At 68.5% G+C, this 57,150-nt stretch carries 46 protein-coding genes, 1 rRNA gene and 1 pseudogene (1 of these 48 only partly in view); 18 read left to right on the top strand and 30 right to left on the bottom strand.

Annotated elements, in window-relative coordinates:
• The 10 genes from mdcH to VSR71_RS17485 form a co-directional block, all read right to left on the bottom strand.
• A protein-coding gene (mdcH, locus tag VSR71_RS17530; protein ID WP_342915120.1) for a malonate decarboxylase subunit epsilon crosses the window boundary here: on the bottom strand, positions 1-624 show its 5' portion. Its footprint begins 309 nt before the window's first position; the window shows 624 of its 933 coding nt (coding positions 1-624); the start codon lies at positions 622-624; the stop codon falls past the left edge of the window.
• Positions 612-1,283, bottom strand: coding sequence for a malonate decarboxylase holo-ACP synthase (locus VSR71_RS17525; protein WP_342915119.1), 672 nt, complete (start codon positions 1,281-1,283; stop codon positions 612-614). Before VSR71_RS17525 ends, mdcH begins: the two co-directional genes overlap by 13 nt.
• On the bottom strand, positions 1,256-2,092 hold the full coding sequence (gene mdcE, locus VSR71_RS17520; protein WP_342915118.1) for a biotin-independent malonate decarboxylase subunit gamma: 837 nt from the start codon (positions 2,090-2,092) through the stop codon (positions 1,256-1,258). Before mdcE ends, VSR71_RS17525 begins: the two co-directional genes overlap by 28 nt.
• On the bottom strand, positions 2,089-2,940 hold the full coding sequence (locus VSR71_RS17515; protein ID WP_342915117.1) for a biotin-independent malonate decarboxylase subunit beta: 852 nt from the start codon (positions 2,938-2,940) through the stop codon (positions 2,089-2,091). The genes mdcE and VSR71_RS17515 overlap by 4 nt, the downstream gene beginning before the upstream one ends.
• Entirely contained in the window at positions 2,937-3,254 is a 318-nt protein-coding gene (locus VSR71_RS17510) for a malonate decarboxylase subunit delta (protein WP_342915116.1), read from the bottom strand. The genes VSR71_RS17515 and VSR71_RS17510 overlap by 4 nt, the downstream gene beginning before the upstream one ends.
• Positions 3,254-4,213: a triphosphoribosyl-dephospho-CoA synthase gene (locus VSR71_RS17505; protein WP_342915115.1), complete on the bottom strand. Its 960-nt coding sequence runs from the start codon at positions 4,211-4,213 to the stop codon at positions 3,254-3,256. Before VSR71_RS17505 ends, VSR71_RS17510 begins: the two co-directional genes overlap by 1 nt.
• Positions 4,213-5,871 carry a malonate decarboxylase subunit alpha gene (mdcA, locus tag VSR71_RS17500; protein WP_342915114.1) on the bottom strand — a complete coding sequence of 553 codons (1,659 nt, stop codon included), beginning with the start codon at positions 5,869-5,871 and terminating at the stop codon, positions 4,213-4,215. Before mdcA ends, VSR71_RS17505 begins: the two co-directional genes overlap by 1 nt.
• 134 nt (positions 5,872-6,005) lie before the next feature.
• Positions 6,006-6,923, bottom strand: coding sequence for a LysR family transcriptional regulator (locus tag VSR71_RS17495; RefSeq protein WP_342915113.1), 918 nt, complete (start codon positions 6,921-6,923; stop codon positions 6,006-6,008).
• 61 nt (positions 6,924-6,984) lie between these two features.
• On the bottom strand, positions 6,985-8,967 hold the full coding sequence (gene acs / locus VSR71_RS17490; RefSeq protein WP_342915112.1) for an acetate--CoA ligase: 1,983 nt from the start codon (positions 8,965-8,967) through the stop codon (positions 6,985-6,987).
• A 29-nt stretch (positions 8,968-8,996) separates the two neighbouring features.
• Complete coding sequence (locus VSR71_RS17485; protein ID WP_342915111.1) at positions 8,997-10,403, bottom strand: SLC13 family permease; 1,407 nt, start codon at positions 10,401-10,403, stop codon at positions 8,997-8,999.
• Between the two features lie 467 nt (positions 10,404-10,870).
• Between VSR71_RS17485 and VSR71_RS17480 the strand changes: the two genes are divergently transcribed.
• The 6 genes from VSR71_RS17480 (at position 10,871) to VSR71_RS17455 (ending at position 19,231) form a co-directional block, all read left to right on the top strand.
• Positions 10,871-12,484: an alkaline phosphatase D family protein gene (locus VSR71_RS17480; protein WP_342915110.1), complete on the top strand. Its 1,614-nt coding sequence runs from the start codon at positions 10,871-10,873 to the stop codon at positions 12,482-12,484.
• Between the two features lie 151 nt (positions 12,485-12,635).
• Positions 12,636-15,272 (top strand): aconitate hydratase AcnA, encoded by a 2,637-nt coding sequence (acnA, locus tag VSR71_RS17475; protein WP_342915109.1) that lies wholly within the window; start codon positions 12,636-12,638, stop codon positions 15,270-15,272.
• Positions 15,273-15,367: 95 nt separating this feature from the next.
• Positions 15,368-16,108 carry an ABC transporter substrate-binding protein gene (locus VSR71_RS17470; protein ID WP_342915108.1) on the top strand — a complete coding sequence of 247 codons (741 nt, stop codon included), beginning with the start codon at positions 15,368-15,370 and terminating at the stop codon, positions 16,106-16,108.
• A gap of 91 nt (positions 16,109-16,199) precedes the next feature.
• On the top strand, positions 16,200-17,180 hold the full coding sequence (locus tag VSR71_RS17465) for a Bug family tripartite tricarboxylate transporter substrate binding protein (RefSeq protein WP_342915107.1): 981 nt from the start codon (positions 16,200-16,202) through the stop codon (positions 17,178-17,180).
• 5 nt (positions 17,181-17,185) lie between these two features.
• Entirely contained in the window at positions 17,186-17,698 is a 513-nt protein-coding gene (locus VSR71_RS17460) for a tripartite tricarboxylate transporter TctB family protein (RefSeq protein WP_342915106.1), read from the top strand.
• A 33-nt stretch (positions 17,699-17,731) separates the two neighbouring features.
• On the top strand, positions 17,732-19,231 hold the full coding sequence (locus tag VSR71_RS17455) for a tripartite tricarboxylate transporter permease (RefSeq protein ID WP_342915105.1): 1,500 nt from the start codon (positions 17,732-17,734) through the stop codon (positions 19,229-19,231).
• Between the two features lie 18 nt (positions 19,232-19,249).
• Here the strand turns inward: VSR71_RS17455 and VSR71_RS17450 are convergent, their stop codons facing one another.
• From VSR71_RS17450 to VSR71_RS17430, 5 genes are all read right to left on the bottom strand, one after another.
• On the bottom strand, positions 19,250-20,980 hold the full coding sequence (locus tag VSR71_RS17450) for an acetyl/propionyl/methylcrotonyl-CoA carboxylase subunit alpha (RefSeq protein ID WP_342915104.1): 1,731 nt from the start codon (positions 20,978-20,980) through the stop codon (positions 19,250-19,252).
• A 5-nt stretch (positions 20,981-20,985) separates the two neighbouring features.
• Positions 20,986-22,587, bottom strand: coding sequence for a 5-oxoprolinase subunit PxpB (pxpB, locus tag VSR71_RS17445; protein WP_342915103.1), 1,602 nt, complete (start codon positions 22,585-22,587; stop codon positions 20,986-20,988).
• Between the two features lie 28 nt (positions 22,588-22,615).
• A complete protein-coding gene (locus VSR71_RS17440; RefSeq protein WP_342915102.1) occupies positions 22,616-23,437 on the bottom strand; it encodes a putative hydro-lyase in 822 nt (273 codons plus the stop codon).
• 72 nt (positions 23,438-23,509) lie between these two features.
• A complete protein-coding gene (locus tag VSR71_RS17435) occupies positions 23,510-24,265 on the bottom strand; it encodes a 5-oxoprolinase subunit PxpA (protein ID WP_342915101.1) in 756 nt (251 codons plus the stop codon).
• Positions 24,266-24,269: 4 nt separating this feature from the next.
• The gene (locus tag VSR71_RS17430; protein ID WP_342915100.1) at positions 24,270-25,556 is read right to left on the bottom strand and encodes an MFS transporter; all 1,287 of its coding nucleotides are present in this window, start codon (positions 25,554-25,556) and stop codon (positions 24,270-24,272) included.
• A 300-nt stretch (positions 25,557-25,856) separates the two neighbouring features.
• Here VSR71_RS17430 and VSR71_RS17425 point away from each other — a divergent pair, with 300 nt between their 5' ends.
• From VSR71_RS17425 to VSR71_RS17415, 3 genes are all read left to right on the top strand, one after another.
• The gene (locus VSR71_RS17425; RefSeq protein ID WP_342915099.1) at positions 25,857-26,525 is read left to right on the top strand and encodes a GntR family transcriptional regulator; all 669 of its coding nucleotides are present in this window, start codon (positions 25,857-25,859) and stop codon (positions 26,523-26,525) included.
• A 183-nt stretch (positions 26,526-26,708) separates the two neighbouring features.
• A complete protein-coding gene (locus tag VSR71_RS17420) occupies positions 26,709-27,299 on the top strand; it encodes a PAS domain S-box protein (RefSeq protein ID WP_342915098.1) in 591 nt (196 codons plus the stop codon).
• A gap of 98 nt (positions 27,300-27,397) precedes the next feature.
• On the top strand, positions 27,398-28,042 hold the full coding sequence (locus VSR71_RS17415) for a ProQ/FinO family protein (protein ID WP_342915097.1): 645 nt from the start codon (positions 27,398-27,400) through the stop codon (positions 28,040-28,042).
• 53 nt (positions 28,043-28,095) lie between these two features.
• Here the strand turns inward: VSR71_RS17415 and VSR71_RS17410 are convergent, their stop codons facing one another.
• Positions 28,096-28,941, bottom strand: a complete 846-nt coding sequence (locus VSR71_RS17410) for a class II glutamine amidotransferase (protein ID WP_342915096.1) — start codon at positions 28,939-28,941, stop codon at positions 28,096-28,098.
• A 514-nt stretch (positions 28,942-29,455) separates the two neighbouring features.
• On the opposite strand from VSR71_RS17410, the gene VSR71_RS17405 reads away from it, so the two are divergent.
• Positions 29,456-29,758, top strand: a complete 303-nt coding sequence (locus VSR71_RS17405) for a DUF2188 domain-containing protein (protein WP_342915095.1) — start codon at positions 29,456-29,458, stop codon at positions 29,756-29,758.
• Between the two features lie 29 nt (positions 29,759-29,787).
• On the opposite strand, the gene VSR71_RS17400 is transcribed toward VSR71_RS17405, so the two are convergent.
• The 8 genes from VSR71_RS17400 to araD form a co-directional block, all read right to left on the bottom strand.
• Positions 29,788-31,098, bottom strand: a complete 1,311-nt coding sequence (locus VSR71_RS17400) for an FAD-binding oxidoreductase (RefSeq protein WP_342915094.1) — start codon at positions 31,096-31,098, stop codon at positions 29,788-29,790.
• Between the two features lie 44 nt (positions 31,099-31,142).
• On the bottom strand, positions 31,143-32,570 hold the full coding sequence (locus VSR71_RS17395; RefSeq protein ID WP_342915093.1) for a homospermidine synthase: 1,428 nt from the start codon (positions 32,568-32,570) through the stop codon (positions 31,143-31,145).
• A gap of 274 nt (positions 32,571-32,844) precedes the next feature.
• Positions 32,845-33,786 (bottom strand): 2-hydroxyacid dehydrogenase, encoded by a 942-nt coding sequence (locus VSR71_RS17390; RefSeq protein ID WP_342915092.1) that lies wholly within the window; start codon positions 33,784-33,786, stop codon positions 32,845-32,847.
• Between the two features lie 31 nt (positions 33,787-33,817).
• On the bottom strand, positions 33,818-34,819 hold the full coding sequence (locus VSR71_RS17385) for a tripartite tricarboxylate transporter substrate binding protein (RefSeq protein WP_342915091.1): 1,002 nt from the start codon (positions 34,817-34,819) through the stop codon (positions 33,818-33,820).
• 44 nt (positions 34,820-34,863) lie between these two features.
• Entirely contained in the window at positions 34,864-35,853 is a 990-nt protein-coding gene (locus tag VSR71_RS17380; protein WP_342915090.1) for a tripartite tricarboxylate transporter substrate binding protein, read from the bottom strand.
• Between the two features lie 113 nt (positions 35,854-35,966).
• On the bottom strand, positions 35,967-36,968 hold the full coding sequence (locus tag VSR71_RS17375; RefSeq protein WP_342915089.1) for a tripartite tricarboxylate transporter substrate binding protein: 1,002 nt from the start codon (positions 36,966-36,968) through the stop codon (positions 35,967-35,969).
• Between the two features lie 70 nt (positions 36,969-37,038).
• Complete coding sequence (locus VSR71_RS17370) at positions 37,039-37,758, bottom strand: ribonuclease activity regulator RraA (RefSeq protein ID WP_342915088.1); 720 nt, start codon at positions 37,756-37,758, stop codon at positions 37,039-37,041.
• A gap of 25 nt (positions 37,759-37,783) precedes the next feature.
• Positions 37,784-39,523, bottom strand: a complete 1,740-nt coding sequence (gene araD / locus VSR71_RS17365; RefSeq protein WP_342915087.1) for an L-arabinonate dehydratase — start codon at positions 39,521-39,523, stop codon at positions 37,784-37,786.
• 186 nt (positions 39,524-39,709) lie between these two features.
• On the opposite strand from araD, the gene VSR71_RS17360 reads away from it, so the two are divergent.
• The gene (locus tag VSR71_RS17360) at positions 39,710-40,411 is read left to right on the top strand and encodes a GntR family transcriptional regulator (protein ID WP_342915086.1); all 702 of its coding nucleotides are present in this window, start codon (positions 39,710-39,712) and stop codon (positions 40,409-40,411) included.
• A gap of 37 nt (positions 40,412-40,448) precedes the next feature.
• Here the strand turns inward: VSR71_RS17360 and VSR71_RS17355 are convergent, their stop codons facing one another.
• Positions 40,449-42,158 carry a thiamine pyrophosphate-binding protein gene (locus VSR71_RS17355; protein ID WP_342915085.1) on the bottom strand — a complete coding sequence of 570 codons (1,710 nt, stop codon included), beginning with the start codon at positions 42,156-42,158 and terminating at the stop codon, positions 40,449-40,451.
• A 207-nt stretch (positions 42,159-42,365) separates the two neighbouring features.
• Between VSR71_RS17355 and VSR71_RS17350 the strand changes: the two are divergent.
• Both VSR71_RS17350 and garL read left to right on the top strand, forming a co-directional pair.
• Positions 42,366-43,492: pseudogene (locus tag VSR71_RS17350) on the top strand (malate/lactate/ureidoglycolate dehydrogenase).
• A 39-nt stretch (positions 43,493-43,531) separates the two neighbouring features.
• Positions 43,532-44,326, top strand: a complete 795-nt coding sequence (gene garL / locus VSR71_RS17345; protein WP_342915084.1) for a 2-dehydro-3-deoxyglucarate aldolase — start codon at positions 43,532-43,534, stop codon at positions 44,324-44,326.
• 25 nt (positions 44,327-44,351) lie between these two features.
• On the opposite strand, the gene VSR71_RS17340 is transcribed toward garL, so the two are convergent.
• The 3 genes from VSR71_RS17340 to VSR71_RS17330 are packed head-to-tail and all read right to left on the bottom strand — an operon-like array spanning position 44,352 to position 46,592.
• Complete coding sequence (locus VSR71_RS17340; protein ID WP_342915083.1) at positions 44,352-45,302, bottom strand: LysR family transcriptional regulator; 951 nt, start codon at positions 45,300-45,302, stop codon at positions 44,352-44,354.
• Positions 45,299-46,339: a pseudouridine-5'-phosphate glycosidase gene (locus VSR71_RS17335; RefSeq protein WP_342915082.1), complete on the bottom strand. Its 1,041-nt coding sequence runs from the start codon at positions 46,337-46,339 to the stop codon at positions 45,299-45,301. Before VSR71_RS17335 ends, VSR71_RS17340 begins: the two co-directional genes overlap by 4 nt.
• 4 nt (positions 46,340-46,343) lie before the next feature.
• A complete protein-coding gene (locus VSR71_RS17330) occupies positions 46,344-46,592 on the bottom strand; it encodes a hypothetical protein (RefSeq protein ID WP_342915081.1) in 249 nt (82 codons plus the stop codon).
• A gap of 397 nt (positions 46,593-46,989) precedes the next feature.
• Here VSR71_RS17330 and rpoD point away from each other — a divergent pair, with 397 nt between their 5' ends.
• From rpoD to VSR71_RS17305, 5 genes are all read left to right on the top strand, one after another.
• The gene (rpoD, locus tag VSR71_RS17325; RefSeq protein ID WP_342915080.1) at positions 46,990-48,966 is read left to right on the top strand and encodes an RNA polymerase sigma factor RpoD; all 1,977 of its coding nucleotides are present in this window, start codon (positions 46,990-46,992) and stop codon (positions 48,964-48,966) included.
• 136 nt (positions 48,967-49,102) lie between these two features.
• Positions 49,103-49,678, top strand: a complete 576-nt coding sequence (locus tag VSR71_RS17320; protein WP_342915079.1) for a DUF2760 domain-containing protein — start codon at positions 49,103-49,105, stop codon at positions 49,676-49,678.
• Positions 49,675-51,522, top strand: coding sequence for an Hsp70 family protein (locus tag VSR71_RS17315; protein WP_342915078.1), 1,848 nt, complete (start codon positions 49,675-49,677; stop codon positions 51,520-51,522). Before VSR71_RS17320 ends, VSR71_RS17315 begins: the two co-directional genes overlap by 4 nt.
• Positions 51,515-54,346, top strand: a complete 2,832-nt coding sequence (locus tag VSR71_RS17310) for an Hsp70 family protein (RefSeq protein WP_342915077.1) — start codon at positions 51,515-51,517, stop codon at positions 54,344-54,346. Before VSR71_RS17315 ends, VSR71_RS17310 begins: the two co-directional genes overlap by 8 nt.
• Before the next feature lie 115 nt (positions 54,347-54,461).
• Complete coding sequence (locus tag VSR71_RS17305) at positions 54,462-54,899, top strand: YciI family protein (protein ID WP_342915076.1); 438 nt, start codon at positions 54,462-54,464, stop codon at positions 54,897-54,899.
• A gap of 5 nt (positions 54,900-54,904) precedes the next feature.
• Here the strand turns inward: VSR71_RS17305 and VSR71_RS17300 are convergent, their stop codons facing one another.
• Together VSR71_RS17300 and rrf are read right to left on the bottom strand one after the other, a co-directional pair.
• Positions 54,905-55,921 (bottom strand): FUSC family protein, encoded by a 1,017-nt coding sequence (locus VSR71_RS17300; protein ID WP_342915075.1) that lies wholly within the window; start codon positions 55,919-55,921, stop codon positions 54,905-54,907.
• A gap of 1,131 nt (positions 55,922-57,052) precedes the next feature.
• Positions 57,053-57,150 (bottom strand): 5S ribosomal RNA (rrf, locus tag VSR71_RS17295); the annotation flags it as partial.

Raw genomic sequence — 57,150 nt, 5'->3', positions numbered from 1 at the left:
CTGCTGCAGCGCATGCGCCGCGGCATCGAGCAGCGGGCAATGCGAAGGCACGTGGATGGCGACCGGCTTGGCGGCCTGCGCGCCGGCGGCGAGCGCCAGTGCCGAGACCTCGGCCATCGCGGCCTCGCTGCCGGCGATCACGATCTGCGTCGGGGCGTTGAAGTTCGCCAGGTACACCGGCCGTTGCGGCGAGCACACCTGCGCCACCAGCGGCGCGAGCCGGTTCCGGTCGAGCCCCAGGATGGCGGTCATGCCATAGCCGCGGGGATAGGCCTGCGCCATCAGTTCCCCGCGCAGGCGCACCAGCCGCAAGGCATCGGCAAAGGAGAGCACGCCGGCAGTCACCGCCGCGGCATACGCGCCGATGGAAAGTCCGGCCACGGCGTCGGCGCGGGCGTCGTGCGCGGCCAGGCACCGTGCCATCGCCACGCCTGACGTCAGCAGGCATAGCTGCGTCCAGACCGTGGATTGCAGGTGCTCTGGCGTATCCATGCCTGCCACCGGTACTTTCAGGACCTCCTCCGCTTCGGCCAGCACCGCCGCCACTGCCGGATCGGCTGGGAGGTCCTTCAGCATGCCGGGGCGCTGTGTCCCCTGCCCGGGAAACGTGATCAGGACTTGCATGGCGATGGTTGCCACGGATCGTCGCAAAGGCACGGGCCGTGGTCCGTCTTCAGCAGCACCCTGCCCCCGCTGCGCAGCCGTTCCAGCAGCGAAAAACCGCCGTATGACGTCGCGATCTGGATGTCGACGCGGACCGGCGCGGTGCGCTGCAGTTCGCCAAGCAACTGGAGATGGCCGGCCGCCAGTGGCCGGTCCGCCTTCACGACCAGATCGAGGTCGCTGTCGGCATGCAGCACGTTGCGCGCGCAGGCGAGCGAGAAGCCCGCGCTGCCGGCCACGCCCCAGTGGACGCCGGCGGCATCGAGCCGGTCGGCGATGGCCTCGAGCGCGCGGATTGCGGGCAATGCCGTCAGCTCCGGTCGCTTGCGCCAGGCGCGCCGGGCGGCCAGGTCCATCGGCGTGACGAGCCTGCGGATCGCCGACGGCGCGATCCACGTGCCGAAGCGCTCTGCGCGCGTGCGCCCGCGCAGGCCGACCGGGATCTCGCCCGGCCGGCGGCCGTCGCGCCGCACGACCAGCGGCGTGTCGTGCAGTGCCGGCAGAGAGACCCATGCCGGCAGCGCAGCGCGCGCCAGGGCACTGGCCGGGTCGTCCAGCCAGACCAGGTCGTGCGGCGCGGGCGACGGGAAATTCAGGCTTGCCATTGCCGCGACAGGCACGCGCGCACCTCTGCCGACGCCTTCCGGTTGGCCCCGCCGAGGCGGCCTTGCAGGCCCTGCGACGGGTCGCGGCGGATGTCGGCCAGCGCCGAGAGGATGGTGTCGCGCGCGAGGTGCGCGTCGGCCGCCACCGGCGCACTGGCCGACTCAACATCGATCAGCCGCCACAGGATGCCCAGCGAGGCGAAGTTCCCGATGTCGTAGGCCATCGGCGGCACCGTCGACGCCAGCGCCTCCAGGTCCTCGACCGTGCGCATGGTGATGCGGGCGGCGGCCTCCTTGCCCATCGCATGCACCAGCACGCCCCGGTCATTGAGCGCGATGATGCGATTGGCCTGGTAGCCGTGCGCGAGGAAGGCGCCCGACATGGCCCGCCCGACGATCAGCGCCACCACCGGGTGTCCGGCGAGGCGTGCCTCGGCATACGCGGCCACCGCACCGGCCAGCGACTGGTGGATACCCAGTGCCTCCTCGCGCCGGCCGTACGCCTGGCTGGGCGTATCGACGATCGCCACGATGGCGCGCTTGACCGGCGCGGTGCGGTCCGCCTCGATCGCCTCGCGCACCGCGCGCGCCAGCGACCAGCCTTCGAGCAGCCCGGCTTCGCCATTGCGCGCGCGCGGGAAGCGGCTGCCGGCATCGGGCACCAGCGCAATCCAGCGCACCGCGGTGCCGGCCAGTTCGCCGTCGGCCACCTGCACGGAATCCGGATAGCCCGGCTGGCGCGACGCCGTGGGCGCCAGCGCCTGCAGCCAGCGCTCGCCGCGGCTGGCTTCGCGCGCGGCAGCGGGATGAAGTGGTGCGTTCATGCGTCGGTCTCCCGTTGGAACAGTGCCTGCACCTGCGCGGGCGTGGGTTGGGCGCTGGCATCGTACGCGTGCAGCGCGGCCAGGTACCGCGCGACTTGTTCGCTGCGATGGCTGGCGGCGACCGGCTCGCGCAGCAGCGCGGCAACCTGCGCGCGCATGGCGTCGCAGTCGTCGTCGACATACGCATCGGCGAAACCGGTGGCCACGCGCTGCGCGCCGCCGGTAAAGCTCCAGATAAAGGGCCGGTCGCGCGAGTCGTACTCGGCGATGCCCGCTTCCTGCTCGATCACTGCCGGGCCGTTCAGCCCCAGCCGCCCTTCCTGCGTCATCACCAGCGCGCTGCACAGGCCGGCCGCGATCGACATGCCGCCAAAGCAGCCCACCTGCCCGGCGATCACCCCGACCACCGGCTGGTACCGGCGCAGGTCGACGATCGCGGCATGGATCTCGGCAATCGCGGCCAGGCCAAGGTTGGCCTCCTGCAGCCGCACGCCGCCGGTTTCCAGCAGCAGCACCGCGCGCGTGGGTTCGCCGCGGCGGTTGTCTTCGGCCGCCAGTTCCAGCGCGCCCGCAATCTTGGCGCCGCCGACCTCGCCCATGCTGCCGCCCTGGAACGCGCCTTCGATCGCCAGCACCACCACCGGCATCCGGTCGATGCGACCCTTCGCCACCACCACGCCGTCATCGCTCTGCGGCACCACGCCCTGCGCCGGCAGCCACGGCGACTGCAGGCCATCGAACGGGCCCGCCAGTTCGCGGAAGGTGCCCGGATCGAGCAATGCACGCGCGCGCTCGCGTGCGCCGAGTTCGATAAAGCTGTTGCGCGCCAGCAGTTCCGCGGTGTTCATGCGCCATCTCCTTGCCGAGGGCCGCCCAGCGCTTCGAATGCCTCCGCCAGGCGCATGCCGACCACGCCCGGCGTCGCGCCGAAGTCGTGGATGCGGATCTGCATCGATGCGCGCGGCTCTGCGGCAAACACGCGCGAGAGCTGCGCATCCCAGACGCGGCCATAGCCATTGACCGAGGTAGTGACCTCCACCGTGGTCTTGCCGCCCTGGCCCGGCTCGACCACTACCTCGAGATCGCCCGACCCCACCACGCCGACCAGCACGCGTCCGCTGGCCGGTTGCCCCGCCGGGAATTCAAATCGCAGTTGTTCCATCAAAGTCCCCTGAAGTCGCTTATCTCGGCCGTTTTCGCGGCCGTCACGTCGGCAGTCCTGTCCCGTGACAGCCGGTCGAGGAAGATCGTCGCGGCCAGCAGATCCGCCGCGCCGCCCGGCGAGGCCCGCCTGGCCAGCATGCCGGCGTCGAGGCTGCGCAGGTGGCGCCGCCCGGCCACCGTGCCCGCGCCGCCGGCCGACAGCACCGCCCTGGCGCCGGCCTGCATGTAGTCCAGTCCGGGCCGCCCCGACCTAGCCAGCACGCAGGTGTCGTCCAGTTCGCTCATCAGCGCGAGCAGTGCGTTCAGGCGGGCCGTCGATTCGGTATCGCCGCGCGCGCGGCTGCGCCGCAGCGCCGGCAGCGCCAACCGCGTCACATGCGGAAAGCCCGCTCGTGCTTGTGCCCGCGCGCCGCCCACACCGTAGGCCAGGCAGGCGAGTTCGCCCTTGTTGCCGGTGAGCACCGGCCGGTGCCGGTCCGCCAGCGAGGCGATGGCGCCGGCCGTCGCGCTGATGGTCCCGGCACTGGCGGCCAGCCCTGCCGCGCTCGCGTGCGCCGCGGCTCCGACCAGCAGGCCGATGCACCAGATCGCGCCGCGATGCGTGTTGACGCCACCGGTGGCGGACAGCATCACGGCCTCGGCCTCGCGGCCCAGCGCGCCCAGTTGTTCGCGCAGACCATAGCCGAGCCGCGGTGCCTGCAGGCCGGCCTCTGCCATGGCCGCAAACGATGGCCCCAGCGCGTGCGCCGAGCGCAGCATCAGCGGCAAGGTCAGGTCGGCATGGGCCCCGCTGCCGCGGCTGTCGACCAGGCCGGGCTTGGGCGAGAGCCGCGCCTCTTCCGCGATGGCGCAGACGGCGAATCCCGCCAGCGCCTCGGCATGGGCGGAGGCCGCCGGGCGCAGCCCGGGCGCGTACGGGGCCTGCACTTGCAGGATCCTTGCGGTGGCGCCTGCCATCACCAGCTCCGGAAGCGTGCCGGCGGCTCGTAAAGCCCGCCGGACCAGTCGACCAGGTCGGCCATGCTCTTGGCCGCCAGCAGGCTGCGCGTGGCCTGGCTGCGCTGCACGCCCAGGTCTTCCGGCAACGCGATCAGGCCGTCGCTGCGCATCCGGCGCGTGGTGGCGGGATCGTGCTTCAGGCCGATGGGCGTGACGCCGGCCACGGCGGCAATCATGCGGCGCCGCTCCTCCAGCGATTGCGCCTTGTACAGGTAGGCGATGCCTTCTTCGGTCAGCACGTGCGTGACGTCGTCGCCGTAGATCATCACCGGGGCCAGCGGCATGCCGCTTTCGCGCGCGACCTCGACCGCATCCATCGATTCGACGAAGGTCGGCTTGCCGCCGGCCTGGAAGGTCTCGACCATCTGCACCACCAGCTTGCGGCCGCGCGCGAGCGGGTCATCGGTCTCGATCAAATCGAGCCAGGCAGGCGTCGGGTGGCGGCGCCCGCCCGGCTGGTGGCCCATGTTGGGCGCGCCGCCGAAACCGGACAAGCGCCCGCGCGTCACCGTGGACGAATGGCCGTCGCCGTCGATCTGCAGCGTCGAGCCGATGAACAGGTCCACCGCATACTGGCCGGCCAGCTGGCAGAAGGCCCGGTTCGAGCGCATGGAGCCGTCCGCGCCGGTAAAGAAGACGTCAGGCCGCGCGGCGACGTAGGCTTCCATGCCCAGTTCGCTGCCGAAGCTGTGCACGCTCTCGACCCAGCCGGTCTCGATCGCCGGAATCAGCGTCGGGTGCGGGTTGAGCGTCCAGTATTTGCAGATCTTGCCTTTCAGCCCGAGCGACTCGCCGTAGGTCGGCAGGATCAGCTCGATCGCCGCGGTATTGAAGCCGATGCCATGGTTAAGCGACTGCACCTGGTGGCGCTCGTAGATGCCGCGGATCGCCATCATCGCCATCAGCACGTGGACCGGCTTGATCAGCCGCGGGTCACGCGTGAACAGCGGTTCGCAGAAGAAAGGCTTGTCAGCCTGCACCACATAGTCGATCCATGATCCCGGCACGTCGACGCGCGGCAGGCCCGCGGGATCGTCGACGATCTCGTTGACCTGCGCGATCACCAGCCCATCGCGGAATGCCGCGGCCTCGACCAGCGCCGGCGTATCTTCAGTGCTCGGGCCGGTGTAGAGGTTGCCCTGGCGATCGGCCTTGTAGCCGGCGATCAGCACCACATTGGGCACCAGGTCCACGTACAGCCGCGAATACAGCTCGATGTAGGTATGGATCGCGCCCACTTCGAGCTGTCCGTCCTCCAGGAACTGCGAGATGCGGATGCTCTGCGCCCCCGCGTACGAGAAATCCAGCTTGCGCGCGATGCCGCGCTCGAACAGGTCGAGCTGCTCGACCCGGCTGACGCTGGGAATGATCATGTGGAGCGCATTCACGCGCGCGGGATCGACCTGCGCCAGCGAGCGCGACAGGAAGTCAGCCTGCTTCTGGTTGTTGCCTTCCAGCACCACGCGGTCGCCGGACGCCAGCACGGCCTCCAGGAAAGCGACGATGTCGCTGGTCGGCACCACCTTGCCGTCGGCAATGGCTGCGGCGTTCTGCTTGCGGCGCGCCTTGGCTTCCCTGCGGGTATTCCATTGGCGGCCCGTGCTGGTGTTGGTCATCGCGTCTCCGGCTGGCGTCTGTCTGATGGCTCCACCTTAAACAGGCGGCGTCCGGCAAACAATCACGCCGGGAAATGAACCATTACGCTGGCCGGAAGCGAGACCAGGGTGTGGGCGACAAGCCGCCCGTGCCCCTACTGGTCGGCGTCGCGCATCGCCATGCGGCACGCCGCTGCCAGCGCCAGCAAGTTGGGATCGCGCTCGCGGCGGCGCAGGAAGTTCAGGGCGATGGTCTGCTTGATGTCGTATTCGCCGGCCAGCGGCACGAACGCCACATTGCGCGAATACACGCCCTTCACCCGGCCCGGCAGCAGCGTATAGCCGATGCCGCCGCCCACCAGGTTCATCAGCGAAAAGATATCGCCGACCTTCATCACCACATTCGGCGTGAATTCGGCAATGCGGAACGCCTCGACAAAGCCGCTGTAGGTGACGAAACCCTCGCTCAGGCTGACGAACGGCTCGTCGCGGCAGGCGCGCAGGTCCACCGCGGGCAGCGAGGCATAGGGCGAATCGGCAGGCGCCGCAAAGAAGATGTCGTCCTCGAACAGCGGGATCGACTCGATCTCCGGATCGGGCTCGGGCACGGCCATCAACGCGGCGTCGATCGAGCCCTGCTTGAGCTTCTGCAGCAGGTCCGCATTCGATCCCAGCACCAGCTCGGTCTGCAACTCAGGGCGGCGCAGCTTCAGGCCGATCACGATCCTGGGCACGGTCTGCACCGTCAGCGAATAGAGCGAGCCGATCTTGAGGTGGTCGGCCGAAAAGCCGGCGGCCTCGCGCGTGGCGCGGATGCCGTCGGCCATGGCCTTGAGCACTTCCCTGGCCGTATCCGCCAGCACATGGGCGGCGTCGGTCGGGATCAGGTTGCGGCCCTCGTGGCGGAACAGCGCGCAACTGGTGCCCTCCTCCAGCGAATGCAGCGCGCGGTGCACACTGACCGTGCTGGTATCCAGGATCTCGGCCGCCTTGGCCAGGTTGCCCGATTCCATGAACGCCAGCAGGGCTTCGAGCTTGCGGAAGGTGATCTCTTCGCCGATGCGGATTCTCATGGGTCGGGCTGTGGTTGGGGGCAGGCTCCTATCTTAGCCGCGTGGCGGCCAGTGCGCACCGCTAACTCGGCTCGCCGAGCTGCTCCAGGATCGCCGGATTCTCCAGCGTCGAGGTGTCCTGCGTGATCTCCTCGCCCTTGGCCAGCGAGCGCAGCAGGCGGCGCATGATCTTGCCCGAGCGGGTCTTGGGCAGGTTGTCGCCGAAGCGCAGGTCCTTGGGCTTGGCGATCGGGCCGATTTCCTTGCCGACCCAGTTGCGCAGTTCCGTCGCGATCCTGGCAGCCTCCTCACCGGTCGGACGCGAGCGCTTGAGCACGACGAAGGCGCAGATCGCCTCGCCGGTCATGTCATCGGGCCGGCCCACCACCGCGGCCTCGGCCACCAGCGGGTTGGCCACCAGCGCCGACTCGATCTCCATCGTGCCCATGCGGTGGCCCGACACGTTCAGCACGTCGTCGATGCGGCCCATGATGGTGAAGTAGCCGGTTTCCTTGTCGCGGATCGAGCCGTCGCCGGCCAGGTAGAGCTTGCCGCCGATTTCCTCGGGGAAATAGCTCTTCTTGAAACGCTCGGGATCGCCCCAGATGGTGCGGATCATCGACGGCCAGGGGCGCTTGACCACCAGGATGCCGCCGTTGCCATCGGGCACGTCGTGGCCGGTCTCGTCGACGATGGCGGCCATGACGCCCGGCAGCGGCAGCGTGCACGAACCCGGCACCAGCGGCGTCGCGCCCGGCAGCGGCGTGATCATGTGGCCGCCGGTCTCGGTCTGCCAGAAGGTGTCGACGATCGGGCAGCGCTCGTTGCCGACGTTCTTGTAGTACCACATCCAGGCTTCGGGGTTGATCGGCTCGCCCACGGTGCCGAGCAGGCGCAGGCTCGACAGGTCGTATTGCTTCGGGTGGATCTTCTCGTCGGCCTCGGCGGCCTTGATCAGCGAGCGGATCGCGGTCGGCGCGGTGTAGAAGATGCTGACCTTGTGGCGCGCGATCATGTCCCAGAAGCGGCCGGCATTCGGGTAGGTCGGCACGCCTTCGAACACCACCTGCGTGGCGCCGGCGGCCAGCGGCCCGTAGGCGATGTAGGTGTGGCCGGTGACCCAGCCGATGTCGGCGGTACACCAGAACAGGTCGTCGGGCTTGACGTCGAAGGTCCACTTCATCGTCATCAGCGCCCACAGCAGGTAGCCGCCGGTGCTGTGCTGCACGCCCTTGGGCTTGCCGGTGGAGCCCGAGGTGTAGAGCACGAACAGCGGATGCTCGGCTCCGACCGGCTCGGCTTCGCAGGTATCGGGCTGGTTGGCGCAGACGTCGTCGAGCCAGCGGTCGCGCCCCTCGGTCCAGCCGACATTGCCGCCGGTGCGGCGGTAGACGATCACGCTCTTCACGGCCTCGCAGCCGCCCAGCGCCAGCGCATCGTCGGCAATGGCCTTCAGCGGCAGCGCCTTGCCGCCGCGCATCTGCTCGTCCGCGGTGATCAGCGCCACCGCGCCCACGTCGACCAGCCGCTCCTGCAGCGACTTGGCGGAGAAGCCGCCGAACACCACCGAATGCGTCGCGCCCAGGCGCGCGCAGGCCTGCATCGCGGCCACGCCTTCGACCGACATCGGCATGTAGATCACGACGCGGTCGCCCTTCCTGATGCCAAGCGTCTTCAGGCCGTTGGCCAGCCGGCACACCCTGGCGTGCAGCTCGCGGTAGGTGACGCGCGTCACGGTGCCGTCGTCGGCCTCGAACACGATCGCGACCTTGTCGGCGTTGCCGTTTTCCAGGTTGCGGTCCAGGCAGTTGTAGGAGGCATTGAGCTGGCCGTCCTCGAACCACTTGTAGAACGGCGCGTTGCTCTCGTCCAGCACCTTGGTGAAGGGCTTGTTCCAGTGCAGCAGCTCGCGCGCGTGGCGCGCCCAGAAGCCTTCGTAGTCGCGCCCCGCTTCGTCGCACAGGGCCTGGTAGGCCTCCATGCTGGGAATGGCGGCCGGCCTGGCCGGGGCCCGCGCCGGCCGGATGGCCTGCTGGGCAGGCATGACGGATTCAAGCAGTTTCATGGTCAGGAGTCAGGTAACGGCAACAGGAATCAAAGCACGACGAAGACAAACCACAGCACGACCGGCGCGATCACGGTGACCAGCGCGCCATAGATCAGCAGCGTGCGGAAGAAGGCCTGCCGGTCCACACCCTGCGCGTTGGCGAGCACCAGCGCGCCGTTGGTCGAGAACGGGCTGACGTCGACAATGGTCGAGGACACCGCCATCGCGGCGATAAAGCCGATGGCGCTCACGTCCGAGCCTTGCTGCAGGAACGGCACGGCCAGCGGGATCAGCGAACCCAGCACGGCGGTCGACGAGGCGAACGCCGACACCACCGCGCCAACCACGCACAGCAGCAGCGCGGCCATCAGCGGCGACGTCAGGCTGGCCACGCTGTGGCCGACAAAGTCGATGGTGCCCATCTTGTCCATCACCCCGACGAAGGTGCTGACGCCGACGATCAGCATGATCTCCGGCCACGACACCTGGCCCAGCGCTCGCTTCTGCAATTCCGGCGCCATCAGCGTGAGCAGCAGCGCGATGGTCAGCGAGACAAAGCCGATATCGAGCTTGAAATACAGGGTCAGCACCGCCAGCGCGGCCAGGCCGGCCACGGTCAGGTACTGGTAGAGGCCGGCCGGCGTTTCGCCGGCACCTTCGGCTTCGCTGCCGAGCAGCGAAGCGCGGTCGCGCGCCATGGTCTTCTGCTCTTCGATGCCGGCCTCGGCCTCCGCATCGCCGTAGATCTGCGCTCCCTGTGCCGGCACGGTGCGCGCGCCGAACGGCGCCCCCATGGCCAGCACGCCGCCGGCAACCGGTTGCGACGCCGCCACCGCCGGCGCCGATTGCCGCATCAGGCGCAGCCCGCCCAGCGCAACGAAGAGGCCGGCAGCCACGGCCAGGTTCACGCCCAGGCTGGCGAACGCCGTCGCCATCTCGTTGAGCGGCAGCCCTGCCTTCTGCACGATCTTGTTGGTGATGCCGCCATAGATGCTGATCGGCGAAAAGCCGCCACCCTGCGCGCCATGGATGACCATCAGGCCCATCAGCAGCGGGTTGATGCCGTAGCGCGCGGCAAAGCCCAGCGCAATCGGCGCGATGATGGCCACCGCCGCCGGGCTGACCGCACCGACCGACGTCAGCAGCGCCGCGATCATGAACATGATCCATGGAATGGCGGCGATCCTGCCGCCCACGGCGCGCACCGCGAGCCGCACCAGCCAGTCGATGGTGCCGTTGTTCTGTGCCACGGCGAACAGGTAGGTGATGCCGACCAGGGTCAGGAACAGGTCGGCGGGAAAGCCGGCAAGGATTGCCTTGGCAGGCATTGCCGCGACCAGCGTGCCGACCAGGAAGGCACCGACAAAGGCAAGCGCGCCCATGTTGATCGGCAGGACCGTGGCGATGACAAACATCAGCCCGAGCACCGAGATGGAAATGACGTGAGGCGACATAACGGCTCCGTGGCGGCTCGCGCGCGTCTGCGCACGCCGCCTGGCAAGGAAGTCAGGGGAATCCGGCAGCGCGGGGCCCGGCCGGAGAGTCGGATCTGCCGCTACGGCAACGTCTGGAAGGGATAGGCCATGATGTCTTGTCTCCTTGTTTGTGAGGCCGCACGGGAACGGCACCGGTCTTGTTGGTTTGGCTGAACGATATGGCGCCGGCGCGCGGCCATCAATTAAGCGCTCGGGCCGATCCTTACGGAAACCGGAAAACAGGCGCTCACGAAAGCGGTGGAGGGTCAGCAGAATGGCGGGACACCTTGCCCTGGAAGGCCGTTGACGGCACGGACCTCACTTCCCGCAGCGGCCGGCCAAGTGCATCCAGCACGACTTCCGCATAGCCGAGACAAGCTGACCCGTTTCGCTATAGTTCTGCACATCGATAGCGCGAGACGAACCCCCGACATCCCGGAACCGGCATGCAAAGACGAACTTTCCTGAAGCTGGCAGCAGCCTCCGCCCTTGCCACCCAGCTGCCCCGCTGGGCCATCTCCGCCACCCTGCGCGAGCGCGACCTGTTCTCGCTTGGCGTGGCCAGCGGCGCGCCGGCGCCGGACGGATTCGTGCTGTGGACGCGCCTGCTCGGCGGCGCCATCCCTGGCACACCGCAGGCCGACGCCCATGGCACCACGCCGCTGCAGGGACCGCTGACCGTCCGGTGGGAAGTCGCCGAGGACGAAGCATTCCAGCGCATCGTGCGCCGCGGCCATGCGCAGGCGCTGCCCGAGCTGGGTCATTCGGTTCATGTCGAAGTCGACGGGCTGCGACCGGACCGCTGGTACTTCTACCGATTCATGCACGGCGACGCAGCCACCGCCCCGGCCCGCACCCGCACCGCGCCGGCGGCCGACACGCTGGCCCCGCGCGTGCGCTTTGCCTTTGCTTCCTGCCAGCGCTGGGAGCAAGGCCACTACGCCGCGTACCGGCAGATGCGGCAGGAAGACCTGGACCTGGTGGTGTTCCTCGGTGACTACATCTACGAGAACGCAGTGCCGGCCAACGCGCACGCGCACCTGCCGCGCACGCACAGCCTGCCCACAGCCACCAGCCTGCAGGACTTCCGCGACCGCTACGCGCTGTACAAGAGCGACCCGCTGCTGCAGGCCATGCATGCCGCGTGCCCCTGGCTGGTTACCTGGGACGACCATGAAGTGCAGAACGACTATGCGGGACGCGCGGGCAGCGAGCCGGCGCCCGCGTTTCTCGCGAGGCGGACTGCCGGCTACCAGGCCTTCTACGAAAACATGCCGATCCGCGCGAGCACGCTGGTGCATGGCATGGCGGGCCTCGGCGGGCCGGATGCGCTGAGCATCCACGCGCGCCACCGCTGGGGGCGGCTGGTCGATTTCCATGTGCTGGACGACCGCCAGTATCGCGATATCCAGCCCTGCCGCGAACCCGGCCAGCCCCCCAAAGGCCCCGTGTCTCCGGGCCATTGCAGCGCGCTCGACGACCCGCGCCGCACCATGCTGGGCAGCGCGCAGGAACAATGGCTGGCACAGGGACTGGCGCAGGACCAGCGCGACCAGACGCGCTGGAGCGCGATCGCGCAGCAGACCATCTTCTCGCGGCGCAATTTCAAGGCGCCGCCTGGGCAAGCCTTCCACAGCGACACCTGGGACGGCTATCCCGCCGCACGCCGGCGCCTGCTCGACAGCATCGCGGCGGCGGCGCCGCGCAATACCGTGTTCATCGGCGGCGATATCCACCAGAACTACGCCTGCAATGTCCTGGCGGACTTCAGCGATCCGTCATCCCGCGTGATCGCCAGCGAGTTCTGCACCACCTCCATCTCCTCGGCCGCGGGCAGCAGCGTGCAGAGTGCCGCAAAAATCATGGCCCAGAATCCGCATATCGTGCATGCGCGGCCGGACCAGCGCGGCTACACCGTGGTCGAGGCCACGCCGGAACGATGGGCCACCACGCTGCGCGCCGTGGAAGACGTAACGCGCGCGGACAGCGCGGTCGGCACGCAGGCGGCGTTCGTGGTGGAGGACCGGCGGCCTGGCGTGCAGCGGGCCGGGGCTGGCTAGGCGAAGACGGAAGCAGCGCCTTGCGTCAAATGCTGGCGCGGGGCGTTTGCCCCTGGAAGATGGCTCCGGGCACTTTCAGGAATTGCATTCGGCGATCCTCGGGGTTTCCACTTGATTGCATTTTTACGCATACACATGCAAAAATGCGCTCATGGAAAACACCTGCCCTATCCTCACGGCATCACTGAGCGTCGGTGACGTCACTTATCGCATCGTCGACCTCCCCGCGGTTGCCGGCGACAAGCTGTGGCGCCTGCCCGTCGTCATGCGCCTGCTGCTGGAGAACGTGATCCGCAACGCCGAAGGCGCCGAGCGCGACGCCGCCGTCGCCGGCATCCTCGGCTGGCTGGAGCATGGCACCAGCGAAGCCGAGATCGCCTACCAGCCCGGCCGCGTGCTGATGCACGACACCACCAGCACGCCCGCGCTGGTCGACGTGGCCGCGATGCGCGATGCCGTGGCCGAGGCCGGCCGCGACCCAGACCTGCTCAATCCGGTGCTGCCGGTGGATTCGTCGGTGGACCATTCGCTGGCGGTCGAGTACTACGCCCGCGCCGACGCCGTGCCGCGCAACCTGGAAACCGAGACGCACCGCAATGCCGAGCGCTACGGCTTCCTGCGCTGGGCCTCGAAGGCGCTGCACGGCGTGCGCATCCATCCGCCGGGCACCGGCATCATGCACACCATCAACCTCGAGCAGCTCGCCACCGTGGTCACGTGCGAACAGCGCGGCGGCGAGGCCTGGGCCGTGCCGGACATGATGATCGGCACCGACAGCCATACGCCCATGGTCAACGGCATCGGCGTGCTGGGCTGGGGCGTGGGCGGGCTGGAGGCGCAGACGGTGATGTTCGGCATGCCGGTGATGCAGCGCATTCCCGACGTCATCGGCGTGCGCCTGAGCGGCGCGCTGCGCCCCGGCGTGCTGGCGACCGACCTGGCGCTGACGGTGACCAGGCGGCTGCGCGGCCTGGGCGTGTCAGGCGAATTCGTCGAGTTCTTCGGGCCGGGCGTGTCGGCGCTGTCGGCGGGCGAGCGCGCCGTGGTCGCCAACATGGCGCCCGAGTATGGCGCCACCACCGGTTTCTTTCCCGTCGACGACCGCACGCTGCAATACCTGCGCAGCACCGGCCGCGACGAGGCCGCGATCGCGCTGGTCGAGGCATATACGCGCCGCGTCGGCCTGTGGTTCGACGGCGCCGCGCAGCCGCGCTACACCACCGTGCTGGAACTGGAACTCGACACCGTGGGCATGCACGTGGCCGGCCCGCGCCGGCCGCAGGACCTGCTCGGCTATGCCGACACAGCGCGCGCGCTGGAGAGCTTCGGCTTCACGCCGTCGCATCCGCATCCCGTCATGCCCAGGCATCCCGTGGCACTGGCCGCGATCACCAGCTGCACCAACACCACCGATCCCGCGCTGCTGGTCGCCGCCGCACTGGTCGCGCGCAAGGCGCGTGGGTTCGGCCTGCGGGTGCCGGCGTGGATCAAGACTTCGCTGGCGCCGGGATCGCCGGCGGCGGCGCGCTACCTGGAGCGCGCAGGCCTGATCGATGACCTCGCCGCGGTCGGCTTCGATATCGTCGGCTACGGCTGCACTACCTGTATCGGCAACTCGGGCCCGCTGACGCAGCCGATCGCCGACGCCATTGCCGATGGCAGCGCGCAGCCGGTGGCGATCCTGTCCGGCAACCGCAATTTCCCCGGGCGCATCCACCCGGACCTGAGCCTGGGCTTCATCATGTCGCCGCCGCTGGTGGTGGCGTTCGCGCTGGCCGGCAATGCCGAGGCCGACCTGAGCAGAGACCCGGTGCAGACCGCCGCCGATGGCACCCCGGTCTACCTCAAAGACCTGTGGCCCACGCGCGAGGAAATCGACGCGCTGGTGGCGCGCGGCACCGCGCCCGGCGACTACCGCGAGGCCTTCCGCGTCGCCACCGCCAACCCGCTGTGGCACGCCCTGCCTTCGCCCGGCACGCCGCGCTACCCGTGGGACCAGGCCTCGACCGCGCTGCGCCGCCCGCCCTTTGCCTCGGCCGACGAAGGTGGCCAGTTCGGCAGCCAGCTCGGCAGCTACACGGCCTGGCCGCTGCTGGTGCTGGGCGACGACATCACCACCGACCATATCTCGCCGGCCAGCGCCATCCCCAGGGACAGCTTCATCGCCGACTTCCTGGTCGCACGCGGCGAGGACCGCGACGACCTGAACGTGTTCGCGTCGCGGCGCGGCAACTGGGAAGTGATGGTGCGCGCCGCGTTCTATAACAAGACGCTGGCCAACCTGCTGCATCCCGCCGCGCCGGTGGGGCACACCCTGCACGTGCCCAGCAACGAAGTCCAGCCGATCTTCGAAGTCGCCGAGCGCTACCGCGCCGCCGGCGATGCGGTGATGCTGGTCGCCGGCGAACGCTACGGCACCGGCTCGTCGCGCGACTGGGCCGCCAAGGGCCAGCGGCTGCTTGGCATCCGCGCGGTCATCGCGCCGAGCTTCGAGCGCATCCACCGCTCCAACCTGATCGGCATGGGCATCCTGCCGGTCCGGCTGCCGCGCGGCACCGGCCCGCACACCCTCGGCATCAAGCCAGGAGACAAGATCCACGTGGAGGCGCCCGCGGATGCCATCGCGCCGCGCTGCCGCATCCCAATCCGCATCGTGCGCGCCGGCGGCGCTGTCGATGGGATCGACGCCACCGCAGCGGTCGAGACACGGCTCGAAGCCGAACTGCTGCGGCGCGGCGGCGTCATCCCGCTGATCCTGCACCAGACGCTGTCGCAGCCGGCCAGCTGACGCGTGCTGTTTCACCGCTCGCGATGCGCAGTCGCGGGCAATCCCGAACTCGCGGGCCTGTACTTGCCGGGCCAGCCCCAAGCCCTGACTTCTCCATGCGCCCTGACCCCGACCTGATTGCAGCCTTCGCCCCGACCGGCGTGCTGCGTGCCTCGATCAACCTCGGCAATCCGATCCTCGCCAACCGCGGCGAGGATGGCCAGCCTTTCGGCGTGTCCGTCGACCTTGCCAATGCGCTGGCACAACGCCTGGGCCTGCCGCTGCAACTGGTGGTGGTCGATGCCGCCGGCAAGTCGGTCGAAGTGGTTTCCAGCGAGGAGGCCGACGTCGGCTTCTTCGCCATCGATCCCAAGCGTGCCGCGACCATCCGTTTCACCGCGCCGTATGTGCTGATCGAAGGCTGGTACCTGGTGCGCGATGCCTCGCCGGTCCGGTCCAATGCCGAAGTCGACGCCGCCGGCAACCGCGTCGCGGTCGGCAAGGGCAGCGCCTATGACCTGTTCCTGACGCGCGCACTGAAGGCAGCGCAGATCGTGCGCGCGCTGACTTCGCCGAACGTGGTCCAGACCTTCCTGGAGCAAGGCCTGGATGTGGCCGCCGGCGTGCGCCAGCAACTGGAAGCCGATGCCGCGAAGCACCCCGGCCTGCGCCTGCTGGACGAGCGCTTCATGGTGATCCGCCAGGCCATGGGCCTGCCGCAAAGCCGCGGCAGCGCCGCCGCGGCGTACCTGCATGCCTTTGTTGAAGAGATGAAGGCGAGCGGCTTTGTCGCGCAGGCGCTGGCACGGCACCAGATCGCGGGGGCCTCGGTCGCGCCCGCCGAGGCTGCCGGCTGATTTCCTCGATTCCCCACGTTTCACCCCCGCCTGCGTCGGCGCTATCGCAATCAGCCGCGCAGGCCGCCAGGACATGACCACAGGAGACATCATGCTTGCCAAACTGAACCGGCTCGCCGCCACCACCGCGCTGGCCGTGCTCGGCGCCGCCGTGCCGCTGCACCACGCGCACGCGCAGGCCGCGCCCCTTGAACTGAAGATCACCGCCCCCGCCGCGCCCGGCGGCGGCTGGGACGGCGCATCGCGCTCGCTGCAGCAGGCCATGGTCGCCAGCGGCGCGGCCAGGAGCGTGCAGGTCAACAACATCCCCGGCGCCGGCGGCACCGTGGGCCTGGCGCAGTTCGTCAACAACGCCAGGGGCGACGGCAACCAGCTGATGACCATGGGCATCACCATGCTCGGCGCGGTGGTCACCAACAAGGCGCCGGTCAGCCTCGACAAGGTCACGCCGATCGCGCGCCTGACCGCCGATGCGCTGGTCGTGGTGGTGCCGGCGAACTCGCCGCACAAGACCATCCAGGACCTGGCGGCGGCGATCAAGGCCGATGCGGGCAAGGTGGTGTGGGCCGGCGGTTCCGCCGGTGGCGCCGACCACATGCTGGCGGCGCTGGTGGTCAAGGCCGCGGGCGGCAATACCGCGCGGCTGAACTACGTGCCGTTCTCCGGCGGCGGCGAGGCGCTGGCGGAAATGCTGGGCGGCCGCGTCACCGCCGGCGTCTCCGGCTACAACGAGTTCGAAAGCCAGATCAGGACCGGCAAGCTGCGCGCCCTGGCGGTGTCGTCGGCGCAGCGCATGCCTGGCATCGCCGTGCCGACGCTGAAGGAGCAAGGCATGGACGTCGAGCTGCTGAACTGGCGCGGCATCGTGGCGCCGCCGAACGTGTCGCCGCAACAAGCCGCCGCGCTGGCGGCGGCGGTCGACAAGGCGGTCAGGTCGCCGGAATGGCAGAAGATCCTGAAGGCCCGCGGCTGGGATGATGCCTACTTGCCGGCCGACAAGTTCGGCGCCTACCTGAAGTCTGAACAGGCGCGCGTGCGCGACATCCTGGCATCGATCGGCCTGGCGAAATGAAAGCGATGACGACCCACGCCCAACCTACGCAACGCAGCGCCGCGGCGCGCTTCGATAAACCCAGGGCCATCGTCGGCGCGGGGCTGCTGCTGCTCGCGCTGGTGGTGTTCGCCGATGCCAGCCAGCTGCCGCCGGCGCCCGCCGCCGGCATTGGCCCCGCCGTCGGCATGCTGTTCGTGGCCGGTCTGCTCGGCGTGCTCGGCGCCGCGCACCTGGTCACCGCGGCGCGCCGCACCGGCACGATGGCAGCGCCGGCGCGCGAGCCGATGAACTGGAAGGCGGTCGGCTGCGTGCTGGCCGGGCTGCTGGCGCTGATGGCGGTGCTGCAACTGCAGCTCGGCTTTATCGCCGGCGTCACGCTGCTGTTCATTGCCACCGCGCTCGGCTTCGGCGAGCGCCGCGTGATGCGCTCGGCCGCGATCGGCGTGGCGCTGAACCTGCTGGTGTATGCATTCTTTGCCAGGGCCCTGTCGCTGGCGCTGCCCGCCGGGCCGCTGGAACGCCTGGTATTCGGCTAAGCCCGGTAAAGAAGGAAAAGAAGGGAGTTGCACATGGATGTCTTTACCTACCTGGCCCAGGGCCTCGCCGTGGCGGCGCAGCCGGGCAACCTGCTCTTCGCCGGCATCGGCGTGCTGCTCGGCACGCTGGTCGGGATCCTGCCGGGCATCAGCCCGTCGCTGACCGTGGCGCTGCTGCTGCCGGTCACGTTCAAGCTCGACCCGACCGGCTCGCTGATCATGTTCGCCGGCATCTACTTCGGCGGCATGTACGGCAGTTCGACTACGGCGATCCTGATCAATACGCCGGGCGAAGCAGCCTCGATCGCCACAGCGATCGAAGGCCACCGCATGGCCCGTGCCGGCCGCGCCGGGCAGGCGCTTGCGACCGCGGCGATCGGCTCTTTCGTGGCCGGCACGCTGGCCACCGTGGGCCTGGCGCTGCTGGCGCCGGTGCTGGTGGAGCTGGCGGTGCAGTTCGGGCCATGGGACTACTTTGCACTGATGGTGCTGGCCTTTGTCACGGTGTCGGCGACCTTCGGCGATTCGACGCTGCGCGGGCTGACCAGCCTGGCGCTGGGCATTGGCCTGGGGCTCGTCGGCATCGACAAGCTCACCGGGCAGGCGCGGCTGACCTTCGGCGTGCCGGAGATGCTCGACGGCATCCAGGTCACCACGCTGGCGGTGGGCCTGTTCGCGATGGGCGAAACGTTCTTTTCCGCGGCAAGGTTCACGGGCGTGCACGACACCATCGAAGCCGTCAAGGGCGGCCTGCGCATGACCGCCACGGACTGGAAGCGCTCGTGGAAGGCCTGGCTGCGCGGCACCGCGCTGGGCTTTCCGATCGGTGCGCTGCCGGCCGGCGGCGCCGAGGTGCCGACGCTGCTGTCATACACCGTCGAACGCAAGCTGACCGACCACCAGGACGAATTCGGCCGCGGCGCGATCGAGGGCGTGGCGGGACCGGAAGCGGCCAACAACGCCGCGGCCACCGGCACGCTGGTGCCGTTGCTGACGCTGGGCCTGCCCACCTCAGCCACCGCCGCGATGATGCTGGCCGGCTTCCAGCAGTACGGCCTGGTGCCGGGACCGCTGCTGTTCGCCGACAAGCCGGACCTGGTATGGGGCCTGGTGGCCAGCCTGTTTATCGGCAACGTGATGCTGCTGGTGCTGAACCTGCCGCTGATCGGCATCTGGGTACGGCTGCTCAAGCTGCCGCAGCCGTATCTATACGCCGGCATCCTCGTGTTTGCCGCGATGGGCACGCTGGCGGCCAACCCTTCCATCGTGGAACTGGCCATGCTGGTCGTGTTCGGGCTGGCCGGCTTTGGCATGCGCTGCCACGACTACCCGGTCGCGCCGATGATCGTCGGGCTGATCCTGGGGCCGATGGCCGAAAGCCAGTTCCGCCGCGCGATGCAGATGAGCCTGGGGGACCCGCTGGTGTTCGTGTCGCATCCCGGCTCGGCGACGCTGCTGGCACTGGCCGCCGCCGCGCTGGTTGCGCCCTTTGTATTCAAGGGGCTGCGCAAGATGGGAGGCGCCGACGAATAAGCCGGCGCCCGGCCGCACTTACTCCACGCTGGCCAGCCGCGCGCCCGCAGCCAGGAACACGCCTGTTTCAGCCTGCCACGCGACGCGGCCGCTGCGATGGGCGTGGACCTGCATCTCCATCTTCATCGCTTCCATCACGGCGATCAGGTCGCCTTCCTTGACCTCGTCACCGACGTTGACCTTCCACGCCTGCACCGTGCCGGCGATCGGCGAAGGAAGGTCGGCGGCGTCGGCAGTGGCGGCGGGCGCGGCGGCGGCCGAACCGCCCTGCCCCGGCGCTTCTGCCAGGCCGCGCAGCAGTTGCGCGGGCAGGCCCAGCACCATGCGGCGGCCGTCGATCTCGATCGCGGTGCGCAGCAGGCTGCCATCCGGCTGCGGCTCGGCGCGCACGGCGGCGGCCAGCGGCTCGGTGAAATCGGATTCGATCCAGCGCGTATGGACCTTGAAGCCGTCGGCGCCCAGGAAATCGGCATGGTCGATCACGGCGCGATGGAACGGCAGCACCGAGGCCACGCCTTCGATCCGGAACTCGCGCAGCGCGCGGCGCGCACGTGCCAGCGCCTGCTCGCGCGTGGCGCCGGTCACGATCAGCTTGGCCATCAGCGAGTCGAAGGTGCCGGGCACCACCGAGCCGGTCTGTACGCCCGAATCGACGCGCACGCCCGGGCCCGACGGGGCCTCGAAGCGTTGCACCGGGCCGGGCGTCGGCAGGAAGCCGCGGCCGACGTCTTCGGCGTTGATGCGGAATTCGATCGAATGGCCCAGCGGCGCCGGCGTTTCGGTGATCGACAGCGGCAGGCCGTCGGCCACGCGCAGCTGCTCGACCACCAGGTCGACGCCGGTGGTCTGCTCGGTCACCGGATGCTCGACCTGCAGGCGGGTGTTGACCTCAAGGAACGAGATCGCGCCGCCGGCGCTGAGCAGGAACTCGACGGTGCCGGCGCTGGTGTAGCCCGCTGCGGCACAGATATCGCGCGCGGCGGCGTGGATGCGGGCACGCTGTTCGTCGCTCAGGAACGGCGCCGGCGCCTCTTCCACCAGCTTCTGGTTGCGCCGCTGCAGCGAGCAGTCGCGCGTGCCGAGCACCACCACGTTGCCATGCTTGTCGGCCAGCACCTGGGCCTCGATATGGCGCGGCTTGTCGAGGAACTGCTCGACGAAGCATTCGCCACGGCCAAAGGCGGTCACCGCTTCGCGCACGGCCGATGCGTACAGCTCTTCGACCTCATCCATGCGCCAGGCGATCTTCATGCCGCGGCCGCCGCCGCCGAACGCTGCCTTGATGATGATGGGCAAGCCGTGGCGATCGGCAAAGGCCAGCACTTCGTTGGCATCGGTCACCGGATCGGGCGTGCCGGCCACCAGCGGCGCGCCCACCTGCAGCGCGATCTTGCGGGCTTCCACCTTGTCGCCCAGGCGGGCGATCGTCTCCGGCGACGGGCCGATCCAGGTCAGGCCGGCATCGATCACCGCGCGGGCGAAGGCTTCGCTTTCCGACAGGAAGCCATAGCCCGGGTGCACGGCGTCGGCGCCGCTGCGCCGCGCGATCTCGAGCAGCTTGGGGATATTCAGGTAGGTGTCCGCCGGGCGGTCGCCGTCGAGGCCGTAGGCCTCGTCGGCCAGGCGTGCGTGGATCGCGTCGATATCGGCGTTGGCATAGACGGCGACGGAGGCCACGCCGTAGTCGGCGCAGGCGCGGATGATGCGAACGGCGATCTCGCCACGGTTGGCAATCAGGACTTTTTTCATGGCAATTACGGTTGCAGTTCTTCGAAGGCGCCGACGGGATTGAAGCGCAGCCAGGCGCCGACCGGGACTTGTCCGGCGCGGTCGAGGTGATGCGGCGCCACGGCACCGATCACGGGATAGCCGCCGGTCAGCGGATGGTCGGCCAGGAACAATACGGGCTGGCCGTTCGGCGGCACCTGCAGCGCCCCGAGCGCGGTGCCTTCGCTCGGCAGCTCGCCGGCGACGGCGCGTTCCAGCGGCACTTCGCCGGCAAGGCGCAGGCCCACGCGGTTGGATTGCGGCGTGACCTGCCAGCGCTGCGCGGCCAGCCGCTCGACGGATTCGGCGGTGAACCAGTCGGTGCGGGGCCCGAGCACCACGTCCAGCACGACTTCCTGCTCCACCGTGGGCAGGTTCTCGGCCGGCATCCCGGGCGCGCCCACGATGGTGCCGGCCGGAGCCTGCCGCAGCTCGATCACATCCCCCACCGCCAGCGGCGCGGGGCCGACCCTGGCCAGCGTGTCGGTGGCGCAGCTGCCCAGCACCGGCGCCACCGCGAACCCGCCGCGCGCGGCGACGTAGCAGCGCGCGCCGGCCAGCGGCTGGCCAATGGCAAGGGTGTCGCCATCGGACAGCGCCACGGCCTGGTGATTGGGGACTTCCCATTGCCGGCCAGCGGCGGCGCGCACCGTCAGCGGCGCATCGGCACCGGTGACGGCCAGCACGCACTCGCCCACGCTCTGCAGCTGCAGGCCGGCGCCGACGGTCTCGAGCGCCGCGGCATCGCTGTTGTTGCCCACCAGCCGGTTGGCGGCCTTGAGCGCCGCCTGGTCCATCGCGCCCGAGGCCGACACGCCCTGCCCCGCCTGGCCATGCCGGCCCAGGTCCTGGAACACGGTCTGCAGGCCGGTGCCCTTCACCTTCAGCGCGGCGGCAGCCGGCGCCTTTTCGGCCGGCAATGGCTGGCGCGCCGGCGCCACGGCATCGCTGCCAGCGGCATGTGCGACGTCATTGCGCCTCGCGATATCGACAAAACGCACGCGATAGCCCGGCTGCAGCAGCGCGGGCTGATCGCGCTCCAGGTCCCACATCGCCACCGGCGTCACGCCGATGATCTGCCAGCCGCCGGGGCTGGCCTGCGGATACACGCCGCTGAAGGTGCCGGCCAGGCCGACCGCGCCGGCGGGAATGCGCGTGCGCGGCGTACTGCGGCGCGGCACGTCAAGGCTTGGATGGCCGCCGCCGAGGTAGGCAAAGCCCGGGGCAAACCCCGTAAAGGCCACGGTGTATTCGCTGCCGGTATGGCGGCGCACCACTTCCTCCGGCGTGATGCCCAGCAGCTGCGCGACCTCGGCCAGGTCTTCGCCGTCATAGCGCACCGGGATCTCGACCAGGATGTCGCTGCGCTCGACGCGCTGCGACAGGTCGCGCGCGGCGATGGCCCGCACCAGCGCGGCGGCGCTGGTGGCCCAGGGGCGGAAGTGAACGAGGATGGTGCGCGCGGCGGGCACCAGCTCGGCTACGCCATGCAGCGGATCGCGCTGCAGCGAGGCCAGCAGGGCCAGGGTCTGGTCGAGGTCGGCCAGCTCTACCAGCAGGGCATTCGAGGTGACGGGCAGGAAACGCAAGACTAACTCCGCAAGAGACCCGGCGGTCTCAGACGTGGTACGTGCTGTCCGGCACGTCGGTGATGAACATATGGCCCGGCGCGTGGGTCACGGCGAACGGCACGCCGGACGCCATCACGGCCGCCTGGGGCGTCACGCCGCAGGCCCAGAACACGGGGATCTCGCCCGGCTCGATGCGCACGGCGTCGCCGAAGTCAGGCTTGCCGAGATCGGCGATGCCCAGCGCGGCCGGGTCGCCCACATGGACCGGCGCGCCGTGCACCGAGGGAAAACGCCCGCTGATGGAGACGGCATCGGCAACGCGGTGCGCGGGGATGGGCCGCATCGACACCACCAGCTCGCCATGCAGGCGGCCGGCGGGACGGCACTGGCGGCTGGTGCGGTACATCGGCACGTTGGAGCCATCGGCGATATGCCGGACCTCGATGCCGGCCTCCTGCAGCGGCGTCTCGAAGGTGAAGCTGCAGCCGATCAGGAAGGTGACCAGGTCCGGATGCTCGGCCCACAGCGGCGTGGCATCGGCCACCTCTTCCGCCAGCTTGCCGTCGCGCCAGACCCGGTACAGCGGGATGTCGGTGCGCACGTCGGCGCCTTCGGCCAGCAGGGTCTGGTGCGCGCCGGCCTCGATCACGTCGAGCACGGGACAGGCTTTGGGATTGCGCTGCGCGTACAGCAGGAAATCCCAGGCCCAGTCGCGCGGCAAGGCGATCATGTTGGCCTGCGTCATGCCCGGCGCAATGCCGGCGGTCGGCTGCACGGTGCCGGCGCGATAGCTCGCGCGCGCTTCGCGGGCGGCGTTCACCGCGGCGTTCACCGTGGCGTGGGCGCGCTCCAGTGCGGATGCTTGCATGTGTGTTTCTCCGGTGTGTTCAGGGGCGCCGATCAGGGGCGCCGATCAGGGCCGCCGATCAGGGCCACGCATTCACGCAAAGGCGCGTACCGTGATGCCGTCGCGCTCCAACGCGGCGCGCACGGCACGCGCCATCTCGAGCGCGCCGTCGCTGTCGCCATGCACGCAGATCGATTGCGCTTCCACGCGCGCCACGCTGCCGTCGATGGCCTGCACCGTGCCTTCGCGCACCAGGCGCAGCATGCGCTGCGCCACGTCGGCGGCATCGTGCAGCACCGCGCCTTTCTCGCGGCGGGACACCAGCGTGCCCTGCGGCGTGTAGGCGCGGTCGGCGAACGCTTCGGCTATGACACGCAGGCCGGCCTCGCGCGCCCAGCCCACCAGCGGCGAGCCCGCCAGCGCCACCAGCGCCAGTTCCGGGTTCACCGCGCGGATCGCGGCGATCACGTCGCGCGCCTGGCGTTCGTCGCTGGCAATGGTGTTGTAGAGCGCGCCGTGCGGCTTGACATAGCGCACCGTGGTGCCGACGGTAGCGGCCATGCCCGAGAGCGCGCTGATCTGGTAGATCACGTCGGCCACCAGGTCGGCGCTGGCCACGTCCATGTTGCGGCGGCCAAAGCCCTGCAGGTCGGGATACGAAACGTGCGCGCCCACGGCGACGCCGCGCTCCGCAGCGCCCTTCAGCGTCTGCAGGATGCCGGCCGGATCGCCGGCGTGAAAGCCGCAGGCCACGTTGGCGCTGCTGACGATATCCAGCATGGCGGCATCGTTGCCCATGCTCCAGGCGCCGAAGCTCTCGCCGAGGTCGCTGTTCAGATCGATATGCATGGCGTCAGGCTGCCGTCCGCGAAGTTGCTGCGCCAGCCGGTCCGTCCGTGCCAGCCTCGGTCTCGCCGAGTAGTTCGCGTCCCTGTGTTTCCGGCAACAGCAGGCACGCGATAACGACCAACCCATAGGCGCCCGCGGCAAGATAGCCGATGGCCACGCCCAGCGACATCGATGCGCTCATGTGCCCGATCATGGCCGGGAACACCGAGCCGACCGCGCGCCCGAAGTTGTAGGAAAAGCCTTGTCCGGAGCCACGGATATGGCTCGGATATAGCTCCGTCAGGTAAGCTCCCATGCCCGAAAAGATGCCAGACAGGAAGAATCCCAGGGGGAAGCCAAGCAGCAGCATGGCCGAGTCGGTGATCGGCAGCTGCGTATAGCAGGTCACGAGGATGGCTGCGCTCACTGCGAACAGCATGAAGCAGCGCCGGCGTCCAAGGCGATCGGACAGCCAGGCGCTGGTCAGATAGCCGGCGAATGAGCCTGCGATCAGCACCATCAGATAGCCGCTGGTATTGAGCACGGACAGGTTGCGCTCCATCTTGAGATAGGTCGGCAGCCAGGTCGTCACCGAATAGTAGGCACCTTGCATGCCAGTCGCGAGCAGGCTGGCCAGCACCGTGGTGCGCAGCACGCCGGGCTTGAAGATCAGCATGAAGTTATTGCTTTGCCCGGTGCGGGCCAGCTTGGCCTTGGTTTCCTGATACACCTCGGGTTCTGAGATATTGCGGCGGATGTAGAGGATAAAGACCGCCGGCAGCACGCCGATCCAGAACAGCACTCGCCATGCGTATTGCTGCTCGAACGCGGCATAGACCGCCCAGAACGCGATCGCCGAAAGTCCCCAGCCGACCGCCCAGCTGCTTTGCACCAGTCCAACGGCCTTGCCGCGGTGGCGGGCGCGGATCATCTCGGCGATCAGCACCGAGCCGACCGACCATTCGCCGCCGAAGCCCAGACCTTGCAGCATGCGGGTGACGAACAATTGCTCGGGCGAGTTGGTGAACCCGCTCAGGAAGGTGAAGAAGCTGAACCAGAGCACGGTCAGCTGCAGGATCCGCACGCGGCCGTACTTGTCCGCCAGGATGCCGGCCAGCCAGCCGCCGACGGCCGAGCTGATCAGCGCGCCGGTCGCGATATAGCCGGCTTCGGCCTTGGTCATGCCCCACACGAGAATGAACGTGGGGATCATGAAGGTGTAGATCATGTAGTCGAAGGCATCGACGCCATAGCCGACGAAGGCGGCAAAGAGCGTCTTGCGCTCTGCTCCGGTAGTTTCTTTAAGCCACATGGTTGCGCTCACTAGGACAAGGACAAAGCGTGGGAAAAAGCTCGCCGCGTTGCGTCACGACGATTTCGTTTTCATCGGCGTTGTTTAGCAAATCGCATGCCATGTTGACCTATCGGCACGTATCACTCAACCACCGCACTAGTATTGTTGAACAATCTTTGGTGTTGATCGATCATGGTATACACCTAAGGCACCATTACGAGCCATCTCCGCACCAGTCCAGTGCAAATTGTTGAACAAAGTGCGTTAACATCCAGTCACGGGCCCCACCGGAATGAGCCGGTGCCCGATCCAGCCACCATGTCTTCAACACCTGACGTCAAGAACCTGGCCGAGCGGGTCACGGAACAGATCCGCCAGCGCATCGTGCATGGCGAGTTCGAACCGGGACAGCGCCTGTCGGAAGCGGCGCTGAGCGAAAGCCTGCAGATTTCCCGCAACACCCTGCGCGAGACCTTCCGCGTGCTGACCAAGGAAGGCCTGCTCAAGCACGAGCCCAACCGGGGCGTGTCGGTGGCGATTCCGAGCATTGCCTCGATCATCGACATCTATCGGGTGCGCCGCCTGATCGAATGCCAGGCCATCGCCCAGGCCTACCCCAGCCATCCGGCCCGCAAGCACCTGCGCGCAGCGGTGGAGACAGGGCTGCGCTGCCGCGACAGCGGCGACTGGCAGGGCGCGGGCACCGCCAATATGGAATTCCACATGGCGATCGTGGAGCTGGCCGACAGCGAGCGCCTGAACGTGATGTTCTCCCACCTGCTCGCGGAACTGCGCCTGGCGTTCGGCATGCTGCATGACCCGGAATTCCTGCACGGCCCTTATGTCGAGATGAACCAGCACATCCTCGAACTGTTCGAGGCCGGCAAGCTGCCCGAATGCGCGAAGGCGCTGAACGATTACCTGACGCAGTCCGAGCGCATCGTGCTCTCGGTGTGCGCGCGGCATCCGGTGTTCAAGGGGCGCTGAGGCGGCCTGCTGTCGCCTTCCGGACCTTCCCCCCTCCCCCTTTCCCCCTTCCCCGGACCGATACCTGCCCCACTGGCGTTATTTACAGGCGCGAGGACGTCGTCTAGTCTTCACCTCCATGGGAACCCGGCGGCACGCGGGTCGGCGCTGCGCAGCAGCTGCGGTATTTTTTTCCAGACTGCCATGGGGAACGAAATCGGAAAGGACCGCGCAGAATTCGCGGACCATATGCTGGATGCCATGTTCCTGGTCGATACCGGCGGCCGCATCCAGTATGTCAGCGCAGCCTGCGAGGGCATCCTCGGCTACACGCCAAAGGAAATCACCGGCCAGTCCATCATCGACCTGGTAGTGCAGGACGACCGCGACCGCACCCTTCTCGAGGCCAGGGAAGTCATGGCCGGCAAGAAGCGGATCGGCTTCGAGAACCGCTACCGCCACAAGGACGGCAACGAAGTCCATATCATGTGGTCGGCCGGATGGCTGCAATCGGAACGGATGCGCGTTGGCGTCGCACGCGATGTCACGGCATTGAGGAAGAAGAGCAGGGTCGATCTGGGACTGACGCTTTCGCCGGTGCCGCTCGCGCCCCATGAGCAGAAGGTCCTGCAGCTGTTGCTGACCGACGCTTCCGAGAAGCAGATCGCCCAGCGCCTTGGGCTCGCGGTCTCTACCACCCATTCCTACGTCACCACGATCTTCCGCAAGTTCGGCGTCAGGGGCCGTGCCGGATTGATGAGCCTGTGGCTTGAAATCCTGTCGCGCGAGCGCTGATCCCGCGATGCAAGGCGGCACCCTGATACAATGCCGCCACGTTTACATGTCTTGACAAAATGGGCTTCGAACAACTGGCGGCGCTGAAGGCAAAACTCGTGCAACAGGCAAAGGCCGAAAAGGCTGCCGAGTCTGCAAAGCGAACCAAGAGCACCAACGGCACCAAGGGTAGCAGCGGCACCAAGGCCACTAGCGGCACCAAGGCCACTAAAGGTTCCACTGGCAACACTGGCACCGCTGGAAACAAGGGCGCCAGGGGTAGCAAGCCGCCGCGCGCACGCGATGCTGCTCCGGCTACGCCGGAAAAGCCGGTCGATCCGGTGATCCTCGCCATCTCCAGGCTGCAAAAGCGCTTCCCCGCCGTCTTCCCGAAGAGCCCTGCTCCGAAGGTGCCGCTCAAGGTCGGCATCTTCGAGGACCTGGTACAGCACGCGCAGGAACTGAAGCTGACCGAGGCCGAGCTGCGCGACGCGATCCGGACCTGGTGCCGCGGCGCACGCTACTGGAACGGCATGGTGGAAGGCGCGGCGCGCGTGGACCTTGCCGGCGAGCCCGCCGGACAGGTCACCGAGGCCGATGCCCGGCGCGCGCAGCAATTGCAGCGCAGCCGTGCCGCCCGGCCGCAATCTAAGCAACCGGCGCCGAAGGCTCAGCAAGCACAGCAAGTCCAGCAAGCTCAGCAAGCTCAGCAGGAACAGCCGGCACAGGCTACGGAACCGTCGCAGGCCGACAAGACTGCCTGAGCATCGCCGGCGCCTGCTGGCAAGGCGCCTTTCTTCGGCGCTGACGCTGACGACTACGCAGACCGCTCGGGCAGCCTCGGCTCAAAGCGCTTGTGCTCGATCTCGCCATTCCGGGCAACCAGGATGGTCGCTTCCGGGATCTCCTCCCAAACCCCTTGCACATCGATCAGCGGCTCCGACAACACCAGGAACGCATCGTCGCCGGCGGCGATGATGCGCGGATCCTGCGGATACAGCGCGCGCAGCTGCCGGAACGAGGTACTGTGGAACAGCGAGCGCGACTCCATCTCGCTCGAATAGCGCGCCGCCACGATCTGCTGGCCGTCCGTGACGCACACCGTCATGTTGAGCGGGAACTGCACGTCGTAGCGATGGCCGACCTCCTCGATCAGCCCCGCCATCTGCTCCAGCGCGCCGCGCGGGTCGCGCTCCAGTCCGAAGGTGAGCGCGAGGAAGAACATCACCTCGGAGTCGGTCGATCCCTCGATCCAGCGGAACAGGTGCGGCGCCACGGCCATCATCAGGTCGCGCCGCAGCAGCGGATATTCGCGAATCAGCCCGTTATGCACGAACAGCCAGCGGCCGAAGCGGAACGGATGGCAGTTGGTCTCCTGCGTCGGCGTGCCGGTGGCAGCGCGCACATGGGCCAGGAACAGCGGCGCCCGTACCGCGCGCGCGGTCTCGCGCAGGTTGGTGTCGCTCCATGCCGGATGCAGGCAGCGGTAGCGGAACGGCACCTCGGAATGCCTGCCGTACCAGCCGACACCGAAGCCGTCGCCATTGGTGGTGGTGTGGCCGAGCCTCGAATTCAGGCTCTGGTCGATCAATGAATGTTCCGGCTGGAACAGCACCGCTTCCAGAGGAACGGACCTGCCCGAGTACGCCAGCCAGCGGCACATGATGTTGTCTCCTCGACAAGTGCGGCCCGGTGCCTTTCCGGCCCATTCTCCAGTTGTAGGACGGCAACGGCGGAACGGCAAAGTGCGGCTGGACGCAACGCTGAAGCAGCGCCGGGCCGGCGGTGCCGAATGCCGCTTGCGACACAGCTGGTGGCGCCGCGGACCAGATCGGGCCTAATGCGAAATTTTTACATCCGCCAGGGCAATGAATGCAAACGCTGCAAAGCCCGCCCGACTAGCGATATGCAGTGCCTGGCCCTGTTCTCGGCCCTTGGCCCTGTGGCAGGCCCATTTCCCGGCGCACTGCGGAGTTTCAAGGGGCTGCGCGCGTGACGGCCAAGCAACTCGTCGGGGCGGGTACGTCCCTTGCAGCTAGCTTCCAGAAGGGAAAACACGTTGCCATGTGTACGAATCGCCCGAGTTCCGGGTGCACCCGTTCGGGGCGGTCTCATGGTAGCTTGTGGCTACAATGTCTGAAGGGCCCGCTGGGCCCGATCCACTGAGGAAGCAACCGATGCCTGTTCAGAATTGCAATGTGCATGTTGTTTTCGATGGGCAGTGGGCAATCGCAGCGGAGGGCGAAGGCCGCCTGCAGGTCGGCCTCGATCTGACCAGCGCGATCGCCCTCGCCACGTCGCTCGCGGTGGAGCGACAGGCGATGCTCTACGTGCATGACAAGAACGGCGATATCACCCAGCGTATCGACTGCTCCCGCGCCATGCCGCCGGCGGAATCCATGCCGCAGCCTGAATGCGTCGATCCGCCGGTGCCGGCACAGCCGGCGAGTGCGGAAAAAGCCCGCAACACTCCGGTCTGACCAGACCGGCTGCGGCCTGCCGTGCAGGTTCAGAGCAGGTCGCGCAGCCTGTAGTACCACATCCCCAATACCAGCGCGGGCGTACGGAACCACGTACCGCCCGGGAACTGGTGATGCCGGATGTGCGTGAACACGTCGAACCGCGACGCATCGCCGCTGATCGCTTCCGCGATCAGCTTGCCGGCCATGCCGGCGAACGACAGGCCGTGGCCTGAAAATCCCTGCGCGTAGTAAAGGCTTGAACCAATGCGCCCGAGGTCCGGTGCGCGGTTCATCGTGACATCGACAAAGCCACCCCAGGCATAGTCGATCCTGAGGTCCGCGGTCTGCGGGAACACCTGCACCATGCGCGCGCGGATGCGTTCCACCAGGTTCTGCGGCGGCCGCGCACTGAAGGTCTCGCCAGCGCCGAACAGCAGCCGGTTGTCCGCGCTCAGGCGGAAATAGTCCACGATCAGGTTGTTGTCCGAGACGGCCACCCTGCCCGGTATCAGCGCGCTGGCGCGGCCGGCGTCCATGGGCTCGGTGGCGATCATGTAGGTGCCCACCGGCATGATGCGCGCGGCGATTTCCGGCGCCAGGTGGTCGCCGAATTCGCCGAGGTAGACATTGCCCGCCAGCACGACCTGCTCGCAGTGGATCTCGCCTTCCGCCGTTTTCACCACGGGTGCCTTGCCGCGCTCGACGCGATACGCCGGCGAATTCTCGAAGACCTTGACGCCCTGCCGGCGCGCCGCATCGCCGAGCCCGAGGCAATATTTCAGCGGATGCAGGTGGCCCGAGTGCGGATCGAAGGCACCGGCGACAAAGCGGTCGCTGCAGACATAGCGCGACAGCTGCGCGCGCTCGATCCATTCGAGCGGATAGCCATAGTGTTCGCGCATATGGCGCGTCCATCGGCGCAGCCCCTCGGCCTTGCGCTGCCGCGGCGCCAGCGTCATGTAGCCGCGCACATGGTCGCAGGCAATGGCGAAGGTGTCGATGCGCTGCTCCAGCAGGCGCATGCCTTCGACCGAGGCATTCCAGGCCGCGCGTGCCAGTTCCGCCGGGCATTGGCGTTCGATGGCGTCCTCGCCCTCCGCTCCGAACCCCACGATCGCCTGCCCGCCGTTGCGTCCCGATGCGCCCCATCCGATCCGGTGCGCTTCCAGCAGCGCGACATCGAAGCCGAGCGCAGCCAGTTCCAGCGCACACGACAAGCCGGCATAGCCGCCGCCCACCACGCACACCTGCGCGCGCAGGCGCCCCTGCAGCGGCTGGCTCGGCGGCGCGCGGACCACGCTCGCCTCGTAGTACGAGTTCTCGATGACACCCAGTTCCTTCTGCAGCAGCCCCGCCATCGTATCGGCTCCGTTCGGCCCGCCGGGTCCGGTTGGGCGAGGCCCTAGGGCACGCGCACGTTCACGAACTGCCAGGGGTCTTCATCGCTCGGCTCGGGGTAGAGGTCGCAATGCTGCTGCAGCGGCGTCCATTCGCCATAGACGCCGACCAGTTCGCCCAGGTAAGGCCGCGCGATCCGAAGCATCGTCTCGAAATCGAGGTCTTCGGGCTCGACCACGCCGGCGCGCGGATGCTCCAGCGCCCATACGATGCCGCCCAGGATGCCGGCCACGACCTGCAGGCTGGTCGCACTGTTGTGTTCCGCCAGCCGCCGCGCGTCATCATGGGCAAGCCGCGAGCCATACCAGTACACCCCGCGCGCATTGCCCATCAGCAGCACGCCCAGTTCGTCCATCCCGCCAACGATATCGTCGCGCAGGATGCGCTGGTTCGCCTGCCTGCGCCACCCGTTGCCCGCCAGTTCGTCGATCGACAGCAGCGCGTCGTCGCACGGGCGGTAGACGTAGTGGACGGTCGGACGGTAGACAACTTTGCCGTTCTCGCGCAGCGTCAGGTGGTCGGCAATGGAGATCGATTCGCCGTGCGTGATCAGGAAACCCTGATAAGGCCCGCCCAGCGGGGTCCAGCTGCGCACACGCGTCGCAAAACCGGGGCGCGTCAGGTAGACCGCCGCATCCGAGCCGAAGCCGTGGCGCCTCGCTTCATCGGGCCAGTGCCGTTCATGCGTGCCCCAGCCGAGTTCCGCGGGCTGCATGCCTTCCTCGACAAAGGCGTCGACCGACCAGGTGTTGACGAACTCGCCGATGGACTTGCGCTGCTCGCCGACCTGCGTGTCCCGTTCGGCCACGTGGATGGCTCGGATATCCAGCTGCCGTGCCAGTGCCGCCCAGTCTTCGAAGCATGCGGGCGGATCGCGTTCGAGTTCGTTGTCCGCCGCCATGTTGAGCAGCGCCTGCTTGACGAAGGCCGATACCAGGCCCGGGTTGGCGCCCTGCGTCAGGACCGCGGTAGGACCGTCGCGCTTGTCCAGGCGGAAGGCAAGCATGCCTTCCCGCAATGCATAGTTGCTGCGCCGCGATAGCGACGTATTGGGATCGCTGCAGGTGCCCGCCCACGGCTCGATCGACGTGTCCAGGTAGAGCGCGCCGTGCTCCCAGCAATACCGCACCAATGCCTCGCTGGAAACGTTGACCGACAGGTTCAGCAGGAAGTCGCCCGGGCCGAGCAGCGGTTGCAGGACGTCCTTGTAGTTGGCCTCGGTCAGCGCTTTTTCCACCACCGGCATGCCGTACGAGGCCGCGAGCGAGATGTCGTTGCTGGCCGGGCAGACCACGGTGATCCGGTCGGGCGTGATGTCGAAATGCCGCAGCAGCAGCGGCACGGCGGAGCGCGCGATGCTGCCGAAGCCGACGATGAGCATGCGCCCCTTGAGTTCGCCGAGTTTCTTGAAGTCGCTTGCCGGCGCGTCCATCGCATGCTCCAGAAAAATGCCCGCGGATCCCGTTCCCCCGATCCGTCTGAAGCAAGCGGTATGCCGGATGCTTTGCCGTCATCGCGGCTTTCCGGCAAGGAGAACGCCTTTCCTGGCGCGCTATCCCCTTGGAAAGGCTGTCAGGTAAGGATTGCAGCCTGGGCGACGCAAAGCTTGCAACAAGGTGCGCCGGACCATGCATCGCGGACCTGGAACAGCCCTTGGGGAAACCGGGCTACGACACAAGGAGGCAACTGGTCGGCGGTCCGCTGCTTCAGATCGCCGACTTCTTCACCGCGCCCGTCGCAAAGAACTTCTGCAGGTTCTCGAACACCAGCTCTGCCATCGCCTGACGCGTTTCATGCGTGGCGCTGGCGATATGCGGCAGCAGTACGACGTTGTCGAGCCCGAACAGCGCCTCGGGCACGTTCGGTTCGTCCTCGAACACGTCCAGGCCAGCGCCTGCGATGCGCCGCTGAGCCAGCGCATCGACCAGCGCCGCCTGGTCCACCACCGTGCCGCGGGCGATATTGATCAGGAAGCCGCGGGGGCCCAGTGCGTCAAGCACGGCGGCAGATACCAGGTGATGTGTCGAGGCACCGCCGGCGGTGGCTACGACGAGGTAGTCCGCCCAGCGCGCCAGCGCTTCCAGCGACGACTCGTAGGGATAAGGCGCGTCGTCGGCCGGATTGCGGCTGTGATAGCGCACTTCCATGTCGAAACCCACCGAGCGGTGCGCGATGACGCGGCCGATGCGGCCCATGCCGATGATGCCGAGCCGCTTGCCGCTGACGCGCGTCGCCAGCGGGAACGGCTGCCCCTTGGGCCACTCGCCGCGGCGCACGAAGCGGTCGGCGGCGCTGACCTTGCGCGAGACGTCCAGCAGCAGCGCGAACGCGGTATCGGCGACGCAGTCGTTGAGCACGTCCGGCGTATAGCCCACGGCGATGCCGCGGCGGCGCGCGCTGTCGAGATCGAGCTTGTCCAGGCCGACGCCGAAGCTGGAGATCACGCGCAGCGACGGCAGCGCGGACAGCAGCGCGGCATCGGCACCGATCGCGGCGCGCGTCGTCAGCGCCACGAACTCGCTGCCGTGGCGGGCCAGGAAGCCGGCGGGATCGGTTTCGGTCCAGAACGGGTGGACGTCGTAGTGTTCGGCCAGGCGTGCTTCGGTGGCTTCGGGCAGGCGGCCGTGCTGCAACAGGCGGGGTTTCATGCGCAAGGGATCCTTTGAGGAGAGACGCGCGTCAGTCGGCGCGGAGTTTGTTGTCGGTGATGACCTTGGCGTAGCGCTTGCGGTCGGTGGCAATCAGTTCGGTGAACTGCTGCGGTGTGCTGCCGACGGGAATCGCGCCCTGCTCCACGAGCTGCTGGCGCACTTCGGGCAGCGCCACCACCTGCTTCACGCCCGCGGCGATCTTGTCGACGATGTCCTTCGGCGTGCCGGCCGGCGCCAGCAAGCCTACCCATGAGCCGGACTCGGCCCCGGTGATGCCGGCCTGCGCCAGCGTAGGCACGTCTGGCAGCGCCGGCGAGCGCACGGTGCCGGTGACTGCCAGCGCGCGCAGCTTGCCCGCCTTGACGTGCCCGGCGGTTTCCAGCACCGACGCAAACAGCATGTCGACGTTGCCCGCCATCAGGTCGGTCATGGCGGCGCCGCCGCCCTTGTAGGGCACGTGCAGCATGTCGGTGCCGGTCGCAGCCTTGAAGATCTCGCCCGAAAGATGCGGCGACCCGCCCGTGCCCGAACTGGCGAACGACAGCTTGCCCGGCTGCGCCTTGGCCAGCGTCACCAGTTCCTTGGCAGTTTTGGCGGGCAGCCTGGGCGTCACCACCAGCACGAACGGGAGCTCGGCCATCTCGGTAATCGGCACCAGGCGGTTGGGGTCGTAGGACAGCTTGGTGTACAGCGTGGGATTGATCGACTGCGTGCCGACATTGCCCGCCACCAGCGTGTAGCCGTCCGGCCTGGCGCGCGACGCCAGCTCCAGGCCGACATTGCCGGCCGCGCCGGGCCGGTTATCCACCAGCACCGACTGGCCCCACAGCTGCGACAGGCGCTGGGCCACCAGGCGCGTGGCGATGTCGGTGCCGCCGCCGGGCGTGAACGGCAGGATGATCGTGACCGGCCGCGTCGGCCAGCTGCCGCTGGCTTGCGCGTGGGCCGCCGGGGCAAGCAGCGGTGCGGCGGCGAGGCACAGGGCCAGCAGCGCTCGGCGCCGGGGGGTGGAGGGAATGCGGTCTGGCATGGCTGTCTCGTTCGAATGGCGTTGCCGGGGGAAGCGTCGTCGTGTCATTCCGGCTGGATGCCGGCGTTTTTGGCCACCCTGGCCCACTTGACCATCTCGGTCTGGATAAAGCCCGAGAACTGCGCGGGGCTGCCCCCCGCGGGCTCGATGCCTGCGGCAAGCAGGCGTTCGCGCACGTCCGGCGCGGCCAGCGCCTGGTTGATGCCGGCGTTGAGCTTGTCGATCACCGCCTTGGGCGTGCCGGCGGGCGCGAGCACGCCGCCCCAGGTGCTGGTGTCGTAGCCCGGCAGGCCGGCTTCGGCCATGGTCGGCAACTGCGGCGCGATGGCCGCGTGCTTGGTGGTGGTGACCGCCAGCGCCTTCACCTTGCCGGCCTTGACCTGCGGGTTGATCGCGGCCACGGTGTCGAACATCAGCGAGACGCGTCCGCTGGTCAGGTCTGGATGCGCCAGCGTGCTGCCCTTGTACGGAATGTGGACCATGTCGAGGCCGGCCATGCTCTTGAACAGCTCGCCCGAAAAATGCGGGGCGCCGCCCGAGCCGCTCGATGCGAACGACAACTGGCCGGGATGCGCCTTGCCGTAGGCGATCAGTTCCTTGACCGACTTCGCCGGGATCGACGGCGATACCACCAGCATCAGCGGCACCACATGCGTCAGCGCCACTGGCTCGAAGCTCTTGACGGTGTCGTACGGCAGCTTGCGCACCATGCTGGGGTTGATGGCGTGGCTGCTTGCCACCAGCGCCAGCGTGTAGCCGTCCGGAGCGGCCTTTGCCACCAGGTCGGTGCCGACGATGCCGGTGGCGCCGCTGCGGTTGTCCACCACCACCGACTGGCCCCAGGCCTCGGTGAGCTTCTGGCCGACCAGGCGTGCCACGAGGTCGATGGCGCCGCCGGGGGAGGCCGGCACGACGATGGTGATGGGCTTGGTGGGGTAGGTTTGTGCGTGGGCGCCGGTGGGGGCGAAGGCGATGCTGAACGCTGCCGCGGCGAACGCAGCGGCGATGCGGGGGAAGCGGTGCTTGCTGTGCATGGTGTCTCCTGCCTGATTGTTCATGAATCGGAGCTGGCGGTTTGCTCCCCTCTCCCGCTTGCGGGAGAGGGGAGCGTTCACGAGGGTTCGTGGTCATCGCCTACGCTTGCGCATTACTCAGCCTTCGCCCCCGATTTCTTCACCAACGCCGCCCAGCGCGGAATCTCCTTGTCCATCAGCGCCGCCAGCTCCGCGGGCGTGCTGCCCACGATCTCCATGCCCAGCTGCTGGCTCAAGCGCTGCTGCACCGCGGGCTGCTTCAGCGCACGAACGACTTCGGCGTTCAGGCGCTGGACGATTTCCCTTGGCGTGCCATGCGGGGCATACAGCGCCTGCCACGACACCATCTCGAATCCGCTGACGCCGGCCTCGGCCATGGTCGGCACCCTGGGCAGCAGCGCCGAGCGCTTCGGCGAGGTCACGGCCAGCGCGCGCAGCTTGCCGGCCTTGATCATGGCCTCCCCCGCGGTGAGCTGGTCGAACAGGAACGGCACCAGCCCGGCCGCCACGTCCTGCACGGCTTGCGGGCTGCCCTTGTAGGGCACGTGCGTCATCGGCACATGGATCAGGTCGGCGAACAGCTCGCCGGCGAGATGGGTCGACGTGCCCGCGCCGGACGACGCAAAACTGAGGCCGTTCTTCTTTTTCGCGTAGGCGATCAGTTCCTGCACATTGCTGACGGGCAGCTCCGCGTTCACCATCAGCACGTTCGGCACATAGCCCACCAGGCTGACCGGCTCGAAGTCCTTGACCGGGTCGTACGACAGGTTCTTGTACAGGCTCGCGTTGATGGCGTGGGTGCTGATGGTGCCGCCGAACAGCGTGTAGCCGTCCGCCTTGGCACGCGCCACGTAGCCTGCCCCCACCGCCCCTGCTGCGCCGGGCCGGTTCTCCACCACCACCGGCTGGCCGAGGGCGCGCGAGACCTCCTGGCCGATGGTGCGCGCGACGATATCGGTCGAGCCGCCCGCCGCAAAGGGCACCACCCAGGTGATCGGCCGCGATGGCCATTTGTCCTGCGCCTGCGCCGGCGCGCCCAGCGCGCCGATGCCGAAAGCCATGCACGCGGCCAGCGTGCGGGCGCCGCGCCTTGCGGCTGCAATCCCTTGCTGCATGTTGTCTCCTGCCATGGCCGGTCGTGCCGGCCTGTGTTGTTGTCGTTGGCGTGCTTGCCGAAGCCAGGCGCTAGCGGCCGCTGGCCTTGCGCCAGGCCGCGAAGTCCTCGCGCGCCTGCTCGCTGGTCGGCGGGTAGAGCCCGATGATCGAGCGGCCCTTGCTCACTTCCTCGGTGACGAAGTCCTCGAACGCGGTCATCTCCACGGCCTCGGCGGCGATCTCTTCGGCCAGGTGCGCCGGGATCACGATCACGCCCTCGCCATCGCCGACCACCACATCGCCCGGGAACACCGCGACATCGCCGCAGCCGATCGGCACGTTGAATTCCAGCGCCTGGTGCAGCGTCAGGTTGGTCGGCGCCGAAGGCCGGTGGTGGTACGCCGGCATGGCCAGCCGCGCGATCTCGGGCGAATCGCGGAAGCCGCCGTCGGTGACGATGCCGGCGCCGCCGCGCTGCATCAGCCGCGTGACCAGGATCGAGCCGGCCGAGGCCGCGCGCGCGTCCTTGCGGCTGTCGATCACCAGCACCGCGCCCGGCGGGCATTGCTCGATCGCCTGCCGCTGCGGGTGCGCGGGGTCCTGGAACACGGTGATGGGGTTGAGGTCCTCGCGCGCCGGGATATAGCGCAGCGTGAAGGCCTCGCCCACCATGGTGCCGCCTTCCGGGTTCAGCGGTCGTACGTCCTGGATGAACTGGTTGCGCAGGCCGCGCTTGAACAGCGCGGTGCACAGCGTGGCGGTGCTGACGGTCTTGAGCTGGTCCCGTACCGCGGGGCTGAGTCGGGTCATGGTGGTCCTTGCCGGTCTGGTGGCGTCAGTAGATGCTCGGTTCGCCGGTCGGCGCGCCGAAGTCGGTTTGCAGGAAATCGAAATCGCAGCCTTCGTTGGCCTGGCGGATATGCTGGGAGAACATCCAGCCATAGCCGCGCTCGAAGCGCGGCGGCGGCGGCGTCCATTGCGCCCGGCGCCGCGCCAGTTCTTCATCGGAGACTTCCAGGTGGATGCTGCGCCGTTCGATGTCGACCGAGATCAGGTCGCCGGTGCGCACCAGCGCGAACGGCCCGCCCACGTACGATTCGGGCGAGACATGGAGGATGCAGGCGCCGTAGCTGGTGCCGCTCATGCGCGCGTCGGACATGCGCAGCATGTCGCGCACGCCCTGCTTCACCAGCTTCTTCGGAATCGGCAGCATGCCCCACTCCGGCATGCCGGGGCCGCCCTGCGGGCCGGCGTTGCGCAGGATCAGCACGTGGTCGGCGGTGACGTCGAGGTCGTCGCGCTCCACCGCTTCCTTCATCGACGGGTAGTCGTCGAACACCAGCGCCGGGCCGGTATGGCGGAAGAACCGCTTCTCGCACGCGCTGGGCTTGATCACGCAGCCGTCCGGCGCGATGTTGCCCTTCAGCACCGCCAGCGCGCCCTCCTGGTACAGCGCGTTCTCCGGCGTGCGGATGACGTCGTCGTTGTAGACCTCGGCATGGGCAATGGTTTCGCCCAGCGGGCGGCCGGTAATGGTGAGCGCGTCCAGGTGCAGGCGGTCGCTGATGCGCTGCATCAGCGCAGGCAGCCCGCCCGCGTAGAAAAAGTCCTCCATCAAGTACTTGTCGCCGCTGGGCCGGATATTGGCGATCACCGGCACGCGCCGGCTGGCTGCATCGAAGTCTTCCAGGCCGATGTCATGGCCGGCGCGCCGGCCCATGGCGATGACGTGGATGATCGCGTTGGTCGAGCAGCCCATCGCCATCGCCACGGCGATCGCATTTTCATAGGCCTGTCGGGTCTGGATGCGCTGCGGCGTCAGGTCTTCCCACACCATGTCGACGATGCGGCGGCCGGCCTCGGAGCACATGCGGATATGGTTGGCGTCGGCCGCCGGGATCGACGAAGCGCCCGGCAGCGTCATGCCGATGGCTTCGGCAATGGCCGTCATCGTGCTGGCCGTGCCCATGGTCATGCAGGTGCCATGGCTGCGGGCGATGCCGGCCTCGATGCCGGTCCACTGTGCGTCGGTGATATTGCCGGCGCGGCGCTCGTCCCAGTATTTCCAGGCGTCCGAACCGGAGCCCAGCACGTTGCCCTTGTAGTTGCCGCGCAGCATCGGCCCGGCGGGCACGAAGATCGCCGGCACGCCGGCGCTGGTGGCGCCCATCAGCAGGCCCGGCGTGGTCTTGTCGCAGCCGCCCATCAGCACGGCGCCGTCGATCGGGTGCGAGCGGATCAGCTCTTCCGCCTCCATCGCGAGGAAATTGCGATAGAGCATGGTGGTCGGCTTGACCGAGCTTTCCGACAAGGAGATTGCCGGCAATTCGATCGGAAAGCCGCCGGCCTGGAGGATGCCGCGCTTTACGTCGTCGACGCGCTGCTTGAAGTGGGCATGGCAGGGATTGATGTCCGACCACGTATTGATGATGGCGATGACCGGCTTGCCCATCCACTCGCCCGGCGAGTAACCCATCTGCATGATCCGGGACCGATGCCCCGACGAACGCAGGTCATCGGGTGCGAACCAGCGCGCGCTGCGCAGCGCGTCCGGCGTTTTCTTGCGAGCCGTCATGTGTCTCTTCCACCTTGTTGTCTTGTGCCGGCCGATCGCGCCGCCGGCGTCGTTCGAAAACATTAAAGCACTAATATATTAGTACGTCAATGTAAGAGAATGCGGGTGAAATCCCTTAGAATCCAGCGCATCAGCAACGCCTCGGCGCCACGCTTGTGACGATCCAGGCATGTGCCCAGCTCTCTCATGCCATCCGCTACCGTTCCCGCCGCCGCCAAGTTCCAGTTCGACCGCACGCGCCACGCGGCCCCGCAGGTGTTCGAGCACATGCGCGACCAGATCATCTCGATGGCCCTGCCCCCGGGCACCGTGCTGTCGCGCCCCGAGCTGGCCGACCAGTACGGCATCAGCCAGACCCCCGTGCGCGACGCGCTGATCCGGTTGGGCGAAGAAGGCCTCGTCGACATCTTTCCGCAGCACGCCACGGTGGTCAGCCCGATCGACGTCGCCCTGGTGACGCAGGCGCATTTCCTGCGCCGCTCGGTCGAGCTGGAGATCGTGCGCACGCTGGCACAGCAGGCCGATCCGGTGCTGGTCGAGCGCCTGCGCGCCACGGTCGCGCGGCAGCGCATGATGCTCGAGCTGCAGGACCTCGACGAATTCAACGTCAACGACCAGGCCTTCCACCGCGAACTCTACGAAGCGGCCCGGGTGCCCGACCTGTGGACGCTGGTGCGCCGGCAGAGCGGCCACCTCGACCGGCTGCGCCGCCTGCACCTGCCGATTCCGGGCAAGGCGACGGCGGTGCTGCGCGACCATGACGCCATCGTCGATGCCATCGCGGCCGGCGATCCGGCGCGTGCCGAGAGCGCGCTGCGCGCGCACCTGTCCGGCACGCTGGCGAATATCGACGAGATCCGCGGGCGCTTCACCGACTATTTCCGCTGACGACACCGAGCTTCTCCGCAGCAAACTCCGCCGCACCTCACTCCTCCACCCACATTGCCGGCGTGAGCTGGCGCGGATCGGTCATCAGTTCGATCACGGCCGGTGTGCCTGCCGCGCAAGCGCGTGCGAAGGCATCGGCAAACCCGTCGGCATGCTCGACCCGTTCGGCCCACGCGCCGCAGGCGCGCGCCATGGCGACAAAGTCCGGGTTGCGGATGCCGGTGCCGCTGACGCGCCCCGGATAGCGCTTCGCCTGGTGCATGCGGATGGTCCCGTACATGCCGTTGTTGACCAGCACCACGATCACGTTGGCACCCGCCTCGGCCGCGGTCGCCAGCTCCTGCGGATACATCTGGAAGCAGCCGTCGCCGGCGAAGCAGACCACGGTCCGCTGCGGCGCGCGCAGCTTGGCCGCGATGGCGGCCGGCAGGCCGTAGCCCATGGCGCCGCAGGTGGGTGCCAGTTCGGTGCGCGGCTGCCGGTAGGCGAAGAAGCGGTGCAGCCAGACCGTGTAGTTGCCGGCGCCGTTGCTCAGGATGGCATCGACCGGCAGGGTCTGGTCGAGGTGCCGCATCACCTGGCACAGATCGACGCCGCGCGCCTGCGAATTGGGCGCCACCGGGGCCGAGAAGGCGACGTGGTCGGCGCGCGCGGCACGGGTCCATGCCGTCCAGCGCGGCGAGGATGGCGCCGCCAGCGCGGCCAGCATGCGCGCCCCCGGCCCGATGCCCGCCTGGATCGGCAAATCCGCCTGGTAGACGCGCCCCAGCTCGGCGCTGTCGGCATGCACGTGCACCAGCCGCTGGCGCGGCCGCGGCGGCGTCAACAGCTGGTAGCCATCGGTGGCGATATCGCCCAGGCGGGTGCCGAACGCCAGGATCAGGTCGGCGTCGCGCACGCGCTGCGCCAGGCTTGGGTTCATGCCCAGGCTCAGGTGGCCGGCATAGTGTGCGTCGCGGTTGTCGAAGACATCCTGGCGGCGGAATGCGCAGGCCACCGGCAAGTCCCAGGCCTTGACGAAGGCGGCGAAGTCCGCCGCGGCTGCGGCGCTCCAGTTGGCGCCGCCGGCAATGACCAGCGGGCGCTCGGCGGCGGCCAGCGCGGCGCGCAGCGCCTCGGCATCGTCCTGAGACGGCGCCGCCGAGACCGGCCGGTAGGGCGCGGCATCGGCGCATTCGCACAGGCCGTCGAGCACGTCTTCAGGCAGCGCCAGCACCACCGGGCCGGGCCGGCCCGAGGTCGCGCACTGGAACGCCCGCGCGACCAGTTCGGGGATGCGCTCCGGATCGTCGATCTGCGCCACCCACTTGGCCATGCCGCCGAACATGGCGGTGTAGTCGACTTCCTGGAATGCCTCGCGCCCCATGTGCTCGCGCGCGATCTGGCCGATGAACAGGATCATCGGCGTCGAATCCTGCGCCGCGATATGCACGCCGATGCTGGCATGGGTGGCGCCCGGCCCGCGCGTCACAAAGCAGATGCCCGGGCGGCCGGTCAGCTTGCCGTCGGCCTCGGCCATGTTGGCGGCAGCGCCCTCGTGCTTGCATACCACCAGTTCGATGGCGGGCTGGTCGTGCAGCGCGTCCAGCACGTCGAGGAAGCTCTCGCCCGGCACGCAGAAGATGCGGTCGGTGCCGTGCAGTCGCAAGGCGTCGACCAGCGCGCGGCCGCCGGTGCGGCGCCTTGGCGCGGCAATCCTGGCGGCTTCGGTTGCTCGGGCATCAGGCAAGGCGGTATCGGCAGGCATGGGGTTCATCAAGGTTCGGGAAAGGTACGGCGCCGATTGTTGCCCCGTGCCGGCCACTTCCGCTCGCGTCTTCCTGCATGCCTGCTTTGCAGGAAATGCAAGGCCGGGGTGGCCGCCGGCAGGTAGATTGCTGACAGAATGTCAGCTCGCCGGGCCCGCGCCTTGTCATCCGGAAGACATCCCAATCAAGAACAAATCGAGACAGACATGAGCGAACACCAAATTGCGACGCCTGCCCTGCACCAATGGGTCACCGATCTCTGGCTGGCGGCCGGCTCCGGCGCGCGCGAGGCGCGCCTGACCGCGGACCACCTGGTCGGCGCCAACCTGAGCGGGCACGATTCGCACGGCATCGGCATGATCCCCAAGTACGTGCTGTCATGGCAGGCCGACGAGCTGCAGCTCAACCGCAACGTCAGCGTGCTGCACGACAGCGGCAGCATGCTGAGCCTGGACGGCAACCGCGGCATGGGCCAGGCGGTGACCGAGGAAGCCATGGCGCTGGCGATCGGCCGGGCCAAAGCGCATGGCGTCTGCGTGATGGGACTGCGCCAGTCGCACCACGCGTCTGCGTGATGGGACTGCGCCAGTCGCACCACCTGGGACGCGTCGGCCACTGGGCCGAGCAGGCCTGCGCGGCCGGCATGATCTCGATCCACTTCGTCAACGTGCTGTCCAAGCCCATCGTCGCCCCGCACGGCGGCAGCGAAGCGCGCTTCGGCACCAATCCCTTCACGATCGGCTTGCCGGTGGCGGGCGCGCAGCCACTGGTGCTCGACTTTGCCACCAGCGCGATCGCGCTCGGCAAGGTGCGCGTGGCCCACAACAAGGGGATCGAGGTGCCGGCCGGCTGCCTGATCGATGCGGACGGCGTGCCGACCACGCGGCCCGAGGTGATGTTCCCCGCCGACGGCGCCGCGCAGGGCGCGCTGCAGGCGTTCGGCGAGCACAAGGGCTATGTCCTGGCAGTAATGTGCGAATTGCTGGGCGCCGCGGTAACCGGCGGCCACACCATCCGGCCCGAGACACTGACGCACCGCCACGCGGTATGGAACAACATGCTGGCGATCGTGTTCGACCCGCAGCGCCTTGGCACCAGCACCAGCTTTGGCGGCGAAGTCCAGGCCTTCGCCGACTGGGTCCGCTCGTCGCGCCGCCAGGCCGGCCAGGCCGGCATCGCCCTGCCCGGCGAACCCGAACGGCAACGCCGGCGCGAGCGTGCCGAAGCCATCCCGGTGGACAGCGGCACGCTGGCCCAGCTTGACGACGCCGCCGCGCGCGTGCAGTCGGTCCGCGGCACGTCGCCCGGGCCGCTGTCGCGGCTGGCGGGCTGAGGATTACATCACACCCCCGACCAAAAGGAAGCAGACCGCATGCCCCCGGCTAACCAACCCCGTGCCCCATATTCGCCGCTGCCCAACACCTTCCGCGCCGCCGTGCTCGGCCAGCAGCGCCAGATCGGCTGCTGGTGCTCGCTGGCCAGCCCGGTGACCACCGAGATCCTGGGCGTGGCCGGCTTCGACTGGCTGCTGCTCGATACCGAGCATGCCCCCAACGACCCGCTGACGCTGCTGCCGCAGCTGATGGCGCTGAAGGACAGCGTCAGCGCTCCCGTGGTGCGGCCCGCGTGGAACGATCCGATCCTGCTCAAGCGGCTGCTCGACTTGGGCTTCTACAACTTCCTGATCCCGTTCGTGGAAAGCGCCGAGCAGGCGCGCCAGGCAGTATCCGCGACCCGCTACCCGCCGCTGGGCACGCGCGGCGTGGCGATGACGCAGCGGAGCAACCGCTACGGCACCATGCCGGGCTATTTCGAGCGGATCAACGACAACCTGTGCGTGCTGGTGCAGATCGAAAGCCGCAAAGGCGTCGATGCCGCCGAGGAGATCTGCGCGGTCGACGGCGTCGACGGCGTCTTCATTGGCCCCAACGACCTGGCGGCCGCCTGCGGCCACCTCGGCAACCCCAACCACCCTGAAGTCCAGGCCGAAGTCGAGCGCATCTTCCGGGCCGCGCGGCGGGCCGGCAAGGCTGTCGGCACGCTGACGCCGGTCGAGGCCGATGCGCGCCGCTACCTGGACATGGGCGCCAGCTTCGTTGCGGTGGGACTGGACCATGTGCTGCTGCGCCAGGCCACGCAGGCACTGCGCGAGCGGTTTGCCGACTGACGGCAGCGGGCGCGGGATGCGCTGATCAGACCAGCCGGGCGCCCGGCCACGCGCCCGACATCACGGTATTGCGCACCGACTGGCGCACGGTCTGCAGGATGTCCCACAGCTCGGGCACCGGCGGCCGGTTGCGTGCGGTGGCCAGCGCGACCTGTCGCGTCACCACCGGCTCGACCAGCCTGGCGCAGCGCAGCCGCCCCTGCGCCACGCGGTCCGCCACCGCGGCGAACGGCAGCAGCGTGGCGCCGCAGCCATCCTCCACCAGCCGCATCGACACGGCATTGGACGCATCGCACTCCATTGCCAGTTGCAGCGACTTGCCGGCGCGCGCCACCAGGTTTTCGGCCAGCACGCGCAGCCCGTGGCCGGTGCTGGGCAGGATCAGCGGCACCTCGTCCAGGCTGGCGCAGCGGAACGTCGGCCCGACATGGCTCCACGAGGTCGGCGTGACCAGCGTCAGGTCTTCTTCCAGCAGCACGTCCACCTTGAGCGCGCCGTGCTGGTCGGGCAGGTAGAGCAGCGCGACATCGACTTCGCCTTCCGCCAGCCAGGCCAGCAACGGGCTGGCCAGCCCTTCGACGAAGCGCAGCCGGGTCTCCGGGAAACGCTGCCTCACAGCGGTGCCGATGCTGGCAAAGGCGGTGTTGGCGATGGTCGGCTGCGCCGCGATGATCAGCTGCGCCGGCCCTTGCGCGGTCGATGCCCGGATCGCCTCGCGCGCCTCGGCCAGCGTGGCCGAGACCTGCCGCGCATAGCCGAGCAAGGTCTGGCCGGCCTCGGTCAGGATCATGCCGCGGCCGGTGCGGTGGAACAGCCGGGTATCGAGGCTGGCCTCCAGGCGCGCGATCTGCCGGCTGACCGTGGACTGGTCGGCGCCCTGCTCCAGCGCCGCGCGCGAAATGCTGCCCGTGCCGGCCACGCAGACAAAGCAGGCCAGGTCGTCGGAATTCAGCGGCGCAGGGGCATTGGCGTTCATGGGTTGCCCGGCGGCTTGCTTTGCGGGTTGCTTCCCGGGTTGCCCGGCGGGTTGTCAGGCGGGTTGTCCGCGTGCGCCAGCGGGCCGGTGGCCGCCAGCGCCAGGGCCAGCCGCGCGCCCACCTCGGCGTTGTGCCTGACCAGCGCGATATTGGTCGCCAGGCTGCGGCCGCCGGTCAGCGCCTTGATGCGGGCCAGCAGGAACGGCGTCACCGCCTTGCCGGTGATGCCTTGCGCGGCGGCTTCGGCCAGCGCCTGCGTGGTCAGGGCATCGATCTCGGCCGAGGGCATGGCCGCCGCTTCGGGCACCGGCGTGCTCAGCACCACGCCACCCGCCAGTCCAAGGTCCCACTTGGCGCGGATAAAGCGCGCCTGCTGCACCGGGTCATCCAGCCTGTAGTCCGCGCGGAAGCCGCTGTCGCGCTTGTAGAACGCCGCCACGTTGTCCTGCCCGCAGCTGAGCACCGGCACGCCATGCGTTTCCAGGTACTCCAGCGTCAGGCCGATATCCAGCACCGATTTCGCCCCGGCGCAGACCACCGCCACCGAGGTCCTGGCCAGTTCCTGCAGGTCGGCCGAAATGTCGAAGGTTTCCTGCGCGCCGCGGTGCACGCCGCCGATGCCGCCGGTGACGAAGACCTCGATCCCCGCCAGCGCGGCGCAGATCATCGTCCCCGCCACGGTGGTGGCGCCAGGTTCGCCGCTGGCCAGCACCGCCGGCAGGTCGCGCCGGCTGACCTTGTGCGCCTGTCCGGAGCGGCCCAGCAGTTCCAGTTCATCGTCGGACAGGCCGATGCGGATGCGCCCGCCGATCACCGCGATCGTCGCCGGCTCGGCGCCGAGGCCACGGATCAGCCCCTCGACCTCGCGGGCGGTGCGCACGTTCTCCGGGTACGGCATGCCGTGCGCGATGATGGTCGATTCGAGTGCGACCAGGGGACGGCCCGCCGCACGCGCGGCGGCCACTGGCGCGCTGTAGCTCAGCCAGGCTTGGGCAAGGCCGGCATTCGTGCCGGAACGTTGTTGAACGGCCTGCACGGATTCAGTCGCTGCCCTTTACTGCCTGTTTCGTCGCCTGCCAGCCCTGCTTCGTCGCTCCGGCGACGGCATGGCCGGCTTCCTTCGCGCCGCGGCCGACCGCATGCGCCGCGTCGCGCACCGCGTGGCCGCCTTGCTTGCCCGCCGCCTTGACGTTCTGCTTGAACGCGCGCGCGTCAGACGCCAGGCTGGCGTAGGCCGGGACGCTGATTGCGGCCAGCAGCAGCGCCGTCGTGATCGTTCTGGGATTCATGGGCATTCGGGGGGCCTTATTCGACGCGGCAACCAACTGTGCCGCGTGCCTGATTTTAGCCGGGTCGCCTAAGCTATAAGCGCAATCTGCCTCCGGAGCCGACATCGATGTGTCGCATGTTGCCCTCTCATGGCTTTCTGCGCACCCGAAAAACGGGCCGGCGCATACACCGATTACGCCGTTCCGGCAAGTCGACAGTGCCTTCCTTGCGACTGCAAGGTGCTGCGACGCAGCAATGGCTGTACAATGTCGGACCCCAATTCGAAGGCCATGGCGCGCCCCTAATTGCGGCCCCTCGCCATAGCGAACCCCCTCATTAGCCTCGACAGCAGGACCCGATGCACGCGAAGCGTGCGCGCTGCCGTCGAATTGCCATTCACGAAGGAAAAAGCAGTCAATGACAAGCGGCGCACAACGTACGGCAGCCAAATCACGAGATGCAGGAGCCATCAAGGGCCTGGGCCAGACCCCCGGCGGGTCCGCGGCACAGCCCGATCCCTCGGCCGAGGCTGCCGCGCGTAGCCAGCAATTGCGCGCCCTGATCCAGCTGGGCAAGCAGCGCGGGTACCTGACCCACGCCGACATCAGCGACCACCTGCCGGAAAATTTCGCCGACACGGCGGCGATGGAAAGCATCGTCAACACGTTCGCCGAAATGGGCGTGAAGATCTACGAGCAGACCCCGGATGCCGAAACGCTGCTGCTGAGCGACGGCCCGGCGGTCGCCTCCGACGACCAGGCCGAAGAAGAGGCCGAGGTGGCGCTGTCCACGGTCGACTCCGAATTCGGCCGCACGACCGATCCGGTGCGCATGTACATGCGCGAGATGAGCTCGGCCACGCTGCTTACGCGCAAGCAGGAAGTGGAGCTGGCCAAGCGCATCGAGGACGGCCTGAACAACATGATCCATGCGGTCTCGGCGTGCCCGTCGACGATCGCGACCATCCTGGAGCTGTCCGAGCGGGTCTCCGCCAACGAGATGGCGATCGACGACCTGGTCGACGGCCTGAGCGACGAGAGCACTGCGGAAGCCGCCGCGGCCCCCGCTGCCGACGATGAGGTCGAAGACACCAGCGTCAGCGCCGATGACGAAGACGGCGACGAAGACGATGCCGACGAAGGCTCGACCCAGCAGGCCGGTGGCGCCGACACCGACTCGGCGCAGCTGCGCGAAGAATGCCTGAAGCGCTTTGCGCGCGTGGCCGCGCAGTTCGAGATCATGCGCAGCGAAGAGGCGACGGACGGCACCCAGTCGCAAGCCTTCCTGGCGGCGCGGGACACGGTGCGCGACGAACTGCGCACGATCCGCTTCACCGCGAAGACCATCGAGCGCCTGTGCGCCGACGTGCAGTCGATGGTCGATGCCGTGCGCGCCGTCGAGCGCCAGGTGCTGCAGCTGCTGGTCGAGCGCTGCGGCATGCCGCGCGAGGACGTCGTGGCCCGCTTCCCGGGCAATGAAACCAACCTCGCCTGGGGCCAGGAACTGGCGGCGGAAAACCGCCCCTACAGCGCCGCCGTGGCGCGCGCCCTGCCCGACCTGGAGTCGCACCAGCAGAAGCTGATCGACATCCAGGCCCGCGCCACGCTGTCGCTGGCCGAGCTGAAGTCGGTCAACCGCAAGATGCTGGCCGCCGAGCGCCAGATGCGCCAGGCCAAGCATGAGATGACGCAGGCCAACCTGCGCCTGGTGATCTCGATCGCCAAGAAGTACACCAACCGCGGCCTGCTGTTTCTGGACCTGATCCAGGAAGGCAATATCGGCCTGATGAAGGCGGTGGACAAGTTCGAGTACCGCCGCGGCTGGAAATTCTCCACCTACGCGACCTGGTGGGTGCGCCAGGCCGTCACGCGCGCCATCGCCGACCAGGCCCGGACCATCCGCGTGCCGGTGCACATGATCGAGCAGATCAACAAGCTCAACCGCCTGTCGCGCGAGATCATGCAGCAGACCGGCAAGGAGCCGGATCCGGCCGTGCTGGCCGAGCGCATGGACATGCCGGAGGAGAAGATCCGCTCGATCATGAAGATCGCCAAGGAGCCGGTGTCGATGGAAACGCCGGTGGGCGAGGACGGCGACACCAGCCTGGGCGACATGATCGCCGACTCGGACAACGCCACGCCGGCCGATGCCGCCCTGCAGGCGGGCCTGCGCGCGGTCGTGCGCGAGATGCTGGATGAGCTGACCCCGCGTGAGGCCAAGGTGCTGCGCATGCGCTTCGGCATCGACATGGCCAGCGACCATACGCTGGAAGAAGTCGGCAAGCAGTTCGACGTCACGCGCGAGCGGATCCGCCAGATCGAAAGCAAGGCCATGAAGAAGCTCAAGCACCCGAGCCGCGCGGACCGGCTGATGACCTACCTGCGGGACGCCTGATCTCCGGCCGGCCGGCGCGCACCGGGCGGCACATGCGAAGCTGCCGTGGCCGGTTCGTCGCAAAGTGGCCGGCTGACACACTTGTTAGGGCAAAATCCCGGTCTGGGTGGCCCGACGGGGCCACGGGAGCTTTTTCATGACTGACTCGAACCTATCTTTCTTCGGCAGGGTTTCGCTTGCCGTGGGCACCTTCTTCGCCATCCTCGGCGACGGCCAGCTCGCGGCCTCCATCAAGCGGCTGCGCAGCGGCGAGACCGCGGCGCCGGCAGCGCCGGCCCCCGTCGCCGCGCCGGTCCCGGCAGCGGGGCCCGCAGTTCCCGCGCTGAAGGAAGCCAGCCCGGTGGCGGCACTGCAGCTGCTGGGCCTGCTGCAGCGCGACGCCCGCTTTGTCGACTTCGTCGAGGAAGACATCGCCGGCTATTCCGACACCGAAATCGGCGCCGCCGCCCGCCTGGTGCACGACGGCTGCCGCGCGGTGCTGCGCGAGCACTTCACCATCCGCCCGGTGCGCGAGGAAGCCGAAGGCAGCCGCGTGACGGTGGCCGACGGTTTCGATGCCACCGCCATCCGCCTGACCGGCAACGTGGTCGGCAACGCGCCGTTCCACGGCAGCATCAGCCACCGCGGCTGGAAGGTCGACGAAGTGCGCCTGCCGCGCGTTGCCGAGCGCCATGACGCCACCGTGATCGCCCCGGCCGAGGTCGAGCTATGAGCGAAGCCCGCTACGCCATCGGCATCGACCTGGGCACCACCCACAGCGCGCTGTCCTACGTCGACCTGGGCGCCAGCGATGGCGAGAAGACCAGTCAGGACGTGCAGGCCATCGCGCAGCTGACCGCGCCGGGCGCCGTCGAGGATCTCGACCTGCTGCCTTCCTTCCTGTACCTGCCGCACGCGAGCGAACTGTCGCCCGGCGACCTGGCCCTGCCCTGGACCGCCGAGCGCGATTTCGCCGTGGGCGAGATGGCGCGCACCCGCGGCGCGGCTACGCCGATCCGCCTGGTGTCGAGCGCGAAAAGCTGGCTGTGCCACCCCGGCGTCGACCGCCGCGCGCAGATCCTGCCCGCCGACGCGCCGCCGGAAGTGTCGCGCGTATCGCCGCTGGAGGCATCGGTACGCTACCTGAGCCACCTGCGCGAAGCCTGGGACCAGGCCCATCCCGAGGCGCCGTTCGGCGAGCAAGACATCACGGTCACGATCCCCGCATCGTTCGACCCCGCCGCGCGCGAACTGACCGCAGAAGCGGCAGCCGCGGCCGGCTATGCCCGCATGACCCTGCTGGAGGAACCGCAGGCCGCGCTGTACAGCTGGATCCAGAAAAGCGGCGGCCAGTGGCGCAAGCAGGTCAAGGTCGGCGACATCATCCTGGTGGTCGACGTCGGCGGCGGCACCACCGACCTGTCGCTGATCGCGGTGGTCGAGCGCGACGGCAACCTGGAGCTGCACCGTGTCGCCGTGGGCGACCATATCCTGCTCGGCGGCGACAACATGGACCTGGCGCTTGCCCACGTGGTGGCGCGCAAGCTGGCGGCGCAAGGCACGCAGGCCGACCCGTGGCAGCTGCGCGCGCTGACCTACGCCTGCCGCGCGGCCAAGGAAACGCTGCTGACCGATCCCGCCACCGACACCGTGCCGCTGATCGTGCCGAGCCGCGGCTCCAAGCTGATCGGCGGTTCGATCCGCACGGACCTGACCCGCGCCGAGCTGACGCAGACCATCCTGGAAGGCTTCTTCCCGCAGGTCGAGGCCTCGGCCCGTCCGGTCAGCCGTGCGCGCGCCGGCCTGACGCAGCTCGGCCTGCCGTATGCGCAGGATGCGGCCATCACGCGCCACCTGGCCGCGTTCCTGGGCCGCCAGGTGGCGGCGCTGGCCGAACTGGAAGGCTTCCAGGGCGCGCAGCCGGAAGGCGCGACCTTCCTGCATCCGACCGCGGTGCTGTTCAACGGCGGCGTGTTCAAGTCGGAACTGCTGGTCGAGCGCATCCTGCAGACCCTCAACGGCTGGCTCGCCGGCGAAGGCGCCGCGCCCGCGCGGCTGCTGGGCGGCGCCGAGCTGGACCTGGCCGTGGCACGCGGCGCGGCCTACTACGGCTATGTGCGGCGCGGCAAGGGCGTGCGCATCCGTGGCGGTACCGCGCGCTCTTTCTACGTCGCGGTGGAATCGTCGATGCCGGCCGTGCCCGGCTTCGAGCCGCCGATCCAGGCGCTGTGCGTGGCGCCGTTCGGCATGGAAGAAGGCACCGATGCCGCGCTGCCGCCGCAGGAATTCGGCCTGGTGGTGGGCGAGCCGGTGCATTTCCGCTTCTTCGGCTCGTCGGTGCGCCGCCAGGACCAGGTCGGCACCCTGCTCGACTTCTGGGGTCCGGAAGAACTGCAGGAGCTGGAAGAAATCCAGGCGACCCTTCCCGCCGAAGGCCGCACCCCCGGTGAAGTCGTGCCGGTCAGGCTGCACGCGCGCGTAACCGAGGCCGGCACGCTGGAGCTGGAAGCGGTGCCGCGCGGCAACGGCGAGCGCTGGAAGGTCGAGTTCGACGTGCGCGGCAGCGCCGATGCCTGAGGCAGCGCCCTCGCCGGCGAAGCAGTACGTCGTCGGCATCGACCTGGGCACCAGCAATACGGTCGTCGCCTACGCGAGGGCCGGATCGGACGATATCCGCGTGTTCGATATCGACCAGCTGGTCAGCCCCGGCGAGGTCGCCGCACGGCCGCTGCTGCCGTCGGTGCGCTACCACGCCGCGCCGGGCGAACTCAGCGGTGACGATTTGCAGCTGCCCTGGCAGACCGCCGCCAGCGCCGCCGCGCGCCGGACCGTATTCGGCCGGCTGGCGGCAACGCTGGGCGCGCAGGTGCCCGGCCGGCTTGTCGCCAGCGCCAAGAGCTGGCTGTCGCACGCATCGGTCGACCGCACCGCGCCCATCCTGCCGTGGGGCGGGCCCGACGACGCCGACAAGATCTCCCCGGTGGTCGCCAGCGCCAGCTACCTGGGCTACGTCGCCGCGGCCTGGAACCACCGTTTTCCCGACGCGCCGCTCGAGCAGCAGGACGTGGTGCTTACCGTGCCCGCCTCGTTCGACGAAGGCGCGCGCGCGCTGACCCTCGAGGCCGCGCGCCTGGCCGGGCTGCCCGCGCTGCGGCTGCTCGAAGAACCTCAGGCTGCGCTCTACGACTGGCTCTTTCATCATCGCCAGACGCTGGACACCGACCTCGCGCAGACACGCCTGGTGCTGATCTGCGACGTCGGTGGCGGCACCACTGACCTCACGCTGATCCGGGTGGAGATGCAGGACGGACAGCCGCATTTGACGCCGCATTTGACGCCGCAGTTGACGCCGCAGTTGACACGAATTGGCGTGGGCAACCACCTGATGCTCGGCGGCGACAACATGGACCTGGCACTGGCGCACCTGGTCGAAGCGCGCCTCGGCGCGGACCAGCGGCTGTCGGCCTCCAGCCTGTCGCAACTGGTGGCTCGCAGCCGCGCGGCCAAGGAACAGTTGCTCAGCGCGCAGGCGCCGGATTCCGTCACGGTCACGCTGCTCGGCGCGGGTTCGAAGCTGGTCGGCGGCGCGCGCTCGGTGGAGGTGACGCGGCAGGAAGTCGAGCAACTCGTTGTCGACGGCTTCTTTCCCAAGGTTGCATCCGGAGAACGCCCCGGCCGCGCGCGCGGCGCCATCGTCGAGTTCGGCCTGCCCTATGCGTCCGACCCGGCGGTGACGCGGCACGTCGCCGCCTTTCTGTCGCAGCACGCCGCGCAGTCGCGCATGGCGCTCGAGGCGCCGCCTGAGCAGGACGATGCCCTGCCCGTTCCCGACACGCTGCTGCTTAACGGCGGCGTGTTCCGCGCGCAAGCACTGGCAGGCCGCCTTGCCGAAACGCTGGCGGCGTGGCGCGGCGCGCCGCTGCACGTGCTGCACAACGCCGATCCCGACATCGCCGTTGCACGCGGCGCGGTCGCCTATGCAAGAGCCCGCAGCGGCCTGGCACCGCGCATCGGTGGCGGTTCGCCGCGCAGCTACTTCCTTGTCCTCGACGACGGTGCGACGGGGCAGCAAGGCATCTGCCTGCTGCCCAAGGGCACCGAGGAAGGCCATGCCGTGCACCTCAGCGACCGTACCTTCGCGCTGCGGGTCGGGCATCCGGTGCAATTCCACCTGGTGTCGTCCGTCGCCGATACCGTCTACCAGCCGGGCGAGCTGGTGGACCTGTCGGCGGGCGACTTCGTGCGCCTGCCGCCGATCGCCACTGTCGTTCCGGCGCGCGGCGCCCGCGGTCCGAGCGAGACGCCGGTGCAGATCAGCACATCGCTGACCGAAGTAGGCACGCTCGAAGTCCACTGCATCGACATCGGCGATGCCTCGCAACGATGGCGGCTGGAGTTCCAGCTGCGCGGCAACGACGCTCCGGCGGAAGCGCCCGCACCCGCGACAACGCATCCGTCGTTGCCGCAGGCCATCGAGGCCATCGACCGCACCTTCGGCGCGCGCTCGCAGGACGTCGGTCCCAAGGAGGTCAAGCGGCTGCGTGCGCAGCTGGAGCAGGTGCTGGGCGCGCGCGAGCAATGGGACAGCGCGCTGCTGCGCGAGCTGTTCGGTGCGTTCTGGGAACGCGCCAAGCGACGTCGCCGCACTGCCGACCATGAACGCCTGTGGCTGAACCTGGCCGGCTATTGCGTGCGGCCGGGCTTCGGCTATCCGCTGGACGAATGGCGCGTCGAGCAGCTCTGGTCGCAGTACGACCAGGGCATCCAGTATGTCAACGAACCCCAGAACTGGTCGGAGTGGTGGACGCTATGGCGGCGCGCCGCCGGTGGCCTCGATGAAAGCGCGCAACTGCGCTTGTTCGAAGACATGGCGTTCTACCTGCAGCCCCCCGGCAGCGGACACTACAAGAAGCCTGCCGGTCCCACGCGGGGCGGCTATGCCGACATGGTGCGCCTGGCCGGATCGCTGGAACGCCTGTCGGCCGACACCAAGGTCGAGCTTGCCGGCTGGCTGCTGACGCGGCTGCGCAAGCCATCGGAAAACAGCCTGGCCTGGTGGGCGGTGGGCCGCATCGGCGCGCGCATGCCGTTCTATGGCAGCGCGCACAGCGTCGTGCCGGCGGAGATCGCGACGCAATGGATCGACGCAATCCTCGCGCTCGACTGGAAGAAGGTCGAGCCCGCCGCGTTCGCCGCGGTGCAGATCGCGCGCATGACCGGCGACCGCACCCGCGACCTGCCCGACGAGACCCGGGCCAGTGTAGTGCGCCGCCTCGAAGCCGCCAACGCGCCGCAAAGCTGGATCGCCATGGTCCGCGAAGTCGTCGAGCTCAATGCCGCGGACGAGGGACGGGTCTTCGGCGAAGCGCTGCCCGCCGGGCTCAAGCTGATCGCGGGGTGATCTTCGGGGCCTTCCCGTGTGCCCGTGGCGTCATTTGAAGGCGGTGTGAATTTCACCTATGCTGACTTGCTCCTGCCGCCGTGTGGCGGCAGCCAAGACTTCAAGGAGGAAGACAATGCGCGTCATGGTGATCGTCAAGGCAACGAGCGATTCCGAAGCCGGCAAGATGCCGAGCACTGAATTGCTGACGGCAATGGGCAACTTTAACGAAGAGCTGGTCAAGGCTGGCGTGATGCTCGCCGTCGAGGGCCTGCATCCAAGCGTAAAAGGCAAGCGCGTGCGCTTTTCCGGCAAGGAGCGGACCGTGACCGACGGCCCGTTTGCGCAGACCGATGAACTCATTGCGGGATTCTGGCTGTGGCAGGTCAAGTCGATGGACGAGGCCATCGCATGGGTCAAGCGCTGTCCCAACCCCATGGAGGGAGAGTCCGAGATCGAGATCCGTCCGGTGTTCGAGGCCGACGATTTCGGGGCGGAGTTCACCCCCGAACTGCGCGAGCAGGAAGAGCGGCTGCGCGCACAGGTCGACGAGCAGGCCAACAAGCCGCGCTGACGGTTCTACAGGCGTGCCGCGTACGGAAAGCCATATTGCCTGCTGAGCCGGTCAAGCCTGGCGCGCAGGCTGGCCAGCTCGCCGGCCAGCTGCCGAGCCATGATCGGCAGCGGCCCTGGCTCCGTGTCTGCCACGGCGGCTCGCGGTGACGGCGTCGGCAATGGCGCCTTGCCGGACTCCAGTGCGTCTGCCAGGGCCAGCAAGGTAGCGTCGATGCCTGGATCGTCGCCCTCGCGCAAGCCGCCCTCATGCTTGATGGTGGCCATCAGTTCCAGCGCGCTGATACAGACGCGCGCGCCATGCTGGATTTCCTCGAACTCGGCGGCAGGGACACCGGTCTCCTTGGCCACCGAGGGAATCAGCCCTCGCAGGGGGATTAGCTTCGCCCCGAGTTCGATCATTGCCGCGCGCAGCTCGGCGGAATCGGCAAAGCCATGCTGCATCCGCGTATGGACCGCCATGCTGGCGCGCAACAGCCCGGCCAGCCTGATGCGCCATGAATATGAGGCATAGGCTGGCAACGCAAAGGAGAACACGAGTGCGATCGCGGTACCGATAAACACGTCGGCGGTGCGCCAGAACGCATCGGCAATATTCTGTTCGCCATGGCCGGCTGTAATCACCACGGTAATCGCCGCCAGCAGCGCGATGTAACCCCCTTGGCCGATGGCATGGTACGCGCAATAGCCGCAGATCAACGCCAGCAGCGCATAGGTCAGCAACGGCCAGCCAAAGAATGACTGCTGCACAATCAGCGCCAGGCCGATGAGTGCCCCGATCAGGGTCCCGATCCCGCGTTCCGCGGCGCGCCGCCGGATATTGCCGTGGTGCTGGAGCCCACCGATGACGACCAGCACCGTGATGGTGGCCCACTCGCCGTGCGGAATATCGATGCCGGTGGTCAGGGCAATTGATGCCAGCAATGCCAGCGCGACGCGCGTGGCGTGGAACAGCCTGGCTTGCCGAAAGCGACGGTTTGTATCGAACAGCGCGTCGGTGGTTTTGCGCAGGGTAGCTAGCATTGGGGGGCTTCGCTTGGCGGGGGTGGGGTTAGTTTAGGGTAATGGGGGTGTTGGGGGGTGTTGGTGACATGCTATCGGCCGCTTGAAGCGTTGTGGTCGCCGTTGATGACATGCTGTCGGCCGCTTGAAGCGTTGTGGTCGCTATTGGTGACATGCTGTCGGCCGTTGAGCCGCCTGGTTCCGCCCTCCTGGGCGGGTAACTTTTTGTCCGAGCGACAAAAAGTCACCAAAAAGCGCGTTTACGGCCCTGCGGGCGGCCACTCTTATCGTAGTCGGCCGGGGCTTTCGTATGGGGCTTCGCTTCGTTGCAGAGCAGGACTGCCTGACGCCCTGGTGCGCCACGGTGGCTCGGAATTAATGCGGTGATTGAACGAGCCCAGAGCTGTGGGTGGCCCCTGCTACGGGCGGCAACGCAGGAACGCCTGCGGCTGCGCTGCGCGCCGGCAGCATCTCAGGTCAGGGGCTCTGGCTCGGAACGCATCGCTGCGCTCGCTTGGCGCTATCGCGGGTGAGCCCGCAAGCCGTTCCCTGCCGCTTGTTTGCTCCCCTCTCCCGCTTGCGGGAGAGGGGCCGGGGTGAGGGCCGGAGCCCCCGCGAAGTAAAGCCAGCCAATTTACCGAAGCAGAGCCAAGGCTTTCCTATGCGCCAGCCACGTCGCCAGCGTGCGACGCCGAGCCCGAAGCGCGAGCCAGGACATGGACGCCAGCTCCGCCACGTTAGGACCCGCGCGCAGCGCAGCCGTAGGCGTGCCTAGGTTGCCGCCAGCAGCAGGGGCCACTCACAGCTCCGGGCTCGTTCAAACATCGCATTAATTCCGAGCCACCGTGGCGCACCAGGGCGTCAGGCAGTCCTGCTCTGCAACGAAGCCCAGCCCCGTACGAGAGCCGCGGCCGACTACGATAAGAGTGGCCGCCCGCAGGGCCGTAAACGCGCTTTTTGGTGACTTTTTGTCGCTCTCGGACAAAAAGTTACCCGCCCAGGAGGGCGGAACCAGGCGGTTCAACAGCCGACAGCATGTCACCAACAGCGACAAAGCGCTTCAAGGTGCCGACAGCAATAAACGCAAAACCCTTAGCCCCAAAGCAAAAACCCCTCGCAGCACACGCTGTCGAGGGGTTTTGCACAATAAGAGCCTGGCGATGACCTACTTTCACACGGGTAATCCGCACTATCATCGGCGCGGAGTCGTTTCACGGACCTGTTCGGGATGGGAAGGGGTGGTTCCAACT

Source organism: Cupriavidus oxalaticus (assembly GCF_038900635.1).
GTDB classification, from domain to species: Bacteria; Pseudomonadota; Gammaproteobacteria; order Burkholderiales; family Burkholderiaceae; genus Cupriavidus; species Cupriavidus oxalaticus_B.
The sequence above is the reverse complement of the archived record's forward strand: the minus strand, read 5'-3'. Positions and strand labels throughout refer to the sequence as shown.

Excerpts from the sequence above, each read along its gene's own strand:
- mdcE (WP_342915118.1), bottom strand. The coding sequence starts at position 2,092 with ATGAACGCACCACTTCATCCCGCTGCCGCGCGCGAAGCCAGCCGCGGC.
- VSR71_RS17515 (WP_342915117.1), bottom strand. The coding sequence starts at position 2,940 with ATGAACACCGCGGAACTGCTGGCGCGCAACAGCTTTATCGAACTCGGC.
- VSR71_RS17510 (WP_342915116.1), bottom strand. The coding sequence starts at position 3,254 with ATGGAACAACTGCGATTTGAATTCCCGGCGGGGCAACCGGCCAGCGGA.
- VSR71_RS17505 (WP_342915115.1), bottom strand. The coding sequence starts at position 4,213 with ATGGCAGGCGCCACCGCAAGGATCCTGCAAGTGCAGGCCCCGTACGCG.
- mdcA (WP_342915114.1), bottom strand. The coding sequence starts at position 5,871 with ATGACCAACACCAGCACGGGCCGCCAATGGAATACCCGCAGGGAAGCC.
- VSR71_RS17495 (WP_342915113.1), bottom strand. The coding sequence starts at position 6,923 with ATGAGAATCCGCATCGGCGAAGAGATCACCTTCCGCAAGCTCGAAGCC.
- acs (WP_342915112.1), bottom strand. The coding sequence starts at position 8,967 with ATGAAACTGCTTGAATCCGTCATGCCTGCCCAGCAGGCCATCCGGCCG.
- VSR71_RS17485 (WP_342915111.1), bottom strand. The coding sequence starts at position 10,403 with ATGTCGCCTCACGTCATTTCCATCTCGGTGCTCGGGCTGATGTTTGTC.
- VSR71_RS17480 (WP_342915110.1), top strand. The coding sequence starts at position 10,871 with ATGCAAAGACGAACTTTCCTGAAGCTGGCAGCAGCCTCCGCCCTTGCC.
- acnA (WP_342915109.1), top strand. The coding sequence starts at position 12,636 with ATGGAAAACACCTGCCCTATCCTCACGGCATCACTGAGCGTCGGTGAC.
- VSR71_RS17470 (WP_342915108.1), top strand. The coding sequence starts at position 15,368 with ATGCGCCCTGACCCCGACCTGATTGCAGCCTTCGCCCCGACCGGCGTG.
- VSR71_RS17465 (WP_342915107.1), top strand. The coding sequence starts at position 16,200 with ATGCTTGCCAAACTGAACCGGCTCGCCGCCACCACCGCGCTGGCCGTG.
- VSR71_RS17460 (WP_342915106.1), top strand. The coding sequence starts at position 17,186 with ATGACGACCCACGCCCAACCTACGCAACGCAGCGCCGCGGCGCGCTTC.
- VSR71_RS17455 (WP_342915105.1), top strand. The coding sequence starts at position 17,732 with ATGGATGTCTTTACCTACCTGGCCCAGGGCCTCGCCGTGGCGGCGCAG.
- VSR71_RS17450 (WP_342915104.1), bottom strand. The coding sequence starts at position 20,980 with ATGAAAAAAGTCCTGATTGCCAACCGTGGCGAGATCGCCGTTCGCATC.
- VSR71_RS17440 (WP_342915102.1), bottom strand. The coding sequence starts at position 23,437 with ATGCAAGCATCCGCACTGGAGCGCGCCCACGCCACGGTGAACGCCGCG.
- VSR71_RS17435 (WP_342915101.1), bottom strand. The coding sequence starts at position 24,265 with ATGCATATCGATCTGAACAGCGACCTCGGCGAGAGCTTCGGCGCCTGG.
- VSR71_RS17430 (WP_342915100.1), bottom strand. The coding sequence starts at position 25,556 with ATGTGGCTTAAAGAAACTACCGGAGCAGAGCGCAAGACGCTCTTTGCC.
- VSR71_RS17425 (WP_342915099.1), top strand. The coding sequence starts at position 25,857 with ATGTCTTCAACACCTGACGTCAAGAACCTGGCCGAGCGGGTCACGGAA.
- VSR71_RS17420 (WP_342915098.1), top strand. The coding sequence starts at position 26,709 with ATGGGGAACGAAATCGGAAAGGACCGCGCAGAATTCGCGGACCATATG.
- VSR71_RS17410 (WP_342915096.1), bottom strand. The coding sequence starts at position 28,941 with ATGTGCCGCTGGCTGGCGTACTCGGGCAGGTCCGTTCCTCTGGAAGCG.
- VSR71_RS17405 (WP_342915095.1), top strand. The coding sequence starts at position 29,456 with ATGCCTGTTCAGAATTGCAATGTGCATGTTGTTTTCGATGGGCAGTGG.
- VSR71_RS17400 (WP_342915094.1), bottom strand. The coding sequence starts at position 31,098 with ATGGCGGGGCTGCTGCAGAAGGAACTGGGTGTCATCGAGAACTCGTAC.
- VSR71_RS17395 (WP_342915093.1), bottom strand. The coding sequence starts at position 32,570 with ATGGACGCGCCGGCAAGCGACTTCAAGAAACTCGGCGAACTCAAGGGG.
- VSR71_RS17390 (WP_342915092.1), bottom strand. The coding sequence starts at position 33,786 with ATGAAACCCCGCCTGTTGCAGCACGGCCGCCTGCCCGAAGCCACCGAA.
- VSR71_RS17385 (WP_342915091.1), bottom strand. The coding sequence starts at position 34,819 with ATGCCAGACCGCATTCCCTCCACCCCCCGGCGCCGAGCGCTGCTGGCC.
- VSR71_RS17380 (WP_342915090.1), bottom strand. The coding sequence starts at position 35,853 with ATGCACAGCAAGCACCGCTTCCCCCGCATCGCCGCTGCGTTCGCCGCG.
- VSR71_RS17375 (WP_342915089.1), bottom strand. The coding sequence starts at position 36,968 with ATGCAGCAAGGGATTGCAGCCGCAAGGCGCGGCGCCCGCACGCTGGCC.
- VSR71_RS17370 (WP_342915088.1), bottom strand. The coding sequence starts at position 37,758 with ATGACCCGACTCAGCCCCGCGGTACGGGACCAGCTCAAGACCGTCAGC.
- araD (WP_342915087.1), bottom strand. The coding sequence starts at position 39,523 with ATGACGGCTCGCAAGAAAACGCCGGACGCGCTGCGCAGCGCGCGCTGG.
- VSR71_RS17360 (WP_342915086.1), top strand. The coding sequence starts at position 39,710 with ATGCCATCCGCTACCGTTCCCGCCGCCGCCAAGTTCCAGTTCGACCGC.
- VSR71_RS17355 (WP_342915085.1), bottom strand. The coding sequence starts at position 42,158 with ATGCCTGCCGATACCGCCTTGCCTGATGCCCGAGCAACCGAAGCCGCC.
- garL (WP_342915084.1), top strand. The coding sequence starts at position 43,532 with ATGCCCCCGGCTAACCAACCCCGTGCCCCATATTCGCCGCTGCCCAAC.
- VSR71_RS17340 (WP_342915083.1), bottom strand. The coding sequence starts at position 45,302 with ATGAACGCCAATGCCCCTGCGCCGCTGAATTCCGACGACCTGGCCTGC.
- VSR71_RS17330 (WP_342915081.1), bottom strand. The coding sequence starts at position 46,592 with ATGAATCCCAGAACGATCACGACGGCGCTGCTGCTGGCCGCAATCAGC.
- rpoD (WP_342915080.1), top strand. The coding sequence starts at position 46,990 with ATGACAAGCGGCGCACAACGTACGGCAGCCAAATCACGAGATGCAGGA.
- VSR71_RS17320 (WP_342915079.1), top strand. The coding sequence starts at position 49,103 with ATGACTGACTCGAACCTATCTTTCTTCGGCAGGGTTTCGCTTGCCGTG.
- VSR71_RS17315 (WP_342915078.1), top strand. The coding sequence starts at position 49,675 with ATGAGCGAAGCCCGCTACGCCATCGGCATCGACCTGGGCACCACCCAC.
- VSR71_RS17310 (WP_342915077.1), top strand. The coding sequence starts at position 51,515 with ATGCCTGAGGCAGCGCCCTCGCCGGCGAAGCAGTACGTCGTCGGCATC.
- VSR71_RS17305 (WP_342915076.1), top strand. The coding sequence starts at position 54,462 with ATGCGCGTCATGGTGATCGTCAAGGCAACGAGCGATTCCGAAGCCGGC.
- VSR71_RS17300 (WP_342915075.1), bottom strand. The coding sequence starts at position 55,921 with ATGCTAGCTACCCTGCGCAAAACCACCGACGCGCTGTTCGATACAAAC.